Below are 51,673 nucleotides of genomic sequence, written 5' to 3'. Positions count from 1 at the left end.
ATGCGCGCTGCATCCTCGCGGCTGGCCCTGATAAGATGCAAAATCGCCGTCTGAAACACTTCCTGCTGCTGGCTGAAGCCGTGCTCTTTCATCAAGCGCTTTAGCCCAGCCTTCACTCCTTCCGGCACATCCACTTTCAGCGTTTCCACGCCCAGGGCTGCCTTCTGTTCCGCCTGGCGCTTGCGGTAATCGCTGGCGTGTTTCGCTGCTACTGTCTTCGCCATGGGTTGCCTCGTTGAATGGCCATTGTTGTCGGCGGCGCTGGCGCACCTGGGTGTTGATCCGGCGCATCAGGTGGCGGCCACGGTGATCTTGTTTTCTTTGAGGATCAGCGCGACCGTGCTGGCGTTGAGCTTCAGCTCTTTCGCAATGCCTTTCTTCGCGATGCCTTTGTCTGCCAGCTCACGCACTGCTGGGGCCATGCGATCCCGCTTTGCCCGGAGCTTGTCTGTGTGCGCGGTGGCGCCATAGAAAGGCGCCTCCTTGCTGGCGCTGGCGGGAACCTCGACGATTTCCTTGCCGCGATTGAGGAAGTCATCGATCTGCTGGGACAGGTTGGCAATGATCTGTTTGCGAGGATCTTCCTGGGGAACGCCGATCATTGGACGGTGCTCGCACGGTTGGCCTTTGCCTCGAGCTGCATTGCCCAGTCAAGTGCCGACTTGAAGCTGAAGCGAAAGCCGCGGCATTTGCCGGTCTCGACTTCGATGATGTGGAACGCCCCTTTGGCCTTGCTCTTCACCTGGTAGCGAATCGGGCGAGGTGCGAACGGCTCGCCGCGTCCGGTCATTCGGGCAACGTTCTGGCGGGCAGCGCGTGTTTTCTGTAGGAGCGAACCGAGGTCATCGATTCGTGCCTGAAATGATGGATGCATGGGTGATCCTCCTGATGGTTCGCGTTTATTCGTCAACACCCTGGCCGCCTGCTGTGAGCCGGTCAGGCGCAGGGGAGGGTGCTGACGGATAAGCGCGGGCAATAAAAAGCCCGGCGGACCGGGCTTTGTGCGTGACGAACTACCACCGTACGTCACGGTGTAGCGAGCGCTGCTTGATGCAGGGCTTGCGGGTTGTCGTTTACATGGCTGCGAATCCTCTGGGGTTGAAAGACACAATGCAGGTGGGCGGTTATAGGCCGCAGTTTCGTCCGCATTACCGAATCGTTGAAGCTGCATTGGAATGTCGGCCCACACCATTTTCTGCAATCGACGTCCGGGTATTCGCCACAATCTGATTGCTCTGGAGATGCTTTTTTCATGACCCGCCGACATTCCGATGCAGCCTCTTGGGAGGTGATCGGGCCGTCTTTCCGGCTGTCCGCCCAGTGGCTTGGCGGTGCGCCACCTCATCGCTCTTCATGGTGCATTGGCTCAGCAGGTACACACGTTGCTCGTGCCCGCTTACTGCGTCTCCACTACTCGCGTTTGTCGGTTCGTTTTGGCTTTCGCCGAATAGGTGATGCAGATGGCCGGGCGCTGCTCCGGCTATCCTCAAAGGCCGACAAAGCCTTTCTCTCTGCGGGCGATGGTGGACTCGCTATTCCGCCGATCCTTTTACCCAGTCCTATACTGGTAACCACCTCTCCGGTCGTTCAGGTGCGCTCGGAGCAACGTTGCGCTGCGTGTCTGCTTTCCACGCCGCATCCGCATCGGAGAGTGATCGAAACACCAGGGCGCTACCCCTGCTTGTTTCCCGCCGCGTTTCTGGTATTGGCTGGAGACCCAGCTCAGGAGATTTACGGGGCTTTGCGATCCTAGCGCTGCAGCCCGCTTGGGCACGCTTCGATCACTCTCCGATGCGGCCTGGCGAACCAGGGATCGGGCTTTGTCGGCTGTGCTGCCGTGGCGCTGGTTGTTCAGTCGTCGAAGCCGTATGAGAAATCGCTCTCTTCGCAATCGATAAGCAAAACGGCATCACCAAAGTAAAGCGAGGCAAGAATTCGCTCCCACTTGCTGCGCAAACTCATCTTGACCGAGACCTTTTTATCGTCGAGCTTGGCGCTGTATACCTTTCCGAACTCAACTTTAGGCCTCCACCGGTCGCCAGTTTCACGCTCACCGTCAACCATCACGTGCAGGCTGTGCTTTAGGCTGTAGTCGCCGCGACGTTCATTACTTAGGCTGTATCGGTTTCCACCTTCAGGCTGTGGATCAAAGAAGATTTTGTAGAACTTGCGGGAGTGGCTTTCCTCTTCAATGATGCGGATTTCAGGAGCGCTCCACCGCTCTTCCGCTGCCTCTTCCTTGTGCTCATCAATGAACGCTTCGAGCAAATCCTTCAGCGATATCTCGCCGGTTAGCAGGCCGTCACCAGTCAATACCTCGGTGATGGATGCATCAGCCTGCTTCATGATTGCTGACTCCATGCCAGCAGCCTCCCATCGCTCGCGCAAAGCATTTGCGATCAGGGCGTTGTAGCGCTGAAGCTCAAACATGTCCGTGACATTGGCTGGAAAGGCTTCTTTCACGGCTGTTTTGATTGATTCGCCGATGGTGCCGTAGGATCTGAAAGCATCTTCGACGACGCTTTTGAACATCTTGTCGATGCCCTCATCGATCAGCTCACGAGGGCGATCAGATAGGGCGTAAGTGCTGATGCGCTCGGCCAGCAGTTGCTGAAGGGTTTGCTCTGTCATTTGATGCTCCATGCTTGATCTGGTGATTTCCCGTCTGGCCCTCTATGAAGGCCAACCGGCGAAATCAGTGAAAGCGCCTTGCTGGTATCGCCATGAACTTGATTGCCAGGACGACTGCGGCACTGGCGCCGACTTCCCAGAATGGCGCGGTCACCCACCACCATGAGCACCAGATGAGCCCGCTCAACTTCAGGGCAACCAGCGCAACCCCGATCAATCCCGGGATCGCCAACACGCAAATCCCGCCTGCATCGCTCGAAGACATATCGATATCCCTCGGTTGGTTTCCCGTCTGGCCCTGTCGCCAAGGCCAGCCAGTGAAACCGGTGATTCCGTGTAAAAGAACTTGGTCCAGTCGATCCCTCGCGGGGCTGGGAGACCATTTCGCTGATCCCTTGCTATCTGGCGGCATCACCAGTCGTGTGACGGGCCGCTGGCCCTTCGCTGCGTTGCCGCTGCGATGGGCTTAATTTAGCCATGCGCTAAAATTACGTCAATAGCTCAGAGCTAAATAATTTAGCTTGGCGTGAAATCTTTCGAGGCACCTCTAAGGGTGTCAATACGACAGATATCTAAGGGAAGGGGGTCTTTACGCGGCGCTTAGCATCAAGCTAATATCCCAAAACACTGTACGTACATACAGCATTGATATGGAGAGTGTTCATGGCAGTTCAAGGACAAATTAAGGCGCCGCAGCCAACCCATATATCAGGCGTGGAGCGTCTGACTTTGAGGGTTTCCAGCATGATCAACCACCCAATCGCCCAAGATCGAAAGTGGGCAAAAATTCATCGGCTTGATTCGGATGGAGATCGTGAATGGGACGAGGTGATGGGTGTGCTTGCCGAGGTTGACGGGATAGAGATGGTGTTCAATGACGAGGACGATTCCGTGACCTTGAGCTGGGAAGCTCCGGATGATGACGACCCTAGGGTCGAGGATCGTGCAGAACTTGACGCCCTGGAAGAGCCTGCGCCTTTCTGACGGGCACAAAAAAGCCCGCTCAAATGGCGGGCTTTTTCAATTACGCCTTTCTGGCATTCCAGATCAGCAGTACCTTCGCGTGAATCGTCACGTCATCGACCCGGGCTGTCTGGTTTTCGTAATGCTGGTTGTCTGAGATCAGTCGGTAGTGATCTTCGTCCAGTCGCATCACGCGCTTGATGTACAGCTCGTTGTGCCAGGTCAGTACGTAGATGCCTTCCCCGATGAAGTCCTGAACGCCCTTGTCGACGATCACCAGATCTTTGTCGTTGATCGTCCCGGCCATGCTCTCGCCCCAGCCGTTGATCATCCCGAGCGATTTGTTGGACGTGTAGGTGACGCCCTTGTCCCGCAGGATGTCTTCCCGAACCACAAGATTGCGCACGACTTCCTGATAGTCGGGCGGAATCTGGCCGTGTCCCATCGCCGCGCGAATGTCGTATTGGGGAATCACGATCTCCTCGTTGGTAGGCCTGAGGCTGGATATGTTCGCCGGGACAACATCGGCGCGCCCGTCATCCGGCTCTTCCGCAGCAGCAACAATCCGTTCCCGCGCTTCCACCGTTAGACCTTTCACCTTGGCCAGCATCCGCTTCACTTGGTCTGCGGCGCTGGTTGATGAGGCTGGCGACTCCTGGATCGTGAGCGAATCGGCCGCTGTTGAAATTGGGTAGCGATCGCCATCGTCCGCTGACAGTGAATCGAACCAGCCTCGCGGCAGGTTCTCGACTGCTTCGATACGGCGGGCCACGTCATCACCCAGATTCTTCGCGGTCTTGTCGGAAAGGATTTGGCTCAGGTGGGCAGGCGCCATCCCCCAGCGATCAGCGCAAACGCCTTTCTTCTGGTTGCCTATCAGCGTGATCAGCTGCTGCTTACGAATTGCGTAGATATCCATCCGGGCAAGAATGCCAGTGTTTAGCTCAATGCTAAATGTGCCCACAGCTAAATATTCCTTGCTCTGATATTAGCCCTAAGCTAAATTTCCCCGACGTTTAGGAGAACCCCTATGAATGACCATCTGCGCGACTGGCTTGCCAACGCAACTACCAGCCGCCGTAAAGAAGTTGCCGATGCCGCAAAAACCACCGTTGGCCATCTCTGGCAACTCGCAGGTGGCCATCGGAAGGCTTCTGCAGACCTTGCTGAAAGGCTCCAAGACGCCTCCGGCGGCGAAATCAAGATTGCGGGCCTTCGTCCTGATCTGGTCGACCTTGCTCACAAGGTTTTGCTCGGCGCCGCCTGACTCCCTTGGCTTAACCCTGGCACCAACATTTTGCGATGCGTGGTGGCTTCGAGCCACTTAAACAAACTCGAGGTTTTACGGATGCTCGATTTTCTAAAGGCCTGCGACATCGTCGTCGATGAGGCGAATACCAAAGCTCTCGCGAAGCTCATGAACATGCCTCCGGTGAGCCTGCTTCAGCGTGCAAATGCGAACTACGACGGCACTTGGTTCAACGCGAAGCATCTCTACGCCTTGCTGCTGCACACGCAAGACATGCGTCCACTTGCTGCGCTTGCTGGCGAGTTCGGCTATGCGATCAAGAAAATTGAATTGCCCGCTGCAATAGGTGTGCACCAGGCCCTGAGCAAGGTTTCGTTCGAGATTTCGGAGTTGACCGTGGAGACGCACAGCGCCATGGACGACGGCCGAATAGACCAGATCGAGCGCGCCCGAATCCTCCGGGAGATTGACCACGCCGAGCAGGCGCTGGCTCAGCTAAAAGCGTCGGTAAAGGTCGCCTGAATTACAGGCACAAAAAAGCCGGTGGCTAGACCGGCTTCTTCAACAACACTTGTGAGGCCGATTATGCACGCGACAACCTCCCCACACAATAGCCCGCCTGACTCGCCAGCTTTTCAGGTATCTCCAAATCTGACGCGGCAGGTCATGTCGTCGCGCGAGATCGCGGAGCTGACCGGGAAGCAGCACAAGGACGTGATCCGTGATGTTCGGGTGATGCTGAAGGCGCTTCAGGATGATGGCGCAGATTTGCGCCATCACACCGACGTAAAGGACGGGCGGGGTTATACCGCTGAATTCCTTCTTTCTCGCGACCTGACCGAAACTCTGATCACCGGCTACAGCATTCCTTTGCGACACCGGGTTGTATGCCGCCTGCGTGAGCTTGAAGAGCATGCCGCCGCTCCATTCATTCCGACGACTCTGCCGGAGGCCCTGCGCCTGGCAGCCGATCAGGCAGAGCAGAACCAGCAGTTGCGGCATGTCATTCAGAAGCAGGCACCGAAGGTCGCAGCGATTCAGCGGCTGGCCGCTGCCGAGGGCGCTATCTGTATTACCGATGCCGCCAAGCACTTGGGCATTCCGCCTTTCAAACTTTTCGACTGGATGAAGGCGAACCGCTGGATTTACCGCCGTGGCGGCTCCACCCGCTGGATTGCCATGCAGCCGCGAATCCGCTCCGGCTACCTCAAACACAAAGTGACCGCACTCAAGCCCGACACCGAAACCGGTATCGAGCGCGCTGCGTTTCAAACCCTCGTAACCCCGAAAGGCCTTGCGTGCTTGGCTGAAAAGAACATTGGAGCTGCGCAGTGAGCGTTCAAGCAATGACCTGGGCTATGGATATCCCGACGTCCTCCCTGGATAACCCCGCCGCGCGGCACGTCTTGCTGTGCATGGCCAACTATGCCGGGCCTGAGGGCCGTGGCGCTTTTCCGTCTGCGGCGACTATCTCGAAACAGACAGGGCTGTCAGAGCGCACGGTCCGCCTGAAATTGGATGAACTGGAGAAGGCCGGGTGGATCGCCGAGGGCAATCAGGCAATCGCTGCCGCCTACATCGACCGCCGCGACCGCCGCCCCGTGGTGTATGACCTTCAGCTAAAGCGGGGTGCAAATGCCGCACCCCGTAAGGATCGGGGTGCAGATGACCGCACGGGGTGCAGCTCACAACCGAACGGGGTGCAGGAAAACGCAGAACGGGGTGCAGCAGCTGCACCCAATACACCATTGAACCATCAAGGAACCGAAGAGCAGCAGCGCGAGATTTCGGACTTGATTGGCCAGCAGGACCGTCAGACCGTAGAGGATCTGGACAACCGCCAGCGGTATGCGATGCACGCGGCTTGGTCGCCGGATAGTCGCTACCTGATCGCCCAAGCCCAGATTGCCGGTGTCAACCCATCCGAAATCCCGGACGCGGTAATCAAATCGTTCATGGGGTTCTTCGCCGCCAGGCCAAATACCGTGGACACATCGGCCGGATGGTGCCATCGGCTTGTCAACTGGTTCACCAAGGAGCGGGCCAAGACAGCGGGAGCCGGTTCCGAGCCTGACGAGATTGAAGACGACAGCACCGACTGGATGCAGCAGGTGCCGAAATGAGGGCCGTGTCGAGCATTGCCCAGTCGGCGGTATCCGTTGTTCGGTCTGGTCTTTTGGCCCATGAGGCAAGCGAGCTGGCCCAGCAGGATCAATCCGAGGTGGTCGGCAAGATCATCAACGACCTGTTCCGGGAGCTGCGCACCATTCGCACAGCCTGGCGGCAGGCCTGGCCCGACAAAGCGGCCTATCAGGCTGCCAAGGCGGTTTGGGTTCGCGCTCTTTTCGAGGGCGGCGTCTGCACGCAAGAGCAGATCGATATGGGCCTGGCCCGCTGCCGCGCCGAGGAGACCGATTTCATCCCGAGCCCCGGCAAGTTCATCGGCATGTGCATGCCGACGCCTGAAATGGTTGGCCTGCCCGGCGTCGAAGCAGCTTACGAGCAGGCTATGCGCAACTGCCACCCAGCGATGCGCGGCCGGGAGAAATGGTTTCACCCTGCCGTGTACCACGCGACTGCCGCCGCCGGCTTTCACAGCCTCCCACTGCTCAGCCGTGAGCTGGGCTTGGCCAGCTTCGGGAAGCGTTATCAGGCTCAGGCCTGCCGCGTATGGCGTGGCGAAGACCTTGGCCCCATCCCATTCGCCGAGATTGCAACGCCGTCATCGAAGAGCGCGCCAGAAGTCGGCAACAACGCATTGAAAGAATTGCGCGCCAGGCGCGCCGGAGGTTCCAAGTGAGCAAAGACAATCTGACATTGCTAACCGGTATGCCTGACAAGCAGCGCGCTCAGCTGGAAGAGCTCAAGCGCAGTATTCCTGTGCTCATGGAGTTCTTTGAGGTGGATGCACAGATCAAGCGCGGGAAATACCTGGCATTCATAGGCAAAGGCTTCAACGAGGCCCAGGCGCTGGAGTTGTGCAAGTGAGCACTCCTGTGGCTGATCGACGCTTGGCTATGCCCGAAATCGATATCTACCGCTTTGCGGTGTTCTGCTGTTCCTTCAAGGTCGATCTGGGTTCGACACCTGACCATGCCCTGGCGTTGTTCGTAGATGCCGCCATGGCTAAGCGGTATGGGGCTTGGATGTGGCCGAACACCTTCGAGGTTGTCGATGTGATCACGGGGAAATCGGTATGCGCGTGACCTCGAAGAAACTGCGCGCCTCGGCCAACGGGCAGGAATGCACCGTTCGCATTCCAGGTACCTGCAATCGCAACCCGGAAACAACCGTGCTTGCACATTTGCCTTGCGGGCAGAAGGGCATGGGCATGAAGGGCTTCGACACCGTCGCGGTATACGCCTGCAGCGCCTGTCACGACGCCATCGATGGGCGAGCCGCGGGCGAGATCGACTGGCAGGACATGCCTCGCGCAATCGCAGAAACCCATGAGGCGCTGATCAGTGCCGGAATCCTCACCGTGAAGGGGGCTGCATGAGCGACCTCATGCTGCCGTGGCCGCCGAAGGTGCTGAGCCCCAATGCTCGAGCGCACTGGGCAACTAAAAGCCGAGCGGCGAAGGCATACCGCGCCGCCTGCTTTCTACTGTGCCGTCAGGCCGCTTTGGCGGTGCCCGCCGGCCGGGCGCTGCTCTCGCTTGAATTCATCCCACCTGACCGGCGCCGCCGGGACGATGACAACTGCGTCGCCGCGTTCAAGTCCGGACGAGACGGCGTGGCCGAGGCCCTGGGCATCGATGACAGCCGATTTGTGACCCAGTTGCAGATCAGTGCTGAAACCATCAAGGGCGGCGCCGTGCGGGTTCGCATCTCCGATTACATCGAGGGCAATGCATGAGCACCGCCGCAATCAAAATCACCGACGCCGAAATCAAGCGGCAGGCCGCTGGCACTGTCCGGGATCTGCGGGATTTGGAGAACCGGGGCCTGTACCTGCGTTTTTCAAAGGCTCGACCGCGCGCATCGTGGTATCTGGTGACCAGGGGCAAATGGAACCACATCGGCAACTATCCCGACCTCGGCGTGAAGCAAGTTGTCGCCGCCTTGCCTGATATTCGCCTTCGCCTTGAAGCCGGTGTCAGCACGAACCTGTCGAAATGGGTGACCGTTGAGGAACTGCTGACCTGGTACGGCGAGCGCATGTCGAGGGACCGCAGCCTGTCGGCCAAGCGCAAGGACACAGCGGCATCAGCGATCAAGTGCCACTTACTACCCCGTCTTGGCGGCGCGCCACTGGCCGCCGTCGACAAGGCGTTGCTGGACCGCGAACTTATGTGGCCATTGCAGGAAGCACTGTCGATTGACTATGTGAGGCTGGTGTTCCAGTTGCTGGCCCTGGCCTTCCGGCAAGCTTTCAAGCTCGGACTGATATCCCGTAACCCGTTGGCAAGCATCAAATTCAGCGACTTCTCCAAAGCCAAGGTGACGGTCAAGCCCTCGAGACTTCGTAGCGTGCATTTGGAGGGCTTGTTCGAGATGCTGCTGGGCGAACTTGTCCTGTTTCCACGGGACGCAATGCTAGCTCTCATGATGCTTTGCCATGGTAGCCGCATAGGCGAGACCCGACAGGCGCGGTGGGACCACATCAGCCTGTCGGAGCGGGTGTGGTTCATTCCGGCCGCGCATACGAAAACGCGCGTCGAGCATTACCTACCGCTGACCGACGAGATGCGGCACTTGCTCATGCGGTACAGGACTGTGCAGCAGCACCGCCATTACACCGGCCCATTCCTGTTCCCAGGTCGCCATGGCAAGCCTTTGAGTGAAGGCCAGGCCAGTGCCGTGTTCACCCGATTGGGCTGCACAGAGTGGACCAGCCACGATTTGCGCAAGGTCGCCCGCACGGGCTGGGCAGATATCGGGATTGATCACCTGATCGGCGAACTGCTCATCAACCACGCCATGGGCCACAACGTGAAGGTGTACATCCAGTCCGATGTGATGGCGCGCAAGCGTGAGGCGTTGGAGCGGTGGCATCAACACCTTGACGGCAAGGGTCTTGGCGTCATTCTCGAATTGACCGGCTTTAGATCGGGAGATTCTGAGAAAGCCCCGGAAGCCGCACAGAATAAGGGCTGCGACCCTATCCAAGAATCAACCATAGGCGAGGTTTCAAAAGCATGAAAAAGAGCCATGGCCCGAGCTTCAAAGTCTCACCGACGCCGTTGAAGTGGTGCGCGATCTGCAAGGGCAAAGCCGTCGTGAAGGGTGTTTTCCATGAGCTGCCATGCACTGAATGCCATGCGTCCGGATGGGTTTCGGCTGAGGCAGGGGAGGCGTTGCCGGTCGAGGATTTGGTTACCCAGCTTGGGCTCATGCTGAACATCTATCAGCAGCGCATCATTGCCTTTGGTAACCGGGTGAATCAGCAGTCGAGTGCTCAGCAGCAATACGAACAGAACAACCGGCGAGGCGCCGGTGCAACGAACTTCACAGGGGATTGAGCATGCAAATAAAGGTGACTGATCAGGAAGCGCGCCTGGTGGGTTTGTTGGCCCAGGTTTGGAACGAATTTCTACAGCTGCCCGTCGAGCACGGTTCTGATCAGCTGGAATTCTGCGCAGCGGTTCATGCCTGCCAGGACAAGGTTCTAGCGCGTGCTGGACGGCGAGCAATAAACAGTAATACCGGTGAGGGGGATTGAGATGCGGAACGTCAGCAGCTGCTACCTGCTCACCCATTGGGGAATTTGGACCCGAATCCAAGCGGGGATTGGCGGTTACGTCTGCCCCACCTATGCACTTATGCGCGACAACGTGGTCACCGACCAGTTGCCCACGCCAGCCATCAACGACGTCGAGGCGATGTGGGTTGACCGCATGCTTTCCGTGCTGCGGGAGCGAGACCGCGACTGCTTTGATGCTGTATGGCATTACTACCGGTTCGACGGTCTCACCTATCGAAAGCTGGGCATGCTGCTGGGCTGCACGCATATGAAGGCAGCCGAACTGGTGAAGTCGGGAGAATCCTGGCTCGACGGCCGCATGTCCGCCGTTCTCGAGGCAGCATGATTGATATGTAAAACATATCGTTGACAGTGGATTACAGCAGTTGTACGATTTATTCCATGCTGCGAAAGCTGTAACAGCAAAGCACGCACCAGACTTTAGAACCCGGCCCTTGCGCCGGGTTTTTGCGTTTTGAGCCGCAGGCAGAGCGGGCCGTGAGGCAGGTCTGCACACGGTATCGCCGGTCGTCACGTGTACGAGCAGAACACCGGCAGCCACAGCGCCCGTCATCACTCACCGGGCGGCTATGGCGGGCAGCGTGGGAAGACACGCACAACCATTCCAGGCCTCAGCATTCGCTGTGGCCTTTTACTTTCTGCTCCCCGAAAGGGAGGACACCGGATGCCTACCATGCCTGAAAAGCCAGATACGTGGGCCGCGCTCTGGGTCGCTCTTTCGAATCCACTTTGGCAGGGCGCAATCATGGCGATCCTTATCTCGGCCCTTCGTGTTCTCTACGACGCAAAGGAGACCAGTACACGCCGGATTGTTTTCGAAGCGCTGATCTGTGGTGGCCTGAGCCTATCTGCCAGCAGCGTTATCGAATGGATGGCCTGGCCCTCGAGCCTGTCAGTCGCCGCCGGCGGCACCATTGGTTTCCTTGGCGTCACGGCGATACGCGAGCTGGTCACCCGCTTCCTAGGCCGCAAGGCGGACACGCTATGAAGGCGTTCGCCGTTGCGTTGATCGTCGCGCTGGTCGCGCTGCTTCTGGTCGGGATTCAGCAGTACCGCGTCATTGCCCTACAGGGGCAGATTACCATTGCTACCGACGCCACGCAGGCCGCCGTTGCCGCCAACAAGGAAAGTCAGGCCACGATCACTGACTTGCGGGCAGAGGCCAAGCGCAACGCCGACTATCAGGCCGACTTGGCCAAGCGGCTCAAGGACAGCGAGCAGAAAGCCCTGAAGGCGAGGAAAGACTTTGAACAACTCAAGCGAACGAGCAAACCTGTACGCGATTGGGCTGCTCAGCCTTTGCCTGACGGCCTGCGCGGCAAGCCCGCAGCCACTGGTGGTAAAGACAACGGCGGTAAGGCTCGAACCCCCTGAGCTGGTGCCGTGCGAACGCGTCACAGCCAGCGATGAAGACCTGGCACTGAACGGTGATTTATGGACGTTGAAAGACAGGGCGGTGAACCTGCTCGACACCTGCGCAGACCAGGTAGACGCCCAGATCCTGCGCAGCCAGAGCAAGTAAAGAAGTCCTGGTACGTCGCAGTGCCAGGGTTTTCGCCTTTTCCGATGATCATGCCGGAAGACCACGACCAAGCTGGAGCCCTGGCCTACGCCCGGTCCATCTGGCCAAACGCAACAGTAGGGTGAACCGCCGAATGCCGCAGCGCCCACAGAAGCCCTGCCGCCACGCAGGCTGCAACACGCTGCACCGCAACGCCGCCTACTGCGATGCTCACGCGCATCTGGCCAAGGTCAAGAACCATGGCCATGCCCCTCGCCTGGCAGGCCGAGCGTTGCAGAAACGCCGCTTGAACGTCTGGACCAGAAGCCCGACCTGCGCCATGTGCGGCAGGCTGACGGACTATCCTGGCGGCTTCGAGCTGGACCACACCGTGCCGCTGTTCAAGGGCGGCAAGGACACCGAGGACAATTGCCAGGTTCTCTGCAAGGGCGCCGGTGGTTGTCACCACCGCAAGACAGCTGAGGACCTGGGTTTCGAGTACCGCTCGCCCGCCGGGCTGGATGGCTACCCGGTCAAATGATCTATTTCGCACCATTTCGGTGCCTGCATCTAATTGGTGCGTGATAATGATTCTCAAATGGCGGAGGGGGGAGGGAAAAACTTCCGGATCTTTTGCTCGGAAATGGTCCATCCCATCGTTCTTCTGTCGCCGCGAAATATAAAGTTCAGGAGTTAGCCGATGCCGGGGGTTGCGGGACGGTCGGGCCGTCGTCCGAAACCCACGGCCCAGAAGGCGCTGGCCGGTAATCCAGGCAAGCGCGCGCTGAATAAGCATGAACCGGATTTCTCCCTGGTCAACGACATTGACCCGCCGGATTGGTTGAGCGAAAACGCTCGCCGCGTGTGGCAGATGATTGTCCCACAGCTCTGCTCCGCGAAAGTTTTAGCCCTGACCGATCTGCATAACGTCGAAGCGTTTTGCACGGCCTACGGCAACTGGCGTCTGGCTCAAGACTCAGTCCAGCAGTTCGGTATCGTGGTCACGTCCGCCCAGGGTAGCCCGATTAAAAACCCGGCGCTCACCGCCGCAAACGAAGCGATGCGCCAGATGGTCACCTTTGGCTCGATGCTGGGCCTGGACCCGGCCAGCAGAACCAGAATCATCGGCGGTAATAAGCCGGAGCCTACCAACCCGTTTTCAGACCTGCTGAGTACCTGATGGCCAAAACCGCCCACGCCAACGTCGATAAGGCGATGGTTTGGGCGAGGTCAGTCCTGAAAGGCAAGTTTCCGGCGTGCCGGTACATTCACCAGGCCATCGAACGGCACTTCGACGACGTCTCCAAGAGTCGGTCGAAAGATTTTTCGTTCAAATTTGACCCGGCCAAGGCCGAGAAGAAGCTGAAATTTATACAGCTTCTACCGCACACGAAGGGCGAATGGGCCTACAAGCGGCAACTGATCACCCTAGAGCCGTGGCAGTTGTTCGGCCTGGCCTGCACCTTCGGCTGGGTGAGGAAGAAAGGCGCCCACCGCCGGTTCCGCGAAAGCTACTGGGAAGTGCCGCGCAAGAATGGCAAAAGCGTGATTGCCGCCGGTGTCGGCTCCAGCATGTTCGTGATGGACAAGGAGTTCGGCGCCGAGGTCTACGCCGGCGCGACGAGTGAGAAGCAGGCTTGGGAGGTATTCCGCCCTGCCAAGCTGATGATTCAGCGCTCCCCGATGCTGATCAGGGCCGTTGGCATCGAGATCAACGCCTCGAATATGAACATCCCGGCCGACAACAGTCGGTTCGAACCCTTGATCGGGGACCCTGGGGACGGTGCATCGCCCAGTTGCGCGATCATCGACGAATTCCACGAACACGAAACCGCAGCTCTTTACGACACCATGCTCACAGGCATGGGCGCCCGACGACAGCCGCTGATGTTCATCATCACCACGGCCGGGGCGAACATCGAGGGACCGTGCTACGACAAGCGCCGCCAGGTGCTGGAAATGTTGGACGGCACGGTGCCGGACGATGAGCTTTTTGGCTACATATGGACCCTGGACGAGGGTGACGACTGGACGGACCCGAAGAATCTGGCGAAGGCCAACCCCTGCATGGGGGTTTCGGTGTTTCAGGAGTACCTGGAGAGCCAGCAGCAGCGTGCAATCCGCTCGGCGCGGTTCACCAACACGTTTAAAACCAAACATCTCAACGTCTGGGTGAGCGCCAAATCAGGTTTTTTCAATCTGCAGAGCTGGAAAGCGTGCGAAGACCTAAGCCTCAACCTGGAGCAGTTCGAGGGGCAGGAGTGCAATCTCGGGCTCGACCTGGCCCGCAAGCTGGATATGAACTCGATGGCCCGGCTGTTTTGGCGCGAAATCGACGGGAAAATCCACTATTACAGCGTTGCGCCACGGTTTTGGGTGCCAGAAGACACGGCCTTCAATACCGACAACCGCCGAATGTTCGAGCGCTTCCAGGCCTGGCTGAATGCGGGCTACCTGTACACCTCGCAGGGCGCAGAGATCGACTATCGGGACATCCTCGAGGAGTGCAAAGAGGCCAACAAGCTGGCGCCAGTGCGCGAAAGCCCAATTGACCCGCACGGTGCTACCAACCTCAGTCACCAGCTGGATGACGAGGGGCTTTCGCCGATCACGATTACCCAGAACTACACCAACATGTCCGACGCCATGAAAGAGCTGGAGGCGGCGATTGAATCTGGCCGGTTCCACCACGACGGCAACCCGATCATGACGTGGTGTATCGGCAACGTGATCGGCAAGTTCCTGCCCGGCAACGACGACGTCGTGCGCGCGATCAAGCAGGGTAATGACAACAAAATCGACGGCGCCGTGGCGCTGATCATGGCTATCGGTCGAGTCCTAGCAGGCGCGGCGCCAGAAGACTCCCTCTCTGACCACATTGTTAAACACGGAATTCGAACCCTATGACCGAACAAGTAAGCGAGAAGCCCTCAAGGCTGGCGCTGCTGGCCAGTGCTGCGCCTGATTTGGTGGGCGTGCTTGGTCTTTGCCTGCTTACTCGTGGCCTGTGGGCTGGCTGGGGCGAGGCCGTGGCGCTCTCTGTGTGCGGCGCTGTACTACTGAGCCTGGCTGTCGTTTCCGTCGTACGAGGGGATCGCTGATGCTGCGATCCCTCTTCGGTCGTAAGAGCGACCCTCAGGCCATCGATACATCTGAAAAGCTGGCTCGGGCACTGGGGTCAGGCTACGACACAAATAGTGGGCAGCGCGTGACTACCACCAGCGCATTGCAGCAACTGGTGGTATTCAACTGCGTGCGCGTCCTGTCTGAATCCATCGGCATGCTGCCTTGCACCCTTTATAAGCAGACCGATAAGCAGCGGCTGCCAGCCACTGGGCATAGGCTTTACCCGCTGCTGTCCATGGCTCCTAACGGCTATATGACCTCCCAAGAGTTTTGGGAGATGTTGGTAGCCTGCCTATGCCTTCGGGGCAATTTCTACGCCTACAAGGTTATGGCCCTGGGCAATGTCGTTGAGCTGTTACCGATCAATCCGGACTCGGTAAAGCCGAAGCTCAAGGATGACTGGACCGTTGAGTACTCGGTCAACTTCAGTAGCGGTACCGAGGTGCTGACCCAGGATGAAATCTGGCATGTTCGGCTGTTCACCCTGGATGGATTGAATGGGCTGAACCCTATCGCCTATGCCCGTCAGGCGCTGGGCCTCGGCCAGGCCATGGATGCCCATGCGGCGAAGCTGTTCACCAATGGTGCGGTGGCCAGCGGTGTGCTGGCCACAAGCGAGAAGCTCACCGACGAGGCATTCAAGCGTCTGAAGGACCAGTTCAACGGCGAGCACATGGGCGTGGCAAATGCTTACAAGCCCATGGTGCTGGAGGCTGGCTTGGACTGGAAGCCAATCAGCCTAAATGCCCAGGATTCGCAGTTCATCGAGTCGAAGCGATTGACTGAGGCCCAGCTGTGCGGCTTGTTCCGTGTGCCGCCACATCTGGTGGCCAACATGGAAAAAATGACGCTGAACAACGTTGAAAACATGGGCATGAGCTTCGTGAACTACTCGCTTGTGCCGCTGATCACCCGTATTGAGCACCGGGTCCAGGTCGGCCTGCTCAATGAGCGGGACCGGCTCACCCATTACGCCAAGTTCAACGCCGGCGCATTGATGCGCGGCGACCTGAATGGCCGCTACACCTCGTACGGAAAGGGTATTCAGTGGGGCATTTTGAGCCCCAACGACTGCCGCGAGCTTGAAGACCTTAATCCCCGCGAAGGCGGTGACGTCTATCTCACCCCGATGAACATGACCACGAATCCAGAGGCTGCCACCAATGCAGACAAAACAGCGCCTTGACCTGCCGCTGACCATCAAATCGGTCAGCGATAGTGGCGAGTTCGAAGGCTACGGCTCGGTGTTCGGCGTGGAGGACAGTTACGGGGACGTCGTGGTCCGCGGTGCTTTCGACGCCACCCTGGCGCGCTGGAAAGAGAAGGCCCGACTGCCTGCAATGCTCTGGCAGCACAACATGAGCGAGCCGATCGGTGTTTATACCGAGATGCGCGAAGACGACACCGGGCTTTACGTCAAGGGTCGACTGCTGATCGATGACGACCCGCTTGCCAAGCGCGCCCACGCGCACATGAAGGCAGGCAGCCTCAGCGGTATGTCCATCGGATACATGCTCGATGACTACGAGTACGACAAGGAAAAAGGCGTCTGGATTCTGAAGGCCATCGACTTGTGGGAGGTGTCCCTTGTCACCTTCCCGGCGAACGATGACGCCCGAATCACCGACGTGAAATCTCTGCTGGCGCGCGGGCAAACACCGCCGCCGAGCAAAGTGGAGCGAGCCCTGCGAGAGGTAGGGTTTTCCGGCTCCCAGGCCAAGGCTTTCATGGCCAAAGGCTACGGCGCAGTTTCACCGCGAGAGGCGGATGCCGACGACGCATTGCAATCCCTGAAATCACTTATTGAACGACTGTAAGGAGCCTCTCATGGCTGTTGAAAAGAAAGATATCGATGAAGTTGCCGAAGCGCTGGGCAAGAAATTCGACGAGTTCAAAGAAAAGAACGACAAGCGTATCGATGGCCTGGAGTCCGAGAAGGGCAAGCTGTCCGGCCAGGTCGACACCCTGAACGAAAAACTGGGTGAGCTGGACGGTTTGAAAACCGCGTTGGAAAAAGAGCTGGCCGATATCAAGCGCCCCGGTGGCACTGGCACCAAAGCTGCCAGCGAACACAAGGCCGCGTTCATGCAGTTTGTGCGAAAAGGTATCGATGCCGGATTGGGCGAGCTGCAGGCCAAGGCCCTGCAGGTGGGTGTCGAGGCCGATGGCGGCTACGCGGTACCGGAAGAGCTGGACCGCAACATCATCACCCTGCTGCACGATGTATCCCCGATGCGCCAGGTGTGCAACCAGATCACCGTAGGCACCAACGATTACAAGCGCCTGGTCAGCCAGGGTGGCGCCGGTTCTGGTTGGGTCGGTGAGACCGCCGCCCGCCCAGCGACTGGAACCCCAACGCTGAGTCAAATCTCTGCCTTCATGGGCGAGATTTATGCCAATCCCCAGGCCACGCAAACCAGCCTCGATGATATTTTTTTCGATGCTGAAGGCTGGTTGAACGGCGAAGTGGGTCGTGAATTCTCCGAAAAAGAAGGCGCCGCCTTCCTGCTCGGCGACGGCACCAATAAGCCGAAAGGCCTGCTGGCGTATCCGCTCGCAGCCACCGGTGATGACACGCGTGCGTTCGGCACTCTGCAGAAGCTTGTGAGTGGTGCAGCGGGCGCATTCGGTGGTGACAAGTTGATCGATCTGATTCACTCGTTGAAGGCCGGTTACCGCGCCAATGGCAAGTGGATGATGGGCAACCTGACAGTGGCCTATGCCCGCAAGCTCAAGGATAGCGAGGGCAACTATTTGTGGCGCCCGGGCCTGGAGGCTGGCGCACCGTCCAGCTTGCTGGGCTATGGCATCACTGAAAACGAAGACATGCCCGACGTGGCGGCAGATGCCAACGCCATCGCGTTTGGCGACTTCAAGGCGGCCTACACCATTGTCGATCGCATCGGCACTCGCGTGCTGCGCGACCCCTACACCAACAAGCCCTACGTCGGCTTTTACACCACCAAGCGCGTCGGCGGCATGCTGACGAACTCTCAGGCGGTGAAGATCCTGACCCTCAGCGCGGCGTAATCATGGTGGGCGTCTCCGGGCGCCCGAACCTCTGGAGATTGTTATGCCAAAGATTCTCGTTACCCAGGCCTTTCCATTCGCCGTGGAAGGCAATCACGTAGTGCAAGTGGAGACCGGCGAGCAGGATGTTTCCGAACGCTGCGCTCTGGTTGCTGTTGATCACTTGAATGTCGCCACGTATCTCGGTGAGCGGCCGCTGCCTGGTCTGCGGGCGGACGGTCCGACCATCCTCGAGTTTATCGAGGCTGGTTACCAGGCCATCAATTACCCGCCTGAGGGTTATGCCTCCCGCAGCTCTCAGGAAGAGATCGATGCCGCCATCCAGGCCCAGAAGGAACTGGAAGACAACGTTGATCCGCTCAAAATGACGGTGCCCAAGCTGAAAGAATGGCTCACCGCCAAAGGCATTGAATTTGATGCCGGCGCGAATAAGGAAGCGCTGCAAGCTCTGGTGCCAGGAAATGCTTGATATGGCCGTCGTCAAAGCCCACCTGCGCGTGGATGGCGACGATGACGACGCATTGATCCAGGCCTATGTCGATGCGGCGTTCAGCGCCTTCACGGTCTGGACCAATCGAACTTTGGTCGACCCTGGCGATGCGCTCCCCGACCCGATTGGCAGCGCCATGCTGCCGACCAAGGCAGTAGAGCAGGGCGCTCTGCTGCTGGTCGGGCACTGGTATGCAAATCGCGAATCGACGGTGGTGGGTGTGACCGCAGCCGAGCTGCCGCAATCCACCAACGCGCTTTGGCGTCCATACCGGTGGGTGAATGTATGAGAGCCGGCCCCCTGCGTCACCGATGTTCGCTACAGAAGAACCAGCGCTCCCCGGATGGTATGGGCGGCGGCGCGATAGCCTGGGTTGAGCTGCGTAAGGTTTGGACTGAAATCACCATGCCTACCGGCCGTACGCAGGTTGTGGCTCAGCAGATCACTGCTGATGTGACTGCCGAGATCCGCTGCCGACCTGCTGCGGATCTGGTGGCGGGCCTGCGCTTGGTGCACAAGGGCACCACGTACAAGATCGAGGCCGCCTTGCTCGATAACGCGAACAGCATGCTACGACTGCTGTGCTCGAACGTAACCAATCCCTGAGGTACTGACATGGCCCGGCGTTCCAAGGGTGATTTCAAGCTGCGCGGTCTTCTGCGCCGTATCGGCAACCAGATGGAGAGTGACCTGCGCCCGGCGATGGTCCAGGCCGCCAACCTGGTGCTGGCTACACAGCAGGAGCTGATACCCGTCGACGATGGCGATGCCCGAAACACATTGAAGGCGTTCGTTTCGAAGAGCGGTCTGGATGCGCAGATAGGGATTCGAGGGAAGCGCGATAACCGCAAGGTCTTCTATGTCGTCTTCCTCGAGCGCGGTACCAAGCAGTATCAGCGCGGCAATACGATAGTTGCGCCACGGCCGGCGCACCCATGGCTTCGGCCTTCCATTGACCTGAATCGTGACGACATTGCCCGCCTGATCAAGTCGGCCATTGCCAGCACGCTATCGCGAGCCGCACAGGAGGCGCGATGAGTGACCCGACGTTGGCGCTACAAAAGGCGCTCTATGCCCGGTTGTCAGCGTCAATTTCCTGCCCGGTCTACGACGATGTGCCGCAGGACGCGCCGATGCCCTACACGACCTTTGATCGCGAGTTCTCCCGGAACACCACGCCGATATCGGGCAAGGATCGGCAGAACCGCCTGTTCTACCTGTCCGTGTGGAGTAATTACCCTGGTCAGTTCGAAGTGAAAAAGATCATGGCCGAAATTTACGCGGCAGTTAACGAGCAGCCACTGGCGCTTGAGGTTGGAAGGGTTATTTCTGCCCGCGTCACGCGCTCCGACAGCACGCGCGAGCCTGATGGCCGGACTTACATGGGCAGCGTCACGCTACAAATCATCACCCAGCACTGATATTGCCGAGCAACACCAGCACCCGCCATTGAGCGGGTTTTTTCGTTTCATCCGCCCTGGAGGGCAACATGGCTATTAAAACTTCTGCCGGTATCACGCTCAAAATCGGGCCGGCGCACAACGTTACCTACGGCGAAGATGCCGATGGCCGTACCGCAGCGGTCACCGCGCTGAAGGCGCTCACATACAAGGAAATCGGCGAAGTCGAAGATGCTGGCGAACTGGGCGACGAAGCTTCTACCGCTGACTTCACCGCGCTGGCCAACCGTCGCAAGCGCAAAGTAAAGGGCACCTTCGACGCGGGCACCCAGCAAGTCACCCTCGGCGAAGATCCCGCCGACGAAGGCCAGGAGGCCATCAAGGTGGCGCTGGCCAGTGATTCGAACTTCGCCGTCATGATGGACTACGGCGACGGCACCGCTGATTACTACCTGGTCCAGGTGTTGAGCTTCCGCAAACAGATCGGCAGCGCCGATTCCATCCGCAAGGCTTCGGTATCGCTGGCGATCAACTCCGCTATCTACGAAGACAAGCCGTAACCCGCCCGGGGCTTCGGCCCCGGCATCAACCTCATTCCTCTCCCGAACCACTCAGACCCTCAAGGTAAAAACACATGTCCAAGACTGACCACGGCACCGTTGAAGCAATCGTCGGCGATAACTCGTACACCCTGACCTTCAAACTGAAGGCAGTGAAGCGCATCGAGCGTGTGTTCGGCGGCATCCTGCCTGCCATGCAGGAAGTGCAGAAATTCAACCTCGGCGCCATTACACAAGTCATCGCGGCCGGTGCCGACCTGGTGCTCAAACCCAAGGAAATCGAAGCGCTCGAAGAAGAAATTTACGCTGCCGGTATCATCAGCGTGACCCCGCCTCTGATTGAATTCCTGTCTGCGCTGCTGAATCCGGCGGCCAAGGCTGCCGAGCAGATCGACGCCGCTGCCGATTCGGCGAAAGGCGCAAAAAAGTAAATCGCCCTGAAAACGGCAGCTATGTGGACGAGTTGTTTGGCATAGCCACCGGCTGCCTGGGTTGGCCACCGAGCGAAGCTTGGTCGACGCCGGTCCCCGAGATACTGCTGGCGTGGGATGCGAAGGTCGAGTTTCTACGCAGTACCAACCCCTTCGGTTCAGGCGGCAAGAAGGCGGGGCCGCCGCCACCGCCGGAAAACGAAAGCCAGGACGAGAAGCGCGAACGCATCAGAGCACAAATGAATGCGTTCAAGGCGCGCAGCCATGGGTAATGGTTAAAACGGCGCCGTTGGTGCCGTTTTGATAATCTCGGATTTTTCCAGAGGGATTTCACATGAAATGGATTGCGCTTGCAGCGTCCGCGCTGCTTTGTGGTTGTGCAGCTACACCGAACGATTTCACCGATTTTGAAAAAATTCAGGCATCTAAGGTCAGCCTGTACGAACTGGGTGAGAACGCGCCAGCGCATAAGGCCCTGGGCAAGGTAGAAAGCAATTCCTGCGACAGCAAAACTACGGCTCGGTATGCCGGTAGCCGGGAAGAGGCGGAACTGGTCCTGAAGCTTGAGGCTGTGCGTCGTGGTGGCGACATGGTCATTGGCTATAGCTGCTCGACCAAGGCTGTCGACTGGGTGAGCAACTGTTGGGCATCCCAGCGCTGCGAAGGAATGGCCGCAAAAGCCAACTGATAAAGAATTTTGAATAAACCCACTTCGGTGGGTTTTTTTTCGCCCGGAGAAAAGTACATGGCAGGTCAAGAAGTCCAGGGGATGCTGATCCGCCTTGAAGCTACGACGGCGCAGCTTCGTCAGGAGATGTCCCGGGCGGACGCGACAGTAGCGCAGGTTTCCGGGCGGATAGATTCGCAGCTTGGCCGGGTCGACACCGCGTTTGATCGGGTTGGGCAGAGTGCTCGAGCCGCCGGCGACATGGTGAAGACAGCTCTTGCCGGTGCTGTCAGCGCTGCGGGCCTGAGCGAACTGCTGCGGCACGCAGAGGCCTACACCACTGTTTCTAACCGGCTGAAGTTGGTCACCTCCAGCGCTCAAGAGTTTACTGCCGCGCAGCGCGCCGTGTTCGATATTGCCCAGCGTTCCGGTCAGCCACTGACAACCACGGCAGAGCTTTATCAACGGATCGCCACGAACCAGAAAGAGCTGAAGCTTTCCGGCCAAGGTGTGGCCGGGATCGTTGAGACCATCGCGAAAACGATGGTCATCAGTGGATCTTCGACCGAATCAGCGAACGCCGCATTGATCCAGCTGGGGCAAGCGTTCGCGTCAGGCGTGCTGCGTGGCGAAGAACTGAACAGCGTCATGGAGCAGGCCCCGGCGCTCGCCCAGGCAATCGCAAAGGGGATGGGCGTGTCTGTGGGCGCTCTCCGCTCGCTCGGCGCGGCAGGGCAACTTACCGCCGATTCTGTGGTGAAGGCGCTGCAGGCCCAAGCCACCGCCGTGAACGAGCAGTTCGGCAAAATGCAGAACACCGTGAGCACGGGCATGACCCGCCTGGACAACTCGGCCACGAACCTGATCGGCAAGTTCGACCAGGCGACGAGCACCAGTGCGCGACTTTCCGATGTTCTGACAGGTATGGCGAAAACACTGGATTCGGTGTCGGCGGACAGCACGTCGTTTGCGGATACCGTGGAGCGCGTCTCGAACGTGGCTGAAACTCTGGCAGTGGTGATCGGGGCCCGCCTGGCTGTATCCGTGGGGCAGGGCGCAATTGCCTTTGTCGCGGCTACGAAGGCCTCCATTGAGCAGACAGCCGCACTGGTCCGGGCTACTGTCGCTGCGGACGCCGCTCTGGTCGCTGACGCTGCCAGCGCCAAGCAGGCCATGCTGACAGCCGTCGCGCGGCAAGCGGATGCGAAAGCTTTGCTCGAACGCGCCAATGTTGAGCTCGCGACGGCTGAGCAGAAAGTCGCAGCCGATCGCATGCGCCAAGCCAGCGAGGTCGGTAACCTGCAGGCTGTTCAGGCCGCGCTTGTCGCCGAGCGCGCGCTCGAGCAGCAACGCCTCCGCGCGCAGATAACTGATACCGGTCGTGCTCAATCCGTTGCGCGCCTGGCCGAGCTGCGCCAGTCCGAAGTGTTGATCATCAACCAGGTAAAAGCCGCCGAGCTCGTTTTGGCAGAGACCACGGTTGCCACGTCCGCCGAAATTCAGGCCGCCTACAAACTCAGGGCGACCGCTGCGGCTGGATATGCTGAAACTGCGCTTGCGACCAATCAGGCAATCGCCCTTTCCGATAAGGCAACCGCCGCCGCTGGCGCTACGTCGAGATCCGTTGGCGCTATGTCAGCTGCGGGAAGCGGCCTTTTAGGTATCCTGACTGGGCCTGTCGGCCTTATCGCGACGGCTGGTCTGGTTGCGCTTTCCTTCTTCCATTTTGGTAGCGCCGCAGATACTGCGACGCAATCGTTGATCGATCAGCACGCCACCATCGACGAGTCGATAAAGAAATACGGCGAACTTGGCGCGGCTACTCAGCGCGTTCAAAGGCTCACCTGGATTGATCAGCAAAAAGATGCGCTCAAAGAGGCCAGCAGTGCGCTGGACGATTACACTTACAAGGTCGAGCGGGGCATTGTCTTTCCTGACGCGGATGCCGAAAAATTCCGGGCAATGATCGATGAGGTGAAGAGCGGCAAGCGTGAGCTCAGTAGCGTCACCTCTTGGATTGAGTCAACGATAAAGCTCTATCCTGAGTCCGAAAAGGCCCTGGCCAAACTAACTCAGACGTACGATGACAGCACCAAAAAAGCGGGTGATCTTGGCAAGGTTCTTGGCGTCGTAACCTCTGAATCTGACGGAGCCACCAAGGCGACCACAGGTCTGACGGCAGTTCAACAAGCATCGTCCGGACAAAGCGCCGCGAATGTCGCTGCATGGGATAAGTATTATTCCCAGCTCCTCAAAACGCGCGATCTGCTCGGTGCCAATACCGAGGCTGAAGCCGCGTACACCGCCGCAAGAATGGGCGCTACGCCTGCCCAAATCGCTGCCGCCAAGCTGATCGGTGAACAGACTGACACGCTGAAGGCCTATCAGGAGGCGATCAAGCAGAGCAACGAAGTCGAGAAAGCCGCTCTCAAAATCAAGCTGGCCTCGCTTTATGCGGCCGAAGATGCGCAGAACGAGGCCGCTGCCGCCCAGAAAAAGGCGTTGGAAGACACCGCCAAGGCTGCCGAGGCGAGCGCGGGCCGCCAGGTGACCGCGATGCAGCAGGTCATTGATCAGACGCTGCGGGTCGTGAATGGGCAGAACCTGCTGTTGGTCCAGCCCCAGCAGCACCAGAACTTGTCGGGTGCGTCCCTTCTGACGTTCGGCGGCGCAACGCCAACTGCGCCGGTCGTGCCAAAGGCTTCGCCCGACGAGCGCGCGACGGCCGCTATTGCCCAGCTCGACGCAACCACTGAAGCCAACAAGCGTGTCGATAAAGCGGCGAACGCAGCCGCCGCCGCGCTCAAGGCCCAGGCCAAAGCGCTGGACGACCTGCTGGCCAAGTCCGGTATCACCACGCAATCCGCCAATGACATGGCCGATGCGTACCTGAGCGGCGCCGATAATGTCCGGGCAATGACGATCCAGCAGAAGATCGAAGAAGAATTGCTCAAGACCGGCGCCGGAGCGCGCGACAAGGTAACCAAAGCCATTAACGACATGCAGGATGCGGAGGACCGCCGGGACGTTGCCAAAGCTGCTGCCGCGATGCAGGTGGAAGTCGATCAACTGATTGCGCAGGCCAGGGCAACTTTGCAAGGGGCTGCCGCCATTGAGGCGTACAACGTCCAGAAAGCGATGCAAGCGGAGCTGACAGGCAAGAATATTTCAGTCGGCAGCAAGGAGTACGCACAGCTTCTCAAACAGACAAAGGCTCAGCAGGATGCCAATAAGGCACTGGATCAGGCGAACAAGGCGCGGGACATCGTTGACCGACTGAACCCCCAGATAAAACTGTTGCGCGATTACCGGGAAGAACAGGAAGCGCTCGGCAAAGCCATGGAGCTCGACGCGGATAATATCGGGCTCTATCAGGACGCGCTGAAAAAGCTCGGCAAGGAGTACGAAGACAACCAGTCGAAGCTGACGATATGGGGCAAGCTCACCGACGACGCCCTGAACCGCATTGACGAAGCTTTCGTCGATATGTGGAAAAACATCGGGCATGGCTTTTCTAACTTCAAAACCAGCCTGATCGACAGCTTCAAGCAGATGCTCGCCGAGCTTGCGAACGCGGCGATCACGAAGCCGATCATGATCAGCTTCATCAACTCCGTTACCGGCTCTAACAAGGCCGGTGGCATCGGTGAAGTCCTCGGGCAGATCGGCAACAATATTCAGTCATCCGGCAACATCGGCATAAGTGGTAGCGCTGCGCAGGGCGGGGCCGGCGTGATGCTTGATGATGCTGGCAACATCGTCAATTACAGCGGCACCGCATACAGCATTGCCTCTTCTAACTTTGGCGGTGCGCTTGCGCAGGGTTACAGCTCCGGTGGATTCAGCGGGGCGTACAACGGTGCCAGCAATTATTTGTCTGAAACGTTCAGCGGCACCCAAGGTGGCGCCGGCGTCATGCTCGACAACAGCGGCAACATCGTTGACGGCAGTAGCTTGATGGGGAAGGGCGCCAACTACGGTCCGTACCTGGCTGCCATCGCCGGCGCTCTGCAGGGCTACCAAAATGCGGGCGTAAAAGGTGCAGTGGGTGGCGCGGCCGGTGGTTATGCGGGCTATCAGGCAGGCGCAATGGTCGGTTCGTACTTCGGGCCAATCGGCACTGCCATTGGTGCGGCCATCGGTGCGGCATTGGGCGCTACGGTGGGCGGTAAGCTTTTCGGTACCGGCTGGGTCACCACTCAATCCGGCCTTGAGCTCGGTGTTGAAGATAACCAGGTCAGCGCGCAGCAGTACCAGTATCAGAAGAAATCCAAAGCGCTGTTCATGGGCACCAAGCGCCGTTACAAGTACAGCGCTGTGTCTGATGAGCAGCAAAAGATGCTGGATGACGCTTACGACACCACCCAACAACAGGTAATCGATGTTGTCGCCGCCATCGGCGTGGCAGCGGATCAAGGCACCTTCGCCGGGCTGGACATCGCGAAACAGAAAATATCTACCCAGGGCCAGACCGACGAACAGATCCAGGCTGCAATTGTGGCCTGGTTCGATAACGCCGCTGACCAGATGGTCCAGTACCTGGATAAGGGGACCGAAGGTTTCGGTTACTCGTTCAAGGAGCTGGCGCAGCGGGTGAATGTGTTTACCGCATTCAACGCCACGCTGGACACGGTCAACCAGAAAACCATGGCGCTCAGCGCGCACAACATGGAACTGGCCAACGCCATGGTCGAGGCATCCGGGGGCATTGAGCAATACACGGCGAACGCCGCGGCTTATTCGCAGAATTTTCTGAGCGCAACAGAGCAGGCCGACAAGTCCATTGCAGCGGTGCGTCAGCAGTTCAAGAATATTGGCATTGAGCTGCCGGACACCCGCAAAGCCTATAGCGACATGCTCGAAGCATTGGACCTGACCACTGAAACCGGTCAGGAAATGTTCGTCAAATTGACTCAGGGCGCCACCAACGCGGCCAACGTCTACCAGATCCTCGAGCAGCGGCAGCAGGCCTATTACGCCGCGTTCTATAGTTCTGCGGAAAACGGCGCCAGGTCTCTTGCCGAGATAACCAAGCAGTTCAAGGACGCCGGTATAGTCCTTCCAGCAACCAGGGCGGGTTATCGGGCGATGGTCGACGGCATCGACCAAACCACCGAATCAGGCAAGAAACTCTACGAGAGCATGATTGCCTTGGCCGGATCGGCAGACACCTTGTACACCGCGCAGGAAGGGGTAGTTAAGGCTCAGCAGGATCTAGTTGCCAGCGTTGTCAACAACGCCATGGGCGCGCTATCCAAGGCGGTCAGCGCCGAGAAAAACAACCTGACTGAGGCCTACAACGCCCGCGTCAGCTCTCTTAATGACATGGCGTCGACTGCGCAATCGAGTATTGCCGAGCTGACGACAACGGGCACCGCGCTGGAAAACGCGCTGAAGTCGCTCAACGGCACCTCGGACACAACCGTCAAGATGCTGCGAGCTCAGGCCAAAGCAACGTTGCAAAACGCTTTGGCCACAGCTCAGGGCGGCGGATCGCTGTCGGGTTTTGCTGGTCTGGACGATGCGCTGTCCACGGTCAGCAGCAACAGCACCGATATGTACGGGTCGCTCGAGGACTTTACGCGGGAGCAAGGCCGGACGGCCAACGTGGTCGCCCAGCTGAACGCGATCAACGGCGTGCAATTGACGACTGAGCAGCAATTGCTCAAGAGCATTCAGGGGCAGATATCCGACGCGAAGATACAGTACGACGCACAGATGGAAGTGCTCGATGCTCAGCTCGACACCGCACAGAAACAACTGGATGCGTTGAACGGCGTCGATAATTCAGTGCTGAGCGTTGCGGATGCGCTGAAAGCATTCAATGCGTCGGTACAGGCGGCTATCGCTGCGGCAGCGTCGGCAGCGAAACCCGTTGCGTCAACCGGCGGCAGTTACACCGGCGGTACTGGGAGTGCTGGCGCGCCGAGCTACAACGACATCAATGCCATCTATAACAGTGTGCTCGGGCGTGATGCCGATGCGGCAGGGGCGGTTTATTGGGGCGGTCAGGCCGGTTCTATGACGGCCGCGCAATTGGCCGCGGCGATCAAGGCGGACGCTGTCTCGAACGGTGAAATCAAAGGCTATGCCTCGGGCGGCTTTCACTCCGGCGGCCTGCGCCTTGTAGGCGAGAACGGTCCTGAGTTGGAGGTCACTGGACCGTCGCGGATCTACAACGCCAGCCAGACGGCCGCCATGCTGAACGGCGGCGACGACAACGCGGCGCTGTTAGCCGAGATTCGAGAGCTGCGCGCCGAGAATCAGCGCGGACAGTTCCAGATCGCCAAGTACAGCCAGAAAGTGGCGCAGTTGCTCGAGAAATTCGATAACGAAGGCATGCCACAGGAGCGGGATTACGCATGAGGCTCATCAAACCGGTGGAAATTTCCGAGGCGAAGCTGATCAGCAGCAACGTCCCCGAAAGCGACTACCCGGCCTGGTCGTCGACGGCCACGTACGCCATTGCCGCCCGGGTGCTGTTGAATCACAACATCTGGGAGGCGTTTGCGGCGGTGCCCGCCGGCGTCAAACCAGGTGAAGAGGTTGTGACGGCAACGGCTCCGGCCAAGTGGCAATTGATCGGCGCGGACAATCGCTGGCGGATGTTCGACGCCAAGGTCGAATCGCTGACCACGAACGCCGGTACGATCACTGTTCGGCTGAGGCCTGGCGCCGTCGTTAACTCGCTGGCGATGTTCAATGTTGCCGGGCGCACTGTAACCGTCACCATGGTGGATCCTGTGGAAGGGGAGAGATACCGGCGGGTTATTAGCTTGGTTGATGGCGGCGTGACCAACTGGTACGACTATTTCTTCTCTGAAATAGATGTCCGGACTGACCTGGTGCTGCTGGATATGCCCGCCTATGGGACTGCTGACATTCTGGTGACAGTAGATGCGGGCTCAGGTACGGCGGCTGTCGGGCATATCGTTGTCGGCGCCTGGAAGAAACTCGGCGACGCGCTTTACGGCAGCTCTGTCGGTATTAACGATTACAGCCGAAAGTCCACCGATGATTTCGGAAACACGTCTGTAGTTCGGCGCTCGTACTCGAACCGGGCCGATTTCGACATTGCGCTGGAAACGGCACAAGTCGCGAAGATTCGGCGTCTACTGGCAGATCAGCGCGGCATCCCTACAGTTTGGGTTGGCGAGGAAACCTATGAGGCGACGATTCTTTTCGGCTTCTACAAAGACTTCAACATAGTTCTGGCGGGGCCGAAGTTGTCTTCGGGAACAATCACTGTCGAAGGGCTTGTGTAGCTGTTCCAGCATTTGAATATTAAATCTTGAAGGAATTAATTTATGGCGACTCCAGTGATTGCCGCGCTTCCTCTTGCCCCGACGCGCGGTGACGGCCCCGACGATTATATGGTTGAGGCTGACGCATTTACCGCCGCTTTGACGCCGTTCAGCATCCAGGTGAACACGGCAGTAAGCTGGATGGCCGATACCATGGCCGCGACCCTCGATTACAAGAACGCTGCTGCGGCTAGCGCAACGGCATCATCCAACTCTGCAACGCAGGCAGGGATGAAGGTTGTGGCGGCGGCTGAGCAGGTAGCGCTGGCTACGACTCAGGCAGGCAACGCCGCGACGTCTGCCAGCAACGCCCAGACATATGCGGCAGCAGCCCAGGCGGCGGTCGGTGCGCCGACGCTGGTAGGCAACAAGAATAAAGTTTTGACGGTTAAGGCCGACGAGTCCGGCGTGCTTTGGCGCGCTGTAGGGCAGCAGATCGGTGACGTTATGCTCAGCCTCAATCCACCAGGCGCTGAGTACAAATTGGCTGATGGGGCTACTTACCTTCAGGCTAGTTATCCTGACTATATAGCCAAAGTAGGCTTGATTCCGCCTAACCCCCCTACAGCTTACGATAGTACCTTACCGGCATTATCTACTGGCTTCACAAAAGCTAGCATGGCCATGGACGGCACCGGAACCTATCTTGTTATCGGAGGAGTTGACAGCTCCAGTGGGGTTGCTAGGTTAGAGCCTTATAAAATCGTATCAGGTGTAGCTACCAAACTTGCTACCATTATTACTACTAGTACAGGCTACCCATATTTATCCTTTAGCGCAGATGGGGTTTACTTGGCTGTAGCCTACGGGGCTACGTCTCCCTATTTAGAAGTTTATAAGCGATCTGGGGATTCCTTCACCAAGCTTACCTTGCCTGCACTGACACAAGGTGGTAACTCATGCACCTTTTCTGATGATGGAGTGTATTTAGGCATTACTTACAATGTCAGTCCATATTTCGCAGCGTACAAAAGAACCGGGGATACGTTCACAAAATTAACCACCCCGGTTGTGGGTGCTACTGCTCTTGTTGGCCAGATGGCGGTGTCTGCTGACGGCGTTTATTGGGCGATTTCCACTGGTGTTTCAGGCCCTAACCTTGCAGTAGTTAAGCGAACTGGAGATGCGTTTGCCGTCGTTACGCAAGTCGTTGGCGTTAACGGGGCATTTAGCGCTATGTCTATGAGTAAAGATGGCAGCTATCTGGCTTGTATTGTACCCAACAATCCAGTGGCGTTTATCTATAAAAGATCAGGTGATGCCTTTGTTTACCAGCAGCAGGTGAATAATGTTAACGGCACCAACGCTATGTCAGTTATGTTTAGTCCAGATGGTAAGTACCTTTATTCAGGCGACTCCGCCGGATTCTATGTCTACAGAAATGTAGGCGAAACTTTCGGCAGGCTGACAGGGCCTGGTGTTGTCAATGCAGGAAGCACCAGCTTTTTGTGTGGGCACTTCGACCCCGCTTACTTTAAGTCTTTCGTGGTTGGATATACTCAGAACGGCGCTAATCTTTTCATGTTTAAAGACACGTACCCATTCAACCCTCTAACCGAGTTCCAGGTACCTAATTTCGCCGCTACTGGCGGTACTCCTACTACTGCTAACACTGCAACCAACACCCTTTACCCGGCGGTGAAAGCTTACGTCAAGATGAAGGAGCCTGCATGATCACGGTCTACCAGTACGACTCGCTTGGTGTGTACTCAGGCAAGATTGATATCGATCCTGAGGACGCCCTGCCGCCTAACAGCACGTCTATGGCCCCTCCCAAAACCACTGGCAACAAGGTGGCCCAATGGGCGGGCGGCGTGTGGGTGGTCTTGGCAGGGCCGCCGTCGCCGCCAGCCCCGGACTGGCCCAGCTTGATCGCCGCTCGCCGCTACACGGCAGAGATGGCCGGGACGGTTGTACAGGGCTTGGCCATTGCCACCGACGACCGCAGCCAGGGGCTGATTACCGGCGCCGCCCTGGCCGCGATGCTAGATGCCGATTACACGATCAAGTGGAAGACCGCTGACGGTTTCGTCGAGCTTACCGGCGCTCAGATCATCGGCGTGGCGTCGGCGGTCCGTGCGTATGTGCAGGCGTGCTTCGACCGCGAGGCCGATCTGCTCGCCGCCGTGGCTGACGGGTCGATCACCGAGGCCATGCTCGACGATGGCTGGCCAGCCTGACGCATCGACTACAAATTTCAGCTACCCCGACCGCCTTGTGCGGTTTTTTTGTGCCTGGAGAAAAGCATGGCCGTTACTGAGAAAGACCGAGACACCCTTGCCCGAACGCTCTGGGGCGAAGCCCGCGGCGAAAGCCTGGCCGGGCAGATTGCCGTGGGCTGGACGATCCGCAACCGCGTGAACGACGGCAAGGATAAATCCTGGTGGGGCGAGGGCTACGCGGGTGTCTGCCTGGCGCCATCGCAATTCAGCTGCTGGAACAAGAACGACCCGAATTATCCGTTTCTGTCCGGCGCCCGGGATATTCCTTTCCGGGAACTGGCGCAGGCGCGGGGGGCCGCTGACCAGGTGATTGACGGCAAGCAGACAGACCCCACCGGCGGCGCTACCCACTATTACGCCACGACGATGACCAAGGCCCCGGCCTGGGCGGCGAAGGCGAAGCAGACCCTAGCCCTTGGTCATCACGTCTTCTTCAAGGATGTGCCATGACGATCAAAACCATAAGTCGCTGCCTGGGCCAGGCCAGCGACGGGTCACTGTGGTTCTTCTGCAACGGCTGCAACCTGCCGCACAGCTTGAACGTTGGCGAAGGGGCCGGTCCGCGCTGGGGCTACAACGGCAACGCCGAGGCGCCGACTTTCACGCCTTCCGTCCTGTCGCGTTATGGGGTGCATGGCAAAGATGTGGTCTGCCATTCGTTCGTCACTGATGGCCGAATCCAGTACCTGGGTGACTGCACGCATGCGCTGGCAGGGCAAACGGTCGATTTGCCAAACTGGGAGGAGTCATGGGCGAATTGGTAGGTAAATTCATCGACCCGCTGATCCTGCAGGCCTACGCGAAAGGGGAGTGGGTGCTTGCCACCGACTTCCGGTATCAGGCCGTCGACGGCACGATCTACACCGCTCCGCGCTACTTCATCACTGATCTGGCATCAACGCCATGGCTAGTCACGCCGCTGCTCCAGGGCATCGAGGACCGGGCCTGCGGCGTGATTCATGACCTGCTGTACTGCCAAAACGAGCTGCCCCGGCAAGAGTGCGATGCGTTGTTCCAGCAGATGCTGCTGGCGCTGGGGGCTGATCGGCGCCGGGCGTGGCTGATGTATGTCGGCCTGCGAATCGGGGGCGGGCGCCGGTATGCGGCCTGCGCTGGCGGAATGAAGGTCGAGGACCTGGCCTTCGAATTGATGGGGGATCAGGATCGGATCGCCTGGACCACGCAACTGGCGATCACGCACAAGGCTCTACCGCGTGCTAATGCAGATCAGCAAAATTAAGGCTTCACATACATAAAAGAAGCGATCGACAGGATGCGTCAACATCCATGCCGACCGCCAAACCGCAGACTATCCCTGCAAGTCCGGCCAAGGCTCCCCGCTCTGTGCACAAAGCGCAGCGAGCCTAGCACCTGTTTATTCATACAGTAAAGGCTTGCAAAATGACCAACCCGATTGTTCCGTGGATGGGCGGCAAACGCCGCCTTGCAAAACCCCTTCTCGCGCTCTTTCCTGAGCATGAGTGCTATGTCGAGGTCTTCGCCGGCGGCGCCGCCTTGTACTTCAAGCGTGCCGAACCCGCCCGGGTGGAGGTGCTCAACGATATCAATGGCGATTTGGTAAGCCTGTACCGGGTGGTGCAAAACCACTTGGAGGAGTTCGTGCGCCAGTTCAAGTGGGCGCTGAGTTCGCGGCAGGTTTTCGAGTGGCAGAAAATGACCAGGCCCGAGACCCTGACGGATATTCAGCGGGCCGCACGGTTCTTTTACCTGCAGCAGCATGCCTTCGGAGCGAAGGCGACTGGGCAGACTTTCGGTACCGCCACTACGGCGCCAGCCATCAATCTGCTGCGTATCGAGGAAAATCTTTCCGCCGCGTGGCAGCGCTTGGCGGGGACGTACGTCGAAAACCTACCGTGGCTGAAGTGCGCGGAAAAGTACGATCGGCCTCACACCCTCCACTACATGGACCCGCCTTATTGGAAAACGGCGGGCTACGGCGTGGACTTTGGCCTGGATCAGTATCAGCTGATTGCTGACTTCATGCGCCGGTGTCAGGGCAAGGTGATGGTCAGCATCAATGACCATCCCGAAATCCGCCAGGTGTTTGAAGGGTTCCGATTTGAAACCCTCGGCATCCGCTACTCGACTGCGAACCCACGGAAGGGCCAGGCCGAGGTCACGGGAGAGCTGGTGATAATGAACTGGTAAATGTATAGGCCTACAAACGAATCGCTGTGCATTGCTGGCCGGCGGTTCGGATGCCAGACTCCATTGACAACTTAGGAGCTGATAATGAAGGGATTGATTGCGATCTTCACCGTCTTATTGCTAAGTGGCTGCGCCCACCGCCCCGGCGACTGCGCGATGGGCATGGCATTAGATGTATGTTTGCCAGGTACGAATGGCTATAAAAACAGGCAGGCACAGCTGAATAAGGCGAGCCAGGCCTACGAGTTCAAAGGCGCAGCGGATGACCAGCAATGCCAGTCATACGGTGCCAAACCCGGGTCTGATGCATACGTGAACTGTCGCGTGCAACTGGCTAAATAGTAGTCAGCGGCAAGATCAGTTGCGGGCCTTGATTCTTCACGTTGCCCACCTCGCGGTTTACCGGAAACCACTCGAAGTCGCCGGTATCACGGCAGCACTCTTTAGCGATCTCGGCGGCCCTGGCCTCGTCCAGCTCAGGGTCAAGCCATTCGTTGGCCAGTTCCGGTGTCAGCACAAGGGGCCGGCGGTCGTGAATGTCGACCATGCCCTGATCGCTCGCGGCGGTGATGATCACGAAGCCACCTTCGTCGTGCGGCTCAAGCCCGGGCGTGACATGAGCCAGGGCGCCATAAAACATTGGCTCTTCACCTTTCAGCCTGATGAAGTAGGGCTGCTTCTTCTTCGGGTCGTCTGGGTCCTTGACCCACTCGAACCATCCCTCACTTGGCACAATGGCGCGACCGCTCGGCCATAGCTGCTTGAAAAACTTCCCTGTCGTCACCGTCTCGGCCCGCGCATTGATTGGGTCAGGCCTTTTCCCTTTCGCCCAGAACGGGCTCCACCCCCATTTCACGGCGTCAACCTGCAACTCATCCTCGACGGCGCGAATCAGCTTGACCCTCGTCGACGGCGCGACGTTGTACCGCCCAATTGGCTCCGGATCGACGTTGAAATATTTCGGGTACCTGGACGCCAGTACGCTGAAAAAGTCACCCATGCCGTGGTGTTGCACAATCCTTCCGCACATAGCGTCACCCGTCGAAAACTGGTCTATCCAGTATTGACCGCAAATCGCTCGCTTAGTTAACTGTATGTATATCCAGTATAGAGCAGTAGCGATGCATCTTCTAATCACCCCCAGGCGCAGCATGGGCGCCACGATTGCAGCAATGCCCGTCAAGCGGACGAATGTCATCCGAGGCGATTTGGTCATAACCAACGAAATCTGTGAGGCACTTCACCGGCACTCGAATGTGGCCAGGGTCACAGAGATATACGGCAACAGGCGGCCGCTACTCAGGGAGATGTACGACGCAACCATGTCGGCGATGGCGAGCGAAGGGTTCACGCTCAGTGGCATCGAGTTTGATGGCGAGCGCTGGTATGCGCAGTCTTGGTGGTGCCGCCCGATTCGCCAGGATGCGTAAATCGGCTGAGGAGTTGTTGCTCGAATGGCATGGCCTGATCAACGACCGGACCGCGCTGATCGCTGACCCTGACGCTCGCCGGGATTTCCTTGAGTCGTTCGTCACCAACTGCCAGGGCGTGATTGATCAAGAGGAATTGGTCGAGATGTACGAGCTCATCGACTGCGCCAGGTGGTGGGCGATCGATGAGCGGGTGACGCTTGGGATTGGGGAGTGAGTGTCGGCAGGACGCCGGGGAGGGCGGTTGAGCTGGGAAATCTTCCCCAAAACACAACCATAACTTATTGATTTTGTTAGGCTGGGGACCGACGTGTATCGTCACTATAAAATCGGTCCTTTATTGCTTCATCCATTTGAAAAATAAAGGGAATATTCAAAACATTGCCGCATCTCTCGACATGACTCGCTGGTAATCGGCGGCGTATTCGCGGGCTTCGGAGCTGTTGCTGAGAATGCCTTCGGTGACGCTTTTGCCGATCACGTCTTCACGCCGTGCCGAAAACGCCTCCAGGTAGCTGTCGTTGCACATGCGCAACAGGCCCTGATGGTCGCGCACGTAGATCGGGTGCGGGGTACCGTTGACCAGGGCACTCATGAATTCGACCTGGTCATTGAGGGCCCGCTCCGCTGCTTCGCGTTTCTTGATCTGCCGACGCATGTAGGCATTCCAGGCCAGTGAGCCAAGCAGCAGCAGGCTGGCGCCGATAAGAATCTGGTAGATCAGGCGCTGGTAGTCGTGCCACATGCCGCTGGCGGGGGTATAGGAGCGCCAGCGATTGTTGATCACGGCCAGTTCCTGGGGTGTGACGCTGGACAGGGCCTTGTCGATGATGGCCGTCAGCTCGGTGGCGTTGCGTGAGGTGGCCATGGAGATCAGGGCCGGTTCATCGCCTACCGTGGCGGTCATTTGCAGACGGTTGTTGAAGATTCCCGAGGACACGAAGTAGTTGGCGCTGAGCAGCGAGGTGATGGCACCTTCGACTCGGCCCTGGCTGAGCATGTCCAGAGCCTGAAACGGGTTGTCGGCTTCGACGATAGCGACCTCTGAATAGGCCTGGCGAAGGTACGGCTCAAGGGGGCTGCCTTGGGGAATGGCGACCCGCTTGCCTTCCAGCTGCTCCAGATGCTGCGGGTTGGCGGGCCAGCGGCGGGTGACCAGGACGAACGAGTTGTCGATGTAGGGACGACTGAAATTGAAGCGCTGCTGCTGTTCTTCGCTGGGAATCATCGCGCCGATCAGGTCGGCCTGACCCTGGCCGACCTGAGTAAGCATGTCGGCCATGCTGGGGGAGCGGTTGAACTCGAAGCGCAGCCCCGTGCGCAGCCGTACCAGCTCAAGGAGGTCAGCGGTGATGCCACGAAAGTTGCCGCTGGCATCGAAAAACGTCAGCGGCGCATAGGCTTCGTTGAATACCACGCGCACCACGGGGTTATGGGCGATCCAGCGCTCTTCGCGCGGGGTGAGCTGCAGCCTCTGGTCGGTCAGCATCAGGTCGCTGCCGGCGCCCCAGCGCTTGGATATCTCGACCCGTTCGTCCAGGGGGATGGCCTTGAGGGTCTGGTTGATGATGTCCAGCAGGGGCGTGTCGTCATTGCGCACGGCGAAGCTGAAGCCGGTGGGTTCGTGCTTGCCGAAGTTGGCCATCTGCACGTTGTTCAGGTAGCCCTTGTTGATCAGGTACTGGGTCGAGATGGTGTCGCCGAGAAAGACATCGGCCTGATTGAAGGCGACAGCATTGATAGCACTCTGGAATGAGGGGTAGCTCATCAGCCGCGCTTTTGGATACAACGCCTCGATTTCGTTCAGCGGCAGATAGTGATAGACCATGCTCAGGCGCATGTCCGCCAGCCCCTGGTTCAAGGGCCTGGTTTCGCCAATACGACTGACCAGCACGGGTTGATCGACGGCGTAGGGCGTGGACAGGCGTAGATTGCGTTCCACCGCCTCGTAGCCGTTGGCGCTGCCCAGCAGGTCGATCTGCCCGGCTGCAAGGGCGGCTACAGCGGCCTCCCGTGAATCGAAGCGACGAACCTTGATCGACAGGTGCAGGGCGCTGGAAATGATGCCGGCGTAATCGGCGGTGAAGCCTTCGTAGTCCTGGCCGGAAATGGTCAGGTCGAAGGGCGGATAGTCGGGGGCGGAGGTTCCGAGGATCAGTTCGCGCTTGTTGCGTACCCATTCCCACTGGGCATTCTCCAGCTTTACGTTCATGTGGGCGGGGCTCGAACGACTGAGCAGAGTGTAATGTTCAGCCGCCTCGAGCCCTGCCGACAAGCTTGCGCCCAGGCAAATGCTTAAAGCAACAATCAAACAGTGTTTAAGGCGCGTGGGCATCCGGTTTCTCACACTAACGCGTTGCGTTTTGCCATCTCGATAAGTTCTACCAAGGTTTTCGTTCTGAGCTTTTGCATGAGTCGTGTCTTGTAAGTGCTGACGGTTTTATTGCTGAGGAACATGCCTTTGGCAATTTCCTTATTGCTTCGCCCCTGGGCGAACAACTGCAATACCATCAATTCGCGATCATTGACCAGTTTGAAAAGTTCGACTTCGCTCGGCTGGCCGTCTGCACGGTAGACCGGAGCCAATGCCTGGCTTGGGAAGTAATTGTAGCCGGATAATACAGCTTTTACCGAACTGAGCAATTCGCTGAGATCTTCCTGTTTGCACACATAGCCGGCCGCTCCCGATTGCATGCAGCGAATGGCGAACAGCGCTGGGGTCTGTGCGGTCAACACCAGGATTTTTGATGGCAGACCCATGGCATTGAACCGCGCCAGTACTTCCAGTCCATCGAGCTTGGGTATGCTGATATCGAGAATGATCAGGTCAGGCATGCATTCCCTGACCATTTGCATGGCGTCGACCCCATTGTCAGTTTCGCCTACCACTTCATAATTTTCGTTTTCCAGCAGCATGCGTACGGCAAGGCGAATAACGGGGTGGTCATCAATGATAAAAACTGAGTTCATAGCTAGATCCATACAAACAACGAAGAAGAAAGCGCGCACCTTAGCTCAGATATTCGGGCAGGCACATTAATGGACCGCCCTGAGAAGCTGTTATAGGAAAGTTCCTACAAAAAATAGCGAATTGGAATACGCAAAAGGCCGGGTTGTGTTGTAAATGTTTATAAATGTTTTCGGTTTTTGCGCGAGCGTCTGGCTATCTGATTACACGCTGTTTATTACATTTGGATATAGATGCTCTCATTTATGCTGCAGGGTTCTGCAATAAAAAATTATATAGGTAGGCGAATTAACCCGCAGGTCTGGAAGACTGGGCGGCAGACGGCAGGTTGATTAGCCCCTGGAGGGGACCAACCCGACGAGCGGGGTGCTGGCGAGGGATGATCAGGCGGTTACGTCGGGCGCTGTATCAAGGTGGGCGATCAGATCGCTGAGGTCGGGTCCATGCAGGGGCTTGCTCAGGCAGCCCAGCAGCGGCAGGCCCAGCTCCGTGGCCTGCCTGCGCAGGTCATCGAGCTGAGGATCGGCCAGCCCGCTTAGCAGGATGGCGTGACGCATCAGGTTGCGTCGGTGAGCTTGTTCGATCAGCGCCAGCCCCATCAGATCCGGCAGGCACTGGTCGCACAGCAGCAGATCGTAGGGCTGTGCCGCCCGTTCCATTTCCTGCAGGGCTTCCCGGGCGGTCAATGCGGGTGTCAGGAGAAAGTAGCCCTGGTTGTTCAGCAGTATTTGCGTGGCAATCAGCTGGAAAGGATGATCTTCCACCAACAGGATGCGCAGGTTGTTTTTAAACATCGGAACGTTCCGGCGAGGTGCTTGCGCCGCAGGCAGCAAGCCAATGGGGCGCGAATGTGCAAGGTCGGGATTATTCGGCAGGCACCGGGGGGGCGACGATAGGACGTTTCTTTTTGGTGTGTAGGAAATTTCTGAAGCTGCGAGAGAAGAAGGTAGCTCTTGGATGAGAACCAGGCAGATGGAGCACGCCATCCGCCCGGCCTTTTCCTTACATCGGGCCTGAGCGTCCGGTCATTTCCCGGGCCATTTCACTGGCGTAGCTGTCGGTCATTCCGGCGATGAAGTCGATCATGCGCAAGAATGATGCGTGCAGTGACCAGTCCGGGCTCGGCGCACTGTTGCCGAGCAGATCAAGGATGCGCCGATGCTTGAACGATGGCGTGCGCCCGCCGAACTGCTCCAGTGCCGCGCCACAGAAGGCGTTGAGGAGGATTTCCAGGGTGGTGTACGCGCCGATCTCGTGCAGGGTCTTGCGTTTGTCCTGAAAGATCTTCTTGCGTGCCATGTCCTTGGCGCTGAGCACGCAGCGCTTGGCCGGGCCATGCATATGCTCGACCAGATCGCCGTTGAGGGTGCCGGCCAGCAAGGCATCCTGCTGCTCGACAAAGGCCCGGGCAGCCGCGTTGGTCAGGTGTTCGATGGCCTTGCCGCGCAGGATCGCCAGCTTGCGCCGCCGGGAGTCATTGGGGCCGAGCTGGCGGTAGGTGTCGGGCAGGTCATCGCCCACCAGACCCAGCAACAGGGCTTCGACTTCCGCATAGTCGAGCAGCTCCATTTCCAGGCCGTCTTCCAGGTCGATCAGGGCGTAGCAGATATCGTCAGCGGCCTCCATCAGATACACCAATGGGTGCCGGGCCCAGCGCTGGTCTTCCAGTTGCGGGATACCGAGCTTGTGGGCGATCTGTTCAAGGATGGGGAGTTCGCTCTGATAGCAGCCGAACTTGTGCTTCTTGTAGCCCAGGGAGTCGGCGTGACTGGCGGTCCAGGGGTATTTCAGGTAGGTGCCGAGGGTGGCGTAGGTCAGACGGGTGCCGCCGTCGAACTGGTGATATTCCAGCTGGGTCAGGACCCGAAATCCCTGAGCATTGCCTTCGAAGTTAAGGAAGTCCTTGCGTTCGATATCGCTCATTGCATCCAGCCAGCCACGTCCGGCCGCCTGGTTGAACCAGTTGCGGATAGCGTCTTCGCCTGAGTGGCCGAAGGGCGGATTGCCGATATCGTGGGCCAGGCAGGCCGATTGCACGACCATGCCCAGGTCGCTGGGTTCGCACCAGTCGGGCAGGGCGCTGCGCAGGGTCTCGCCGACACGCATGCCCAGGGAGCGGCCGACGCAGCTGACTTCCAGTGAGTGGGTCAGGCGGGTATGGATATGATCATTGCTCGACACCGGATGAACCTGGGTCTTGCGCCCCAGACGACGGAAAGCACCGGAGAAGATGATCCGGTCATGGTCTTTATGGAAAGGGCTGCGTCCCAGCTCCTCGGGGCTGTGCAGGGTTTTACCGAGTCGTTCACGGTTAAGCAGGGTTTGCCAATCCAAGGCGTGCGCTCCATCGATGAGATAGCCTAGCTTCAAGGTTTGGCTCGCCCGCCGCAAGGGGCGCGGTCCTACATTCCCGCAGCGTCGATATCAATCAGTAACAGGCGCTGGCCGTTGTCGAAGAACTGGCCTGCGGTCAGACAGTACTGGTTGCTGGTGGCATCGCGGTAGGTGTTGGACAGGGTCAGGCGCCGCTCGTCCCAGCCTTCGGCCAGCAGGTGATAGAAATACGGGCGCCACGACCAGTTATGGCCAACGTAGCGGGTGTCGGCCTGCCAGGCGCCCTCGCGCCACTCCAGATTGGGTGTCAACTGCGTGCCGTGGCGGTCGCACTGATAGAAGCGCAGCAGCCAGGGATAGTCGTGCAGGGCTGGCAGTGCGCTGATCGGAGCCTGGCCTTCGGCCCATTGCTGCAACACGCCCATCAGGGTGCCGAGGCGCAGGCGCAGGCTCATCAATCGCGCCCGTTCGGCTACCTTGCCCAGCACGTAGCGATCGCGCAGTTCAGCGAACTGATTGACGAAGGCATCGGCGGCGCGAAACTCCAGCTCGCCCTGGGCGAACAGGAAGCCCTGAACATAGCGAGAGCCACATTCCAGGGCAAAAGCCAGCTCGGCTTCGGTCTCGACGCCCTCGGCGATGATCCAGCAACCGGTCTTCTCGGCCATTTGCGCCAGCGCCTTGACCACATCGCTACTGGGGCCGCCCCGGGCCGCCGCCTGGAACAGGCGCATATCGAGCTTGAGGATATCCGGCTGCAGCGACAGCACGCGATCCAGTTGCGAGTAACCCGCGCCGAAATCATCGATGGCAATGCGTGCACCGGCTTCTCTGTAGCGCGCCACGACATCGGCCAGGCGCTGGCTGTCACCGCCCAGTTCGGTAATTTCGAAGACGATGCGTGAGGGTGCGACGCCGTGACGTTGCAATTGCTTGAGGCTGGGCAGGGCCTGGCCGGGGCGCAGGCGATTGATCCAGCGCGGGGACATGTTCAGACTCAGGAACCAGTCGTCCGGTACTTCATGCAGGCGGCTAAGGGCATTGTCCCGCACGATCCGGTCCAGCTTGCGCAGGGCCACCGCAGGCGTCTTCGGGTCGGCGAACAGCGAGCCGACCGAGCGCAACTGGCCATCTTCCTGGCGCAGGCGTCCTAGCGCTTCGATTCCCGCAATACGTCCTGTCGCGGTGTCGATGAACGGCTGAAAGCAGGCTAGCGGTTGCCCATCGATCACGGAGCCTCCTTTTTATAATGAAAGAAATCAAGGCATTACGGTCGTATCATAAAATTTGCCCGCGCAAGGCTGACCTGCGCGGGCAAGAGGGCTTATAGCAAGAATGTAGCCAACTGCAAGAATACAGCCAATGCGCCACTACGGTTTGCGAGAGTTGCTCTGCAATGCCAGCTTGAGCAATGGGATCAGGCTCGCCGACAGCTTGACGAAGCGCGAAAAGTTGCCGTTTCCCGGTCCTTTGGCACGCTTGCCGCTGAGAAAGCCCAGCAAGGTTACTGCTGCCACTCCCCACAGCGGTGCGTGCTTGATGCCCAGGCTGCCGGGCAGGTCATGGGCCATGTGGCGGGCGCGGCGCAAAGGATTGAGCAATTGGCTGGATTCGTGCCGCAATTCCTGACGATGCATCTCCATACGCAAGCGAATCAATGCCTTGCGCAGTTCGCGGCGGGAGTTGCCTTTGGGGAGTTCGGGCAGGCTCATGGCAGCAGTCGCTCACGGTCGTTGGCCAGTTCTTCGAGGGTTGACTCGAAGGGCGAGGATTCATCGAAGATCGCCGATTTAAGGCGCAGGGCGCAGAACAATGCTGCCAGCAGGTAGAACACGCACAGGCCAATCACGGCACCCAGGCGATAGGTGTCCCACAGCACAACCAGCACCAGCGCGGAAAGCCCGACCAGCAGCAGCAGGGCAAAAACCAGGGCCAGCCCGGCAAACAGCAGCACGCTCAGGGTGCGGGCCTTCTGTTCCTGCAACTCGATGCCGAACAACTCCACATGATTATGCAAGAGGCCGAGAAAGGCCGCGCCCAGGCGACGTATTGAAGAGCCCGATTGCCCGGCGAATGGGCCGGATTGGTTTTCCTCATTCATCGGGATCAGCGCCGTGTAGCCAGAAGGCCGAGCAGAAACCCGACCCCGGCGGCGATACCTACCGATTGCCATGGATTGCTCTGCACATAGTCTTCAGTGGCGATCATGGCAGCATTGCCGCGTTCGCGCAGGGACTCTTCGGTCAGTTTGAGGGTCTCGCGGGCCTGTTGCAGGCTTTCATTGATTTGGTTACGCAGCTCGTCAGCCTGGTCCCCGGCCAGGGTCGCGGTGTGGGCCAACAGTTTTTCCGCGTCGGCTACCAGGGTCTGGAAGTCAGCCATGAGAATTTCTTGTGCGGTTTGAGCGTTAACGCGTGCCATATGAGTCTCCGTTCGTTGGCGTATGGATGTTTCGAGTACAGCAGGTTGGCGAAGGTTCAGTCGGCTTGTCCCGCCAGGCCGCGGCGCTGACTGGTATAGCTTTTGCTTCCTGTTGGTGCGCCATGGAGGCGATCGCGCCAATCAAGGGCGCCGGTAGCGGCGCCAAAGCCGAAACCTTACTTCAAAATCATAAAATTCGAGAAAAAAACCCGGGCGATCAATCTTCTGCTGCGCCAAATAGGTTCATGGGCTGTGTTGGGCCTTAAACGGTTTTGGCGCCAAACAGGTGCGTCGGCAGAGAATGTGTTCCGCTTTGGTGCTTTTCCTTTACTTGCAGGTCTGCCCCTCGATGGAAAATGTACAGAGCGCTGTGGACACCCTTGTCCATAGCTCCAATACCCTGTTTCTTTTGCTCGGCGCGGTCATGGTTCTGGCCATGCACGCCGGATTTGCGTTCCTGGAGGTCGGCACGGTCCGGCAGAAGAACCAGGTCAATGCCTTGTCAAAGATCCTCAGTGATTTTGCCGTCTCGACCCTGGCCTATTTCTTTATAGGCTACTGGATCGCCTATGGCGTGAGCTTTGTCCAGCCGGCGGCAGTGATCAGTGCCGACCATGGCTACGCCCTGGTGAAATTCTTCTTTCTGCTGACCTTTGCCGCAGCGATTCCGGCAATCATTTCCGGCGGTATTGCCGAGCGTGCACGTTTTGCGCCGCAATTGTGCGCCACCGTGCTGATCGTGGCATTTATCTATCCGTTCTTCGAGGGCGTGGTGTGGAACGGCAACCTGGGCCTGCAAGCCTGGCTGTTACAGGCATTCGGCGCCAGCTTCCATGATTTCGCCGGGTCCGTGGTAGTCCACGCCATGGGGGGCTGGCTGGCGCTGGCGGCGGTATTGCTGCTGGGCCCGCGTCATGGTCGTTACCGCGAAGGTCGCCTGGTCGCCTATCCTCCGTCGAGCATCCCGTTCCTGGCCCTGGGCTCGTGGATTCTGATCGTCGGCTGGTTCGGTTTCAACGTGATGAGTGCGCAAAGCCTGCAGGGCCTCAGTGGCCTGGTGGCGGTCAACTCGCTGCTGGCCATGGTGGGTGGCACCGTGGCGGCGCTGGTGGTGGGGCGCAATGACCCCGGCTTTCTGCATAACGGCCCGTTGGCCGGGCTTGTCGCGGTGTGCGCGGGTTCTGATCTGATGCATCCCATCGGCGCCCTGGCGACCGGGGTGATTGCCGGGGCGCTGTTTGTCTGGTGCTTCACGGCAGCCCAGGTTCGCTGGAAGATCGACGATGTATTGGGTGTCTGGCCGTTGCATGGTCTGTGCGGCGTCTGGGGCGGCATCGCCTGCGGGATTTTCGGCCAGAGGGCATTGGGGGGGCTGGGTGGCGTGAGTCTGGTCAGCCAGTTGATCGGCACCGGCCTGGGCGTGCTGGTGGCGCTTATCGGCGGCTTTGCCGTGTATGGCGCGATCAAATGCACGCTGGGCCTGCGCCTGAGCCAGGAGCAGGAGTATTACGGTGCGGATCTGTCGATTCACAAGATCGGCGCGGTCAGCGCTGATTAACGCGCTGCTGCATGTCATCGCCTATGCTCCAACTCGCAGTCTGGTAGTACCGGTCACCGTCACGGGCGACCGGTCAGGGCACGGAGAGGAGCATGGAGCGACTGTTTTCCCTGCAGGGCCTGAGAGGCGTGGCGGTTCTGGGCGTTGTGCTGTTTCACATGATGTCGGTCGAGGCCAAGTACTCCGGCGGCGACATTCTCTTGCCGTCCTGGCTGGATTTTTTCCAGTTGGGCGTGGACCTGTTCTTCATCATCAGTGGCTTCGTCATGGTGATCGTCAGTCGCGGACGCTTTCAGGATGGCGTGCAGTCCCAGCGTTTCCTGTTCAATCGCCTGTCGCGCATCTATCCCACCTACTGGCTGTACTTCTTCCTGACCCTGGCGGTCTATCTGCTGCAACCGGGCATGGTCAACAGCAGTCATGGCTCATCCAACCTGTTGATGTCGTTCCTGTTGCTGCCCAGTGACAAGGTTCTGCTGGTCATGGTCGCCTGGTCCCTGGTGTTCGAGCTATGGTTCTACCTGGTCTTCACCGTGCTGATGTGTCTGCGTGAGCGCTGGCTGCCGTTGCTGCTGATGGCCTGGGCGCTGATCCTGCTGCTGTTCAATGGCGGTTGGGACTGGCATGACTATGCCTCCGCGCTGCAGATCATGCTGCATCCCTATGCCCTGGAATTTATTGTCGGCGCGGCCCTGGCCCTGTTGTTCTACAGCCGCCACAGTGCGCGGATTCCCGCCATCGTGGTGCTGGGCGCACTTGCGCTGATAGTCGTACCAGGCATTGCGCTGATTGGCTGGCTGCGCCTGTTCGACAGTGAAGGGGTCATGCGCATGCTGTTGGTCGGCACGGCATTTGGCGGCCTGGTATTCAGCCTGGCCCTCCTGGAGCGCCGTGGACTCCTGCGCATGCCGAAGTTCTGGGTCGCGGTTGGCGACATGTCCTACACCATCTATCTATCGCACTTGTTGGTGCTGGGGGTGATCGGGCGCGTCTGGCAATGGCTGGGAGTCTGGTCCCAGAGCCCGTGGGACAACCTGGGCTTTGTGAGCCTGATGTTCATCGCCGTGCTGTGCTACGGCTGGGTCGGCTACCACTGCTTTGAAAAACCGGTGCTGGATCGCGCCACGCGGTTCTGCAAGCGCCACTTCAGGACACGTGAGCGGTTGACGACCTGAGTGGCCCTCGACGCGCCTTGCCGGGCGGTCCTAGAATGACTGCCCATTCCCCTGCTGGAGGGTCATCGCATGCCACCCGAATGCCAGTTGTTCGGTACCCTGGGCTGCCATCTGTGCGAAATCGCCGAAGCCGAACTGTTCCCGTTGGTCGAGCACGGCCTGTTGGTGGAGTTGATCGATATCGGTGAAAGCGAAGCGATGTTCGAAACCTATGGTTTGCGCATTCCGGTGCTGCGCCGGGTCGACACCGGTGCTGAACTGGACTGGCCTTTCAATGCCGACCAAGTGGTGGCGTTTCTTCAGGCGTAGTCCTTTTCTGATTTGCTTCCTCGATGTTGACAGCCTCGACGATTCCCGATTGAACGAATGGGAAAACTGTAAAGAGGTGACACCATGGTTAACGTCGAACAACTCAAAGCCAGCGTCAATCGCATGCCGGTCGACAGGGTCTGCGAAGCAGTGCTCGAACTGCGCCTGGATGGCCTGGTGCTGGAGTCCCTGACACCGTTCAATCGGCTGCATTTCAATACCTGTTTTGCTGAAGTCGAAGCGTTGTTTCAGCGCGCCGGCTTTCATCGCCGACTGGATGTAGTGGGTTATCAGGGGCAGTTGTATGCCTTGTATGACGCCACGCGTTGGCAGCCGGTTGATGTGCTGCATTGGCTCAAAGCCTGTGTCGAACGCAAGCGGGCGTAGCCCGGCGGGGATGCTTGAGGGACAATGCGCGCTTGTCGCTTGCGAGAGTCCTACATGTCCACCGCCGTTTTCAATGCTGCCGACCACCAGGCCAGTACCCTGTATCTGCCACCCGGCCCTTGGGCCACGGTACTCGACTGTCTATGTGAGCGTTTTGCCGCCATCAGTCGCGAGCAGTGGCTGGACCGTATCGCCCGTGGCCGGGTATTGGATGCCGATGGTGCGCCGATCACCGGGCAGCTGGCGTATCGCGAGGGCCTGCGCATTCATTACTTTCGCGAAGTGCCCAATGAAACGCCGATCCCCGTCGAGGAAACGATCATTTATGCCGACGAGCATCTGTTGGTAGCCGACAAACCGCATTTTTTGCCAGTGACACCGGCCGGAGAATACGTCGAGCAGACCTTGCTACGCCGCCTGATTCGCCGCTTCGATAATCCGGACCTGGTGCCGCTGCACCGCATCGACCGACACACCGCCGGGCTGGTGCTGTTTTCCGCGCGCAAGGACACTCGTTCCGCTTATCAGGCGCTGTTTCCTACACGAAAGATCGATAAACGCTACGAAGCCATCGCCCGTGCCTTGCCACAACTTGATTTCCCGCGCCTGCACCAAAGCCGTCTGATTGATGGCGAGCCGTTCTTTCGCATGCAGGAGGCGCCTGGGCCGAGCAATACCGAAACGCGCATCGAAGTCTGTGAGCGTAACGGTGACTGGTGGCGCTATGGCCTGTATCCGGTCACCGGCAAAAAGCATCAGTTGCGTGTGCACATGGCGGCGCTGGGGGCAGGGATCCAGAATGATCCTTTCTATCCCGATGTGCTCAAGGACGCCGTGGATGACTTCAGTCAGCCGCTGAAACTGCTTGCGCAGAGCTTGCGCTTTGTCGATCCGGTGACGGGGCAGGGGCGGTTTTTCGAGAGTGAGCTGAAACTGGCGTGGTGAGGAGCCGTTGGAGCGAGGCTTGCCCGCGAAGAGGCCGGTAAACTCGACGCATCTCTTCGCATGAAATGCTGCTTTCGAGGGCAAGCCTCGCTCCCACGGTGCCCAAGCCAAAAGTAACCGCTGGCTACAAAAAAAACGCCCCGAACCAGTCGGGGCGTTTCGTTTTTACGTCTGAAGCGCGAAGCAATCAGAGGTCCTTGACGGTGCGGACCTGATCCTTGTTGACGCGGGTTTCCTTGCCGTCCAGCTGCTTGAACTCGTAGAATCCCGACTTTTCATCGTACTTCGGCGAGTCGACAGCCTGGATTTCACGGCCATCGTTCAGCGTGATCACAGTAGGCGTAGAGCAGCCCGCCAGGGATGCCAGGCTGACTGCGAGCAGCGTGGCTGCGTAAATATTCCGTTTGATCATGACTGTGTCTCCGGTTGAAATTCTGCAAATACTGAAGTTTCAGACGTTTGCGTGCAAGGCAAGTTCCATGAAGTATTGCCGATGGTGTCAGAGAGTCGCCTGACTAAGCAAATCCGGGGTGTTGAGGTTGGCCAGGCGCGGATCGCCTGCCGGGCATTGCAGGGCGATGCCACCGAGCCTCTCCAGGACCCGGCGCGGGCTACGCTCACCCGCCTGCCAGGCGGCTTCCACGGCGGCAGCGTGCTCGGTGGGGATGATGCACAACAGCGGCTGCCAGTGCTCACCATCGCGCACCATCACCGGCTGGCCGGGGTGGGCACTGGCAGCCTCCCGCAGGCCCTCGACGAGGGCGGCATCGATCAACGGCACATCGCAGGGCAGTACCAGCATATAGCCATGGCGTGCCAACGGCAGACCGGCGCGAATCCCCGCGAAGGGGCCGTTGAAATCATCGTTGTTGTCCTGCACCAGACGATCGGCGTAGGCCGCGTAGCGCTCCATATTGCGGTTGCAGGAAATGATCAGATCGTCGGTCAGCGGACGCACCAGTCGCTGTATGTGCTGGATCAACGGCTCGCCGCGCCAGTCGATCAGACCCTTGTCGCGGCCGCCCATGCGCTGGCCCTGGCCGCCGGCCAGCAACAGGATCGAACAAGGGGGCAGGGGGCAAGGAGTGGTCATGACGGACTCAATCGAGGCAGTGAAAAGGAGTGCTGTGATATAACACCGGCCTGTTTCCTCTACAACTGGATCGAGCCGATGAAAGCCAAGGCTGACACCCCCTTCGTACCCCTGAATATTGCCGTGCTGACGGTCAGCGACACCCGCACCCGGGAAACCGATACCTCTGGTCAGATGTTTGTCGACCGCTTGAGCGACGCCGGGCACAGCCTGATCGAGCGTGTGCTGCTCAAAGACGACCTGTACAAGATCCGCGCCCAGGTCGCGACCTGGATCGCCGATGACCAAGTGCAGGTTGTGTTGATCACGGGCGGCACCGGTTTCACCGGCCGTGACAGCACGCCGGAAGCCGTGGCCTGCCTGCTGGACAAGCAGGTCGATGGCTTTGGCGAGCTGTTCCGGCAGATTTCCGTACCGGATATCGGCACCTCCACCATTCAATCCCGCGCGTTGGCCGGCCTGGCCAATGGCACGCTGGTCTGCTGCCTGCCAGGCTCGACCAATGCGGTGCGCACCGGCTGGGATGGCATTCTTGCGCAGCAACTGGATAACCGCTTCCGCCCGTGCAACTTCGTGCCGCACCTCAAGCAGGCCGAACCCTGCGCGACCCGAGGGTAACGCGCGATGAGTCTGTTGCCGGTTGAACAGGCCTTTGCCCGTCTGATGGAGATGGCCGAGGCTGCGACGATTCGTGAGCATGACAGCGTGCCCCTGGCTGCGGCTCAGGGCCGGGTACTGGCCGAGGATATGGTCTCCAGTCTCGACCTGCCGCCCTGGCCGAACAGCGCCATGGACGGCTATGCCCTGCGCCTGTCTGACTGGGCTGGCGAGCCCCTGCGGGTCAGTCAGCGAATTTTCGCTGGTCAGGCGCCTCAGCCTCTTGAACCCGGCACCTGCGCCCGCATCTTTACCGGCGCGCCTGTGCCGGAAGGCGCCGACTGCGTGGAAATGCAGGAAAACGCCGAGGTACTCGATGATCAGTGTGTGCGCTTCACCGAAGCGCTGAGCCCGGGTCAGAACATTCGCCCCCAGGGTCAGGAAACCCGCGTTGGCGACAGGGTCCTGGCCGCGGGTACTCGGCTGGGCCCCGTGGAGCTTGGGCTATGCGCTTCCCTGGGCCAGGCTGAGTTGAAGGTGGTGCGCCGGGTACGGGTTGCCGTACTCTCCACCGGTGATGAGCTGATCGAGCCAGGCCAGCCTCTGGGGCCGGGGCAGATCTACAACAGCAACCGGGTATTGCTGTGCAGCTGGCTCAAGCGCCTGGAGTGCGAGGTGATCGATGCCGGGATTCTACCGGACGATCTGGACAAGACCCGGGCGGCCCTGGGTGCCTTGCACGACGTCGACCTGATTCTGTCCACCGGCGGCGTGTCCGTTGGCGAGGCGGATTTCCTCGGCCATGCCTTGCGCGAAGAGGGCGAACTGGCGCTGTGGAAGCTGGCGATCAAGCCGGGCAAACCGCTGACCTTCGGTCATTTTCGCGGCGTGCCGGTGATCGGCCTGCCGGGCAATCCGGCGTCGACCCTGGTGACCTTTGCCTTGCTCGCCCGACCGTACCTGCTGCGCCGTCAGGGCGTGAGCGACGTGCAGCCGCTGCAATTCAAGGTGCCCGCCGGGTTCGTCTGGAGCAAGCCGGGCAACCGCCGCGAGTACCTGCGCGGGCGCCTGGAACAGGGCCGGGCGGTGTTCTATCGCAACCAGAGTTCCGGGGTGCTGCGCAGTGCCGCCTGGGCCGACGGCCTGATCGAAGTGCGTGAAGGCAGCACCGTGGCCGAGGGCGATCTGCTCAACTTCATCCCGCTGAGCGAGGTTTTTGGCTGATCTGAACTACCCTCAAGACTGCTGACAAATTGGGTGTCCTGTTTTCGCCCCGGAGTATTGTTATGCAGTTCTTGAGAGTGGCCTGCGTTATCCCGACCTACAACGGGTGTCAGGATCTGGAACGATTACTCGATTCCCTGTTGACGCAAACCGCCCGTTTCGACACCTTGATCGTCGACTCCAGCTCGTCCGATGGTACGCTCGAGCTGGCTCAGTCGCGTTGCGCGAATGTGATGCGCATCGACAGCAAGGATTTCAACCACGGCGGCACCCGGCAAATGATGGTCAACCGCCATCCCGACTACGACGTCTACGTCTACCTGACGCAGGACGCTTACGTCGAAGACCCCGACGCCATCGCCAATATTCTTCTGCCCTTCGCCGATCCCAAGGTTGGCGCCGTCTGCGGCCGACAGTTGCCCCACAAGAATGCCAACCTGCTGGCCCAGCATGCGCGGCTGTTCAACTACCCGCCGGTCTCACAGATCAAGACCCTGGCCGACGCACCGCAACTGGGGATCAAGACGCCCTTCATGTCCAACTCTTTCGCCGCCTACCGCCAAGAGGCGTTGCTAGCTGTCGGTGGCTTTCCCAGTCACGTGATCCTCTCCGAAGACATGTACGTCACTGCGCGCATGCTCCTGGCCGGCTGGAAAGTCGCCTACGAGGGTTCGGCTGTATGTCGCCATTCCCATAACTACAGTCTGCGCGAAGAGTTCTCCCGCTACTTCGACATTGGCGTATTTCAGTCCCGTGAGTCATGGATATACGCAACCTTCGGCGGGGTAGGCGGGGAGGGCCTGCGCTACGTCAAATCCGAGCTCAAATTCCTTGGCTGGCGCCGCCTGTGGTTGTGGCCTCTGGCTATCCTGCGCAATGCCGTGAAGCTGTTGGCCTACAAACTGAGCAAGCAGGAAAAGCGCCTGCCCCGGGTGGTGAAGAAGAAATTGGGGATGTATAAGCGCTATTGGGACAGTCCCCACGCCTAGAGCAAAGTCAGCTCCCCGCACCCCAGATACTGCCCAGATTTTTCAGCGTCGAACCACCAACACCTTGTCCGCCCAGGTATTCCAGGATCACCGGGACAAACTGGCCAACCATGGAACTGTCCATGCCCAGGGCGCTGAACGTCTTGTTGACGTCGGCCATGCTCTTCACATTGCCTGCCGCGCTCCCCCCGGAATTGCCCAGGATACCGCCCAGGCCACCCAATGCACCGGCACCGGTCAGTTGATCCAGACCCGGTACGTATTGGCTTAGCTGGCTGTAGTCATTGCCGGACAGCTTATTCTTGGCCAACCCCAGCAAAGCGCGTGTACCGCCGACAGCCTGTTGTGGTGTGACATTGAGATTGTTGCCGAGTGTAGTGATCAATCCCGTCGCCTGGGTCGCCTGCTGACTGTTGCCAGTGGCGCCGGAAACCGCATTGGCGGCGTCGTTTAGATTGAACGCGAAGGCCGGGGTTGCCGACAGTGTCATTAGGATTGCCAGAACAATACCTTGTGAAATCTTCATTGGGGCTTTCTCTTGCCGATTAAAAGCAGGGCTTTGACTGAGTGACGGCGGAGAATGTTCCTACGGTGTAGACGAAGTCCGCCGGGTGGTTTTGGCTGCTTCGATCGTCGGGCAATTCGCCGGGTTGCTTGGGATGGATCCAGTTGTCATGGAGGGATTGGTGGTAGAAGGGTTATGCCCTGCCAATCCCTCCCGGATAAATGCATGTTTTCGAATATCGCCGCTTGCAGGCCCACGGCCATGCCCGCCAGGCCGGCGTGTAACTGGA

69 protein-coding genes and 1 pseudogene (1 of these 70 cut by a window edge) are annotated in these 51,673 nt (G+C 59.0%); 52 read left to right on the top strand and 18 right to left on the bottom strand.

What is annotated here, in order from left to right; genetic code table 11:
- The 5 genes from ACCD02_RS24705 to ACCD02_RS24685 all read right to left on the bottom strand — a co-directional run.
- A protein-coding gene (locus ACCD02_RS24705) for a hypothetical protein (RefSeq protein ID WP_413307866.1) crosses the window boundary here: on the bottom strand, positions 1 to 224 show its 5' portion. The gene continues 136 nt to the left of window position 1, outside the view; 224 of the gene's 360 nt are visible here — the first part of the coding sequence; its start codon is at positions 222 to 224; its stop codon lies beyond the left edge, outside the window.
- 66 nt (positions 225 to 290) lie between these two features.
- Positions 291 to 602 carry a hypothetical protein gene (locus tag ACCD02_RS24700; protein ID WP_413307864.1) on the bottom strand — a complete coding sequence of 104 codons (312 nt, stop codon included), beginning with the start codon at positions 600 to 602 and terminating at the stop codon, positions 291 to 293.
- Positions 599 to 874: a hypothetical protein gene (locus ACCD02_RS24695; RefSeq protein ID WP_413307861.1), complete on the bottom strand. Its 276-nt coding sequence runs from the start codon at positions 872 to 874 to the stop codon at positions 599 to 601. Before ACCD02_RS24695 ends, ACCD02_RS24700 begins: the two co-directional genes overlap by 4 nt.
- 977 nt (positions 875 to 1,851) lie before the next feature.
- Positions 1,852 to 2,631, bottom strand: coding sequence for a hypothetical protein (locus tag ACCD02_RS24690; RefSeq protein WP_413307859.1), 780 nt, complete (start codon positions 2,629 to 2,631; stop codon positions 1,852 to 1,854).
- 64 nt (positions 2,632 to 2,695) lie between these two features.
- Positions 2,696 to 2,896, bottom strand: a complete 201-nt coding sequence (locus ACCD02_RS24685; RefSeq protein ID WP_413307857.1) for a hypothetical protein — start codon at positions 2,894 to 2,896, stop codon at positions 2,696 to 2,698.
- A gap of 398 nt (positions 2,897 to 3,294) precedes the next feature.
- Here ACCD02_RS24685 and ACCD02_RS24680 point away from each other — a divergent pair, with 398 nt between their 5' ends.
- Complete coding sequence (locus ACCD02_RS24680) at positions 3,295 to 3,615, top strand: DUF1654 domain-containing protein (protein ID WP_413307854.1); 321 nt, start codon at positions 3,295 to 3,297, stop codon at positions 3,613 to 3,615.
- A gap of 40 nt (positions 3,616 to 3,655) precedes the next feature.
- Here ACCD02_RS24680 and ACCD02_RS24675 read toward each other — a convergent pair whose 3' ends face one another.
- The gene (locus ACCD02_RS24675; protein WP_413307964.1) at positions 3,656 to 4,513 is read right to left on the bottom strand and encodes a helix-turn-helix transcriptional regulator; all 858 of its coding nucleotides are present in this window, start codon (positions 4,511 to 4,513) and stop codon (positions 3,656 to 3,658) included.
- A 111-nt stretch (positions 4,514 to 4,624) separates the two neighbouring features.
- On the opposite strand from ACCD02_RS24675, the gene ACCD02_RS24670 reads away from it, so the two are divergent.
- The 41 genes from ACCD02_RS24670 (at position 4,625) to ACCD02_RS24470 (ending at position 33,791) form a co-directional block, all read left to right on the top strand.
- Complete coding sequence (locus tag ACCD02_RS24670; RefSeq protein ID WP_413307851.1) at positions 4,625 to 4,861, top strand: hypothetical protein; 237 nt, start codon at positions 4,625 to 4,627, stop codon at positions 4,859 to 4,861.
- An 81-nt stretch (positions 4,862 to 4,942) separates the two neighbouring features.
- Complete coding sequence (locus tag ACCD02_RS24665) at positions 4,943 to 5,365, top strand: phage regulatory CII family protein (RefSeq protein WP_413307848.1); 423 nt, start codon at positions 4,943 to 4,945, stop codon at positions 5,363 to 5,365.
- A 144-nt stretch (positions 5,366 to 5,509) separates the two neighbouring features.
- On the top strand, positions 5,510 to 6,178 hold the full coding sequence (locus ACCD02_RS24660) for a phage antirepressor KilAC domain-containing protein (RefSeq protein WP_413307845.1): 669 nt from the start codon (positions 5,510 to 5,512) through the stop codon (positions 6,176 to 6,178).
- Entirely contained in the window at positions 6,175 to 6,966 is a 792-nt protein-coding gene (locus ACCD02_RS24655) for a helix-turn-helix domain-containing protein (RefSeq protein ID WP_413307842.1), read from the top strand. The genes ACCD02_RS24660 and ACCD02_RS24655 overlap by 4 nt, the downstream gene beginning before the upstream one ends.
- Positions 6,963 to 7,643, top strand: coding sequence for a replication protein P (locus ACCD02_RS24650; protein ID WP_413307839.1), 681 nt, complete (start codon positions 6,963 to 6,965; stop codon positions 7,641 to 7,643). The genes ACCD02_RS24655 and ACCD02_RS24650 overlap by 4 nt, the downstream gene beginning before the upstream one ends.
- Entirely contained in the window at positions 7,640 to 7,831 is a 192-nt protein-coding gene (locus tag ACCD02_RS24645) for a hypothetical protein (RefSeq protein ID WP_413307837.1), read from the top strand. The genes ACCD02_RS24650 and ACCD02_RS24645 overlap by 4 nt, the downstream gene beginning before the upstream one ends.
- A gap of 8 nt (positions 7,832 to 7,839) precedes the next feature.
- Complete coding sequence (locus tag ACCD02_RS24640) at positions 7,840 to 8,049, top strand: hypothetical protein (RefSeq protein WP_413307961.1); 210 nt, start codon at positions 7,840 to 7,842, stop codon at positions 8,047 to 8,049.
- The gene (locus ACCD02_RS24635; protein ID WP_413307834.1) at positions 8,040 to 8,342 is read left to right on the top strand and encodes a nuclease domain-containing protein; all 303 of its coding nucleotides are present in this window, start codon (positions 8,040 to 8,042) and stop codon (positions 8,340 to 8,342) included. The genes ACCD02_RS24640 and ACCD02_RS24635 overlap by 10 nt, the downstream gene beginning before the upstream one ends.
- On the top strand, positions 8,339 to 8,701 hold the full coding sequence (locus ACCD02_RS24630) for an endodeoxyribonuclease RusA (protein ID WP_413307831.1): 363 nt from the start codon (positions 8,339 to 8,341) through the stop codon (positions 8,699 to 8,701). The genes ACCD02_RS24635 and ACCD02_RS24630 overlap by 4 nt, the downstream gene beginning before the upstream one ends.
- The gene (locus tag ACCD02_RS24625; RefSeq protein WP_413307828.1) at positions 8,698 to 9,987 is read left to right on the top strand and encodes a tyrosine-type recombinase/integrase; all 1,290 of its coding nucleotides are present in this window, start codon (positions 8,698 to 8,700) and stop codon (positions 9,985 to 9,987) included. Before ACCD02_RS24630 ends, ACCD02_RS24625 begins: the two co-directional genes overlap by 4 nt.
- Complete coding sequence (locus tag ACCD02_RS24620; protein WP_413307826.1) at positions 9,984 to 10,307, top strand: hypothetical protein; 324 nt, start codon at positions 9,984 to 9,986, stop codon at positions 10,305 to 10,307. Before ACCD02_RS24625 ends, ACCD02_RS24620 begins: the two co-directional genes overlap by 4 nt.
- A gap of 2 nt (positions 10,308 to 10,309) precedes the next feature.
- Positions 10,310 to 10,507 (top strand): hypothetical protein, encoded by a 198-nt coding sequence (locus tag ACCD02_RS24615; protein WP_413307824.1) that lies wholly within the window; start codon positions 10,310 to 10,312, stop codon positions 10,505 to 10,507.
- Between the two features lies 1 nt (position 10,508).
- Positions 10,509 to 10,874, top strand: a complete 366-nt coding sequence (locus ACCD02_RS24610; protein WP_413307821.1) for an antiterminator Q family protein — start codon at positions 10,509 to 10,511, stop codon at positions 10,872 to 10,874.
- 339 nt (positions 10,875 to 11,213) lie between these two features.
- Positions 11,214 to 11,537 (top strand): phage holin, lambda family, encoded by a 324-nt coding sequence (locus ACCD02_RS24605; RefSeq protein WP_413307818.1) that lies wholly within the window; start codon positions 11,214 to 11,216, stop codon positions 11,535 to 11,537.
- Complete coding sequence (locus ACCD02_RS24600) at positions 11,534 to 11,923, top strand: hypothetical protein (RefSeq protein ID WP_413307816.1); 390 nt, start codon at positions 11,534 to 11,536, stop codon at positions 11,921 to 11,923. The genes ACCD02_RS24605 and ACCD02_RS24600 overlap by 4 nt, the downstream gene beginning before the upstream one ends.
- Complete coding sequence (locus tag ACCD02_RS24595; RefSeq protein WP_413307959.1) at positions 11,838 to 12,071, top strand: hypothetical protein; 234 nt, start codon at positions 11,838 to 11,840, stop codon at positions 12,069 to 12,071. The genes ACCD02_RS24600 and ACCD02_RS24595 overlap by 86 nt, the downstream gene beginning before the upstream one ends.
- 133 nt (positions 12,072 to 12,204) lie before the next feature.
- Positions 12,205 to 12,591 carry an HNH endonuclease gene (locus tag ACCD02_RS24590; protein ID WP_413307813.1) on the top strand — a complete coding sequence of 129 codons (387 nt, stop codon included), beginning with the start codon at positions 12,205 to 12,207 and terminating at the stop codon, positions 12,589 to 12,591.
- A gap of 159 nt (positions 12,592 to 12,750) precedes the next feature.
- Positions 12,751 to 13,230: a phage terminase small subunit P27 family gene (locus ACCD02_RS24585; RefSeq protein WP_413307810.1), complete on the top strand. Its 480-nt coding sequence runs from the start codon at positions 12,751 to 12,753 to the stop codon at positions 13,228 to 13,230.
- Positions 13,230 to 14,957, top strand: a complete 1,728-nt coding sequence (locus ACCD02_RS24580; protein ID WP_413307808.1) for a terminase large subunit — start codon at positions 13,230 to 13,232, stop codon at positions 14,955 to 14,957. Before ACCD02_RS24585 ends, ACCD02_RS24580 begins: the two co-directional genes overlap by 1 nt.
- Positions 14,954 to 15,151 (top strand): hypothetical protein, encoded by a 198-nt coding sequence (locus ACCD02_RS24575; RefSeq protein ID WP_413307806.1) that lies wholly within the window; start codon positions 14,954 to 14,956, stop codon positions 15,149 to 15,151. The genes ACCD02_RS24580 and ACCD02_RS24575 overlap by 4 nt, the downstream gene beginning before the upstream one ends.
- Positions 15,151 to 16,362: a phage portal protein gene (locus ACCD02_RS24570; RefSeq protein WP_413307803.1), complete on the top strand. Its 1,212-nt coding sequence runs from the start codon at positions 15,151 to 15,153 to the stop codon at positions 16,360 to 16,362. Before ACCD02_RS24575 ends, ACCD02_RS24570 begins: the two co-directional genes overlap by 1 nt.
- Positions 16,340 to 16,993: an HK97 family phage prohead protease gene (locus ACCD02_RS24565; RefSeq protein WP_413307800.1), complete on the top strand. Its 654-nt coding sequence runs from the start codon at positions 16,340 to 16,342 to the stop codon at positions 16,991 to 16,993. Before ACCD02_RS24570 ends, ACCD02_RS24565 begins: the two co-directional genes overlap by 23 nt.
- Positions 16,994 to 17,003: 10 nt before the next feature.
- Positions 17,004 to 18,206, top strand: a complete 1,203-nt coding sequence (locus ACCD02_RS24560) for a phage major capsid protein (RefSeq protein WP_413307797.1) — start codon at positions 17,004 to 17,006, stop codon at positions 18,204 to 18,206.
- A gap of 43 nt (positions 18,207 to 18,249) precedes the next feature.
- Positions 18,250 to 18,675: a HeH/LEM domain-containing protein gene (locus tag ACCD02_RS24555; protein WP_413307795.1), complete on the top strand. Its 426-nt coding sequence runs from the start codon at positions 18,250 to 18,252 to the stop codon at positions 18,673 to 18,675.
- A 1-nt stretch (position 18,676) separates the two neighbouring features.
- Complete coding sequence (locus ACCD02_RS24550) at positions 18,677 to 18,985, top strand: head-tail connector protein (RefSeq protein ID WP_413307792.1); 309 nt, start codon at positions 18,677 to 18,679, stop codon at positions 18,983 to 18,985.
- Positions 18,982 to 19,302, top strand: a complete 321-nt coding sequence (locus ACCD02_RS24545; RefSeq protein WP_413307789.1) for a phage head closure protein — start codon at positions 18,982 to 18,984, stop codon at positions 19,300 to 19,302. Before ACCD02_RS24550 ends, ACCD02_RS24545 begins: the two co-directional genes overlap by 4 nt.
- Positions 19,303 to 19,311: 9 nt before the next feature.
- Positions 19,312 to 19,734, top strand: coding sequence for an HK97-gp10 family putative phage morphogenesis protein (locus ACCD02_RS24540; RefSeq protein ID WP_413307787.1), 423 nt, complete (start codon positions 19,312 to 19,314; stop codon positions 19,732 to 19,734).
- Positions 19,731 to 20,117 carry a DUF3168 domain-containing protein gene (locus tag ACCD02_RS24535; RefSeq protein ID WP_413307784.1) on the top strand — a complete coding sequence of 129 codons (387 nt, stop codon included), beginning with the start codon at positions 19,731 to 19,733 and terminating at the stop codon, positions 20,115 to 20,117. The genes ACCD02_RS24540 and ACCD02_RS24535 overlap by 4 nt, the downstream gene beginning before the upstream one ends.
- Positions 20,118 to 20,185: 68 nt before the next feature.
- Positions 20,186 to 20,656 carry a phage tail tube protein gene (locus ACCD02_RS24530; protein WP_413307782.1) on the top strand — a complete coding sequence of 157 codons (471 nt, stop codon included), beginning with the start codon at positions 20,186 to 20,188 and terminating at the stop codon, positions 20,654 to 20,656.
- Positions 20,657 to 20,730: 74 nt separating this feature from the next.
- Complete coding sequence (locus tag ACCD02_RS24525) at positions 20,731 to 21,087, top strand: hypothetical protein (RefSeq protein ID WP_413307779.1); 357 nt, start codon at positions 20,731 to 20,733, stop codon at positions 21,085 to 21,087.
- 23 nt (positions 21,088 to 21,110) lie between these two features.
- Complete coding sequence (locus ACCD02_RS24520) at positions 21,111 to 21,359, top strand: hypothetical protein (RefSeq protein WP_413307777.1); 249 nt, start codon at positions 21,111 to 21,113, stop codon at positions 21,357 to 21,359.
- 62 nt (positions 21,360 to 21,421) lie between these two features.
- Positions 21,422 to 21,775, top strand: a complete 354-nt coding sequence (locus tag ACCD02_RS24515; protein ID WP_413307774.1) for a hypothetical protein — start codon at positions 21,422 to 21,424, stop codon at positions 21,773 to 21,775.
- Between the two features lie 57 nt (positions 21,776 to 21,832).
- Positions 21,833 to 28,120, top strand: coding sequence for a tape measure protein (locus tag ACCD02_RS24510; protein ID WP_413307772.1), 6,288 nt, complete (start codon positions 21,833 to 21,835; stop codon positions 28,118 to 28,120).
- A complete protein-coding gene (locus ACCD02_RS24505) occupies positions 28,117 to 29,019 on the top strand; it encodes a hypothetical protein (RefSeq protein ID WP_413307769.1) in 903 nt (300 codons plus the stop codon). The genes ACCD02_RS24510 and ACCD02_RS24505 overlap by 4 nt, the downstream gene beginning before the upstream one ends.
- A gap of 42 nt (positions 29,020 to 29,061) precedes the next feature.
- Complete coding sequence (locus ACCD02_RS24500) at positions 29,062 to 30,732, top strand: hypothetical protein (protein ID WP_413307766.1); 1,671 nt, start codon at positions 29,062 to 29,064, stop codon at positions 30,730 to 30,732.
- Entirely contained in the window at positions 30,729 to 31,238 is a 510-nt protein-coding gene (locus ACCD02_RS24495; RefSeq protein ID WP_413307763.1) for a DUF4376 domain-containing protein, read from the top strand. Before ACCD02_RS24500 ends, ACCD02_RS24495 begins: the two co-directional genes overlap by 4 nt.
- A gap of 66 nt (positions 31,239 to 31,304) precedes the next feature.
- Positions 31,305 to 31,730 carry a cell wall hydrolase gene (locus ACCD02_RS24490; RefSeq protein ID WP_413307761.1) on the top strand — a complete coding sequence of 142 codons (426 nt, stop codon included), beginning with the start codon at positions 31,305 to 31,307 and terminating at the stop codon, positions 31,728 to 31,730.
- The gene (locus ACCD02_RS24485) at positions 31,727 to 32,044 is read left to right on the top strand and encodes a DUF6527 family protein (protein ID WP_413307757.1); all 318 of its coding nucleotides are present in this window, start codon (positions 31,727 to 31,729) and stop codon (positions 32,042 to 32,044) included. Before ACCD02_RS24490 ends, ACCD02_RS24485 begins: the two co-directional genes overlap by 4 nt.
- Positions 32,029 to 32,520 carry a DUF1353 domain-containing protein gene (locus tag ACCD02_RS24480; RefSeq protein WP_413307754.1) on the top strand — a complete coding sequence of 164 codons (492 nt, stop codon included), beginning with the start codon at positions 32,029 to 32,031 and terminating at the stop codon, positions 32,518 to 32,520. The genes ACCD02_RS24485 and ACCD02_RS24480 overlap by 16 nt, the downstream gene beginning before the upstream one ends.
- A 161-nt stretch (positions 32,521 to 32,681) precedes the next feature.
- Positions 32,682 to 33,449, top strand: a complete 768-nt coding sequence (locus ACCD02_RS24475; RefSeq protein ID WP_413307751.1) for a DNA adenine methylase — start codon at positions 32,682 to 32,684, stop codon at positions 33,447 to 33,449.
- 84 nt (positions 33,450 to 33,533) lie between these two features.
- Positions 33,534 to 33,791: a hypothetical protein gene (locus ACCD02_RS24470; RefSeq protein WP_413307748.1), complete on the top strand. Its 258-nt coding sequence runs from the start codon at positions 33,534 to 33,536 to the stop codon at positions 33,789 to 33,791.
- Here the strand turns inward: ACCD02_RS24470 and ACCD02_RS24465 are convergent.
- On the bottom strand, positions 33,784 to 34,479 hold the full coding sequence (locus tag ACCD02_RS24465) for an SOS response-associated peptidase family protein (protein ID WP_413307745.1): 696 nt from the start codon (positions 34,477 to 34,479) through the stop codon (positions 33,784 to 33,786). The two genes, ACCD02_RS24470 and ACCD02_RS24465, sit on opposite strands and share 8 nt — an antisense overlap.
- 121 nt (positions 34,480 to 34,600) lie before the next feature.
- Between ACCD02_RS24465 and ACCD02_RS24460 the strand changes: the two genes are divergently transcribed.
- Complete coding sequence (locus ACCD02_RS24460; RefSeq protein WP_413307741.1) at positions 34,601 to 34,879, top strand: hypothetical protein; 279 nt, start codon at positions 34,601 to 34,603, stop codon at positions 34,877 to 34,879.
- Entirely contained in the window at positions 34,872 to 35,096 is a 225-nt protein-coding gene (locus ACCD02_RS24455) for a hypothetical protein (protein ID WP_413307737.1), read from the top strand. The genes ACCD02_RS24460 and ACCD02_RS24455 overlap by 8 nt, the downstream gene beginning before the upstream one ends.
- Positions 35,097 to 35,258: 162 nt before the next feature.
- Here ACCD02_RS24455 and ACCD02_RS24450 read toward each other — a convergent pair.
- From ACCD02_RS24450 to ACCD02_RS24415, 8 genes and pseudogenes are all read right to left on the bottom strand, one after another.
- Positions 35,259 to 37,214, bottom strand: a pseudogene (locus ACCD02_RS24450) (transporter substrate-binding domain-containing protein); the annotation flags it as partial.
- An 8-nt stretch (positions 37,215 to 37,222) separates the two neighbouring features.
- Positions 37,223 to 37,849, bottom strand: a complete 627-nt coding sequence (locus ACCD02_RS24445) for a response regulator transcription factor (RefSeq protein ID WP_259100813.1) — start codon at positions 37,847 to 37,849, stop codon at positions 37,223 to 37,225.
- 381 nt (positions 37,850 to 38,230) lie between these two features.
- Complete coding sequence (locus ACCD02_RS24440) at positions 38,231 to 38,641, bottom strand: response regulator (RefSeq protein WP_413307734.1); 411 nt, start codon at positions 38,639 to 38,641, stop codon at positions 38,231 to 38,233.
- A 208-nt stretch (positions 38,642 to 38,849) separates the two neighbouring features.
- Positions 38,850 to 40,181, bottom strand: a complete 1,332-nt coding sequence (locus ACCD02_RS24435; protein ID WP_413307731.1) for a deoxyguanosinetriphosphate triphosphohydrolase — start codon at positions 40,179 to 40,181, stop codon at positions 38,850 to 38,852.
- A 68-nt stretch (positions 40,182 to 40,249) separates the two neighbouring features.
- The gene (locus tag ACCD02_RS24430) at positions 40,250 to 41,413 is read right to left on the bottom strand and encodes an EAL domain-containing protein (RefSeq protein ID WP_413307728.1); all 1,164 of its coding nucleotides are present in this window, start codon (positions 41,411 to 41,413) and stop codon (positions 40,250 to 40,252) included.
- Between the two features lie 138 nt (positions 41,414 to 41,551).
- Complete coding sequence (locus ACCD02_RS24425; RefSeq protein WP_259099991.1) at positions 41,552 to 41,893, bottom strand: hypothetical protein; 342 nt, start codon at positions 41,891 to 41,893, stop codon at positions 41,552 to 41,554.
- Complete coding sequence (locus ACCD02_RS24420) at positions 41,890 to 42,282, bottom strand: phage holin family protein (RefSeq protein ID WP_413307725.1); 393 nt, start codon at positions 42,280 to 42,282, stop codon at positions 41,890 to 41,892. Before ACCD02_RS24420 ends, ACCD02_RS24425 begins: the two co-directional genes overlap by 4 nt.
- Positions 42,283 to 42,287: 5 nt before the next feature.
- Positions 42,288 to 42,602, bottom strand: a complete 315-nt coding sequence (locus ACCD02_RS24415; protein ID WP_413307722.1) for a DUF883 family protein — start codon at positions 42,600 to 42,602, stop codon at positions 42,288 to 42,290.
- Positions 42,603 to 42,951: 349 nt separating this feature from the next.
- On the opposite strand from ACCD02_RS24415, the gene ACCD02_RS24410 reads away from it, so the two are divergent.
- The 5 genes from ACCD02_RS24410 to ACCD02_RS24390 all read left to right on the top strand — a co-directional run bounded on the left by ACCD02_RS24410 (position 42,952) and on the right by ACCD02_RS24390 (position 46,976).
- A complete protein-coding gene (locus ACCD02_RS24410) occupies positions 42,952 to 44,160 on the top strand; it encodes an ammonium transporter (protein WP_413307719.1) in 1,209 nt (402 codons plus the stop codon).
- A 92-nt stretch (positions 44,161 to 44,252) separates the two neighbouring features.
- Complete coding sequence (locus tag ACCD02_RS24405) at positions 44,253 to 45,335, top strand: acyltransferase family protein (RefSeq protein ID WP_413307716.1); 1,083 nt, start codon at positions 44,253 to 44,255, stop codon at positions 45,333 to 45,335.
- A gap of 69 nt (positions 45,336 to 45,404) precedes the next feature.
- Entirely contained in the window at positions 45,405 to 45,644 is a 240-nt protein-coding gene (locus ACCD02_RS24400) for a glutaredoxin family protein (RefSeq protein ID WP_413307713.1), read from the top strand.
- Between the two features lie 84 nt (positions 45,645 to 45,728).
- Positions 45,729 to 46,031: a transcriptional regulator gene (locus ACCD02_RS24395; protein ID WP_413307710.1), complete on the top strand. Its 303-nt coding sequence runs from the start codon at positions 45,729 to 45,731 to the stop codon at positions 46,029 to 46,031.
- Positions 46,032 to 46,085: 54 nt separating this feature from the next.
- Positions 46,086 to 46,976, top strand: a complete 891-nt coding sequence (locus ACCD02_RS24390) for a pseudouridine synthase (protein WP_413307707.1) — start codon at positions 46,086 to 46,088, stop codon at positions 46,974 to 46,976.
- A 187-nt stretch (positions 46,977 to 47,163) separates the two neighbouring features.
- Here the strand turns inward: ACCD02_RS24390 and ACCD02_RS24385 are convergent, their stop codons facing one another.
- Positions 47,164 to 47,388: a YgdI/YgdR family lipoprotein gene (locus tag ACCD02_RS24385; RefSeq protein WP_259099978.1), complete on the bottom strand. Its 225-nt coding sequence runs from the start codon at positions 47,386 to 47,388 to the stop codon at positions 47,164 to 47,166.
- Between the two features lie 87 nt (positions 47,389 to 47,475).
- Positions 47,476 to 48,069: a molybdenum cofactor guanylyltransferase MobA gene (mobA, locus tag ACCD02_RS24380; protein WP_413307704.1), complete on the bottom strand. Its 594-nt coding sequence runs from the start codon at positions 48,067 to 48,069 to the stop codon at positions 47,476 to 47,478.
- Positions 48,070 to 48,147: 78 nt separating this feature from the next.
- Here mobA and moaB point away from each other — a divergent pair, with 78 nt between their 5' ends.
- The 3 genes from moaB to ACCD02_RS24365 all read left to right on the top strand — a co-directional run bounded on the left by moaB (position 48,148) and on the right by ACCD02_RS24365 (position 50,879).
- Positions 48,148 to 48,687: a molybdenum cofactor biosynthesis protein B gene (moaB, locus tag ACCD02_RS24375; RefSeq protein ID WP_413307701.1), complete on the top strand. Its 540-nt coding sequence runs from the start codon at positions 48,148 to 48,150 to the stop codon at positions 48,685 to 48,687.
- Between the two features lie 6 nt (positions 48,688 to 48,693).
- Positions 48,694 to 49,890 (top strand): gephyrin-like molybdotransferase Glp, encoded by a 1,197-nt coding sequence (gene glp, locus ACCD02_RS24370; RefSeq protein ID WP_413307698.1) that lies wholly within the window; start codon positions 48,694 to 48,696, stop codon positions 49,888 to 49,890.
- A gap of 62 nt (positions 49,891 to 49,952) precedes the next feature.
- A complete protein-coding gene (locus ACCD02_RS24365) occupies positions 49,953 to 50,879 on the top strand; it encodes a glycosyltransferase (RefSeq protein WP_413307695.1) in 927 nt (308 codons plus the stop codon).
- Positions 50,880 to 50,886: 7 nt separating this feature from the next.
- Here ACCD02_RS24365 and ACCD02_RS24360 read toward each other — a convergent pair whose 3' ends face one another.
- The gene (locus ACCD02_RS24360) at positions 50,887 to 51,405 is read right to left on the bottom strand and encodes a DUF2780 domain-containing protein (protein ID WP_413307692.1); all 519 of its coding nucleotides are present in this window, start codon (positions 51,403 to 51,405) and stop codon (positions 50,887 to 50,889) included.
- Between the last annotated feature and the right edge of the window lie 268 nt (positions 51,406 to 51,673).

It is taken from the genome of Pseudomonas sp. Pseusp88 (assembly GCF_047303955.1).
In the GTDB taxonomy this organism is placed as follows: Bacteria; Pseudomonadota; Gammaproteobacteria; order Pseudomonadales; family Pseudomonadaceae; genus Aquipseudomonas.
Note: the sequence above shows the minus strand (reverse complement) of the source record. Positions and strands in the feature narration are given on the sequence as shown.

What these genes read in the sequence shown, in the direction of transcription:
- ACCD02_RS24625 (WP_413307828.1), top strand. Translation starts at nt 8,698, where the DNA reads ATGAGCACCGCCGCAATCAAAATCACCGACGCCGAAATCAAGCGGCAG.
- ACCD02_RS24410 (WP_413307719.1), top strand. Translation starts at nt 42,952, where the DNA reads ATGGAAAATGTACAGAGCGCTGTGGACACCCTTGTCCATAGCTCCAAT.
- ACCD02_RS24690 (WP_413307859.1), bottom strand. Translation starts at nt 2,631, where the DNA reads ATGACAGAGCAAACCCTTCAGCAACTGCTGGCCGAGCGCATCAGCACT.
- ACCD02_RS24555 (WP_413307795.1), top strand. Translation starts at nt 18,250, where the DNA reads ATGCCAAAGATTCTCGTTACCCAGGCCTTTCCATTCGCCGTGGAAGGC.
- mobA (WP_413307704.1), bottom strand. Translation starts at nt 48,069, where the DNA reads ATGACCACTCCTTGCCCCCTGCCCCCTTGTTCGATCCTGTTGCTGGCC.
- ACCD02_RS24695 (WP_413307861.1), bottom strand. Translation starts at nt 874, where the DNA reads ATGCATCCATCATTTCAGGCACGAATCGATGACCTCGGTTCGCTCCTA.
- ACCD02_RS24575 (WP_413307806.1), top strand. Translation starts at nt 14,954, where the DNA reads ATGACCGAACAAGTAAGCGAGAAGCCCTCAAGGCTGGCGCTGCTGGCC.
- ACCD02_RS24570 (WP_413307803.1), top strand. Translation starts at nt 15,151, where the DNA reads ATGCTGCGATCCCTCTTCGGTCGTAAGAGCGACCCTCAGGCCATCGAT.
- ACCD02_RS24485 (WP_413307757.1), top strand. Translation starts at nt 31,727, where the DNA reads ATGACGATCAAAACCATAAGTCGCTGCCTGGGCCAGGCCAGCGACGGG.
- ACCD02_RS24415 (WP_413307722.1), bottom strand. Translation starts at nt 42,602, where the DNA reads ATGGCACGCGTTAACGCTCAAACCGCACAAGAAATTCTCATGGCTGAC.
- ACCD02_RS24390 (WP_413307707.1), top strand. Translation starts at nt 46,086, where the DNA reads ATGTCCACCGCCGTTTTCAATGCTGCCGACCACCAGGCCAGTACCCTG.
- ACCD02_RS24610 (WP_413307821.1), top strand. Translation starts at nt 10,509, where the DNA reads ATGCGGAACGTCAGCAGCTGCTACCTGCTCACCCATTGGGGAATTTGG.
- ACCD02_RS24465 (WP_413307745.1), bottom strand. Translation starts at nt 34,479, where the DNA reads ATGTGCGGAAGGATTGTGCAACACCACGGCATGGGTGACTTTTTCAGC.
- ACCD02_RS24460 (WP_413307741.1), top strand. Translation starts at nt 34,601, where the DNA reads ATGGGCGCCACGATTGCAGCAATGCCCGTCAAGCGGACGAATGTCATC.
- ACCD02_RS24660 (WP_413307845.1), top strand. Translation starts at nt 5,510, where the DNA reads ATGTCGTCGCGCGAGATCGCGGAGCTGACCGGGAAGCAGCACAAGGAC.
- ACCD02_RS24440 (WP_413307734.1), bottom strand. Translation starts at nt 38,641, where the DNA reads ATGTTTAAAAACAACCTGCGCATCCTGTTGGTGGAAGATCATCCTTTC.
- ACCD02_RS24480 (WP_413307754.1), top strand. Translation starts at nt 32,029, where the DNA reads ATGGGCGAATTGGTAGGTAAATTCATCGACCCGCTGATCCTGCAGGCC.
- ACCD02_RS24395 (WP_413307710.1), top strand. Translation starts at nt 45,729, where the DNA reads ATGGTTAACGTCGAACAACTCAAAGCCAGCGTCAATCGCATGCCGGTC.
- ACCD02_RS24495 (WP_413307763.1), top strand. Translation starts at nt 30,729, where the DNA reads ATGATCACGGTCTACCAGTACGACTCGCTTGGTGTGTACTCAGGCAAG.
- ACCD02_RS24445 (WP_259100813.1), bottom strand. Translation starts at nt 37,849, where the DNA reads ATGAACTCAGTTTTTATCATTGATGACCACCCCGTTATTCGCCTTGCC.
- ACCD02_RS24670 (WP_413307851.1), top strand. Translation starts at nt 4,625, where the DNA reads ATGAATGACCATCTGCGCGACTGGCTTGCCAACGCAACTACCAGCCGC.
- ACCD02_RS24420 (WP_413307725.1), bottom strand. Translation starts at nt 42,282, where the DNA reads ATGAATGAGGAAAACCAATCCGGCCCATTCGCCGGGCAATCGGGCTCT.
- ACCD02_RS24680 (WP_413307854.1), top strand. Translation starts at nt 3,295, where the DNA reads ATGGCAGTTCAAGGACAAATTAAGGCGCCGCAGCCAACCCATATATCA.
- moaB (WP_413307701.1), top strand. Translation starts at nt 48,148, where the DNA reads ATGAAAGCCAAGGCTGACACCCCCTTCGTACCCCTGAATATTGCCGTG.
- ACCD02_RS24600 (WP_413307816.1), top strand. Translation starts at nt 11,534, where the DNA reads ATGAAGGCGTTCGCCGTTGCGTTGATCGTCGCGCTGGTCGCGCTGCTT.
- ACCD02_RS24505 (WP_413307769.1), top strand. Translation starts at nt 28,117, where the DNA reads ATGAGGCTCATCAAACCGGTGGAAATTTCCGAGGCGAAGCTGATCAGC.
- ACCD02_RS24525 (WP_413307779.1), top strand. Translation starts at nt 20,731, where the DNA reads ATGTCCAAGACTGACCACGGCACCGTTGAAGCAATCGTCGGCGATAAC.
- ACCD02_RS24685 (WP_413307857.1), bottom strand. Translation starts at nt 2,896, where the DNA reads ATGTCTTCGAGCGATGCAGGCGGGATTTGCGTGTTGGCGATCCCGGGA.
- ACCD02_RS24425 (WP_259099991.1), bottom strand. Translation starts at nt 41,893, where the DNA reads ATGAGCCTGCCCGAACTCCCCAAAGGCAACTCCCGCCGCGAACTGCGC.
- ACCD02_RS24470 (WP_413307748.1), top strand. Translation starts at nt 33,534, where the DNA reads ATGAAGGGATTGATTGCGATCTTCACCGTCTTATTGCTAAGTGGCTGC.
- ACCD02_RS24475 (WP_413307751.1), top strand. Translation starts at nt 32,682, where the DNA reads ATGACCAACCCGATTGTTCCGTGGATGGGCGGCAAACGCCGCCTTGCA.
- ACCD02_RS24665 (WP_413307848.1), top strand. Translation starts at nt 4,943, where the DNA reads ATGCTCGATTTTCTAAAGGCCTGCGACATCGTCGTCGATGAGGCGAAT.
- ACCD02_RS24535 (WP_413307784.1), top strand. Translation starts at nt 19,731, where the DNA reads ATGAGTGACCCGACGTTGGCGCTACAAAAGGCGCTCTATGCCCGGTTG.
- ACCD02_RS24385 (WP_259099978.1), bottom strand. Translation starts at nt 47,388, where the DNA reads ATGATCAAACGGAATATTTACGCAGCCACGCTGCTCGCAGTCAGCCTG.
- ACCD02_RS24400 (WP_413307713.1), top strand. Translation starts at nt 45,405, where the DNA reads ATGCCACCCGAATGCCAGTTGTTCGGTACCCTGGGCTGCCATCTGTGC.
- glp (WP_413307698.1), top strand. Translation starts at nt 48,694, where the DNA reads ATGAGTCTGTTGCCGGTTGAACAGGCCTTTGCCCGTCTGATGGAGATG.
- ACCD02_RS24675 (WP_413307964.1), bottom strand. Translation starts at nt 4,513, where the DNA reads ATGGATATCTACGCAATTCGTAAGCAGCAGCTGATCACGCTGATAGGC.
- ACCD02_RS24490 (WP_413307761.1), top strand. Translation starts at nt 31,305, where the DNA reads ATGGCCGTTACTGAGAAAGACCGAGACACCCTTGCCCGAACGCTCTGG.
- ACCD02_RS24565 (WP_413307800.1), top strand. Translation starts at nt 16,340, where the DNA reads ATGCAGACAAAACAGCGCCTTGACCTGCCGCTGACCATCAAATCGGTC.
- ACCD02_RS24365 (WP_413307695.1), top strand. Translation starts at nt 49,953, where the DNA reads ATGCAGTTCTTGAGAGTGGCCTGCGTTATCCCGACCTACAACGGGTGT.
- ACCD02_RS24590 (WP_413307813.1), top strand. Translation starts at nt 12,205, where the DNA reads ATGCCGCAGCGCCCACAGAAGCCCTGCCGCCACGCAGGCTGCAACACG.
- ACCD02_RS24360 (WP_413307692.1), bottom strand. Translation starts at nt 51,405, where the DNA reads ATGAAGATTTCACAAGGTATTGTTCTGGCAATCCTAATGACACTGTCG.
- ACCD02_RS24650 (WP_413307839.1), top strand. Translation starts at nt 6,963, where the DNA reads ATGAGGGCCGTGTCGAGCATTGCCCAGTCGGCGGTATCCGTTGTTCGG.
- ACCD02_RS24500 (WP_413307766.1), top strand. Translation starts at nt 29,062, where the DNA reads ATGGCGACTCCAGTGATTGCCGCGCTTCCTCTTGCCCCGACGCGCGGT.
- ACCD02_RS24605 (WP_413307818.1), top strand. Translation starts at nt 11,214, where the DNA reads ATGCCTACCATGCCTGAAAAGCCAGATACGTGGGCCGCGCTCTGGGTC.
- ACCD02_RS24585 (WP_413307810.1), top strand. Translation starts at nt 12,751, where the DNA reads ATGCCGGGGGTTGCGGGACGGTCGGGCCGTCGTCCGAAACCCACGGCC.
- ACCD02_RS24510 (WP_413307772.1), top strand. Translation starts at nt 21,833, where the DNA reads ATGGCAGGTCAAGAAGTCCAGGGGATGCTGATCCGCCTTGAAGCTACG.
- ACCD02_RS24540 (WP_413307787.1), top strand. Translation starts at nt 19,312, where the DNA reads ATGGCCCGGCGTTCCAAGGGTGATTTCAAGCTGCGCGGTCTTCTGCGC.
- ACCD02_RS24630 (WP_413307831.1), top strand. Translation starts at nt 8,339, where the DNA reads ATGAGCGACCTCATGCTGCCGTGGCCGCCGAAGGTGCTGAGCCCCAAT.
- ACCD02_RS24580 (WP_413307808.1), top strand. Translation starts at nt 13,230, where the DNA reads ATGGCCAAAACCGCCCACGCCAACGTCGATAAGGCGATGGTTTGGGCG.
- ACCD02_RS24700 (WP_413307864.1), bottom strand. Translation starts at nt 602, where the DNA reads ATGATCGGCGTTCCCCAGGAAGATCCTCGCAAACAGATCATTGCCAAC.
- ACCD02_RS24620 (WP_413307826.1), top strand. Translation starts at nt 9,984, where the DNA reads ATGAAAAAGAGCCATGGCCCGAGCTTCAAAGTCTCACCGACGCCGTTG.
- ACCD02_RS24615 (WP_413307824.1), top strand. Translation starts at nt 10,310, where the DNA reads ATGCAAATAAAGGTGACTGATCAGGAAGCGCGCCTGGTGGGTTTGTTG.
- ACCD02_RS24560 (WP_413307797.1), top strand. Translation starts at nt 17,004, where the DNA reads ATGGCTGTTGAAAAGAAAGATATCGATGAAGTTGCCGAAGCGCTGGGC.
- ACCD02_RS24405 (WP_413307716.1), top strand. Translation starts at nt 44,253, where the DNA reads ATGGAGCGACTGTTTTCCCTGCAGGGCCTGAGAGGCGTGGCGGTTCTG.
- ACCD02_RS24515 (WP_413307774.1), top strand. Translation starts at nt 21,422, where the DNA reads ATGAAATGGATTGCGCTTGCAGCGTCCGCGCTGCTTTGTGGTTGTGCA.
- ACCD02_RS24545 (WP_413307789.1), top strand. Translation starts at nt 18,982, where the DNA reads ATGAGAGCCGGCCCCCTGCGTCACCGATGTTCGCTACAGAAGAACCAG.
- ACCD02_RS24455 (WP_413307737.1), top strand. Translation starts at nt 34,872, where the DNA reads ATGCGTAAATCGGCTGAGGAGTTGTTGCTCGAATGGCATGGCCTGATC.
- ACCD02_RS24635 (WP_413307834.1), top strand. Translation starts at nt 8,040, where the DNA reads ATGCGCGTGACCTCGAAGAAACTGCGCGCCTCGGCCAACGGGCAGGAA.
- ACCD02_RS24530 (WP_413307782.1), top strand. Translation starts at nt 20,186, where the DNA reads ATGGCTATTAAAACTTCTGCCGGTATCACGCTCAAAATCGGGCCGGCG.
- ACCD02_RS24550 (WP_413307792.1), top strand. Translation starts at nt 18,677, where the DNA reads ATGGCCGTCGTCAAAGCCCACCTGCGCGTGGATGGCGACGATGACGAC.